This is a genomic window from Yersinia hibernica (genome assembly GCF_004124235.1).
Taxonomy (GTDB): Bacteria; Pseudomonadota; Gammaproteobacteria; order Enterobacterales; family Enterobacteriaceae; genus Yersinia; species Yersinia hibernica.
Window position 1 is genome coordinate 3,052,969 of the sequence record NZ_CP032487.1, and the last position, 57,671, is coordinate 3,110,639.

The following is a 57,671-nucleotide window of genomic DNA, read 5'->3' on the forward strand; positions in this document are numbered from 1 at the left end:
GGATTAGAAGCACTCTTACGCCCGAAGTCAATCGCGGTTATTGGTGCTTCTGAGAAGCCGGAGCGGGCGGGTTTCCTGATGATGCGTAATTTGCTCGATGGCGGCTTCAATGGCCCAATTCTGCCCGTCACCCCGAGCCATAAAGCCGTTTGCGGTGTATTGGCTTATGCGAATATTGCCAGCCTGCCCATCACACCCGACTTGGCGATTTTATGCACCAACAACCGCCGCAATCTCCCCCTGTTGGAGGATTTGGCCACCCGTGGCTGTAAGGCGGTGATTATTCTGTCGGCGGCAACCGAGCAATTTGCGGAGCTGAAAGCTTGCGCACAGCGCCATCACATTCGCTTGCTGGGGCCAAATAGCTTAGGTTTGCTCGCTCCGTGGCAAGGGCTAAATGCCAGTTTTTCGCCAGTGCCCATCAAGAAAGGTCGGCTGGCATTTATCTCCCAATCAGCGGCCGTGGCCAACACTATTTTGGACTGGGCGCAGCAGCGGGAAGTCGGTTTCTCTTACTTTATTGCGCTGGGTGATAGCCTGGATATTGATGTCGATGACTTACTCGACTTCTTAGCCCGAGACGGTAAAACCAGCGCTATTATGCTGTATATCGAACATATCAGTGATGCACGCCGCTTTTTATCCGCCTCGCGCAGTGCCTCACGCAATAAACCGATTCTGGTGGTCAAAAGTGGCCGCAGCCAGCGCGCCCAGCAATTACTCAATGGTCAGCAAGGGTTAGATGCCGCCTATGATGCTGCCATCCAGCGCGCGGGTCTGTTGCGGGTCCAGGATACTCACGAGCTATTTTCAGCCGTCGAAACCCTAAGTCATATGCATCCATTGCGTGGCGAGCGGTTACTGATTGTCAGCAATGGCGCAGCACCGGCGGCGATGGCACTGGATGAACTGATTCGCCGCAATGGCAAACTGGCGACACTGTCGGATACCACCCAATCCGCCCTGAATGCCGCACTACCGCCTTTTGTTTCCTTACGTAACCCAATAGACCTACGCGATGATGCCAGCGCTGAGCGCTATTTAGCGGCGGTTAAACCACTATTGGACAGCACCGACTATGATGCGCTGCTACTGATTCACTCGCCGAGTGCCGCGGCACCGGGCAGTAAAACCGCGGAGTTACTGATATCCGCAATCCGCCAACACCCACGCGGCAAGCGCATTACCTTGCTGACTAACTGGTGCGGTGAATATTCATCCCTTGATGCCCGCCGTTTGTTCACTGAAGCCGGCATCCCGACCTACCGCACACCAGAAGGGGCGATTACCGCTTTTATGCACATGGTGGAATACCGCCGCAATCAAAAACAACTGAAAGAAACACCGGCATTGCCCATGGGCCTCACCGACAATACTGCGCATGTGCATCAATTAATTCGCCAGGCGCTGGCAGAAGGAACCACCCAGCTCGATACCCATGAAGTCCAGCCGATCCTTGAAGCCTATGGCCTCAACATGCTACCCACCTGGATTGCCAGTGATAGTGTCGAAGCTGTGCATATCGCCGAACAGCTGGGATATCCGGTGGCCATCAAACTGCGCTCGCCCGATATTGTGCATAAATCAGAAGTTCAGGGCGTTATGCTGTATCTGCGCACCGCAATTGAGGTGCAGCGGGCCGCTGACGATATCCTTGATAGGGTTAAACGGACTTATCCCCAAGCGCGTATCGATGGTTTATTGGTACAAAGCATGGCGAACCGCGCCGGGGCACAGGAGTTGCGCATTGCGGTGGAGCAAGATGCCATTTTCGGCCCACTGATAATGTTAGGCGAAGGCGGAATTGAGTGGCACCACGAAACCCAAGCCGCTGTGGCATTGCCGCCATTGAATATGGCATTGGCGCGCTATCTGATAATCCAGGCCGTGAAAGGTGGAAAAATTCGCAGCCGTGGTTCACTGCAACCACTGGACATCCCCGGGCTAAGCCGCTTGCTGGTGCAAGTCTCTAACCTGATTCTTGATTGCCCGGAAATCTCGCGTTTAGATATTCACCCGGTGCTTGCTTCAGGCAATGAGTTCACTCTGTTGGATGTATCAATGCAGTTAGCTCCGGTCACCGGCGACCCACAAGCACGGCTGGCTATTCGCCCCTATCCACACGAGCTGGAACAAAATGTGGTGCTAAAAGATGGCTCTCACTGCCTGTTCCGCCCTATTTTGCCGGAAGATGAACCGCTGCTAAAATTGTTTATTGATCAAGTGACTAAAGAAGATCTCTACTATCGCTACTTCAGCGAAATCAACGAATTCAGTCACGATGATTTGGCGAATATGACGCAGATTGACTATGATCGGGAAATGGCCTTTGTTGCTGTGCGCCAAAATGCAGCAGGCCCGGAAATCATTGGCGTTACCCGTGCGTTGTCCGACCCTGATAATATCGACGCGGAGTTTGCCGTCTTGGTGCGTTCAGACTTAAAAGGACTGGGGCTGGGGCGAGAGCTACTGGAGAAGATGATCCAGTACACCCGTAGCCACGGGCTAACACGGCTGACGGCGGTCACTATGCCCAATAACCGCGGAATGATAGGTTTGGCGCAGAAACTGGGTTTTAGCATTGATGTGCAAATGGAAGATGGCATTGTTAATCTTAAGCTGACACTTTGATTTCAAGTACATGAATCACTGTGATATGGCCCACATAGATAAGCGATTCGGCCTACGGTTGGCAAAACTTGCGCACAATCCGGAAAAGTAGTGGTATTATCGCCCGACTCTATGGATTAGTGTTTTTTTGGATATGGCGGTTCTGCCATCAAATAACAAGAGAAGAAGCGCACTGTGATGTTGTCAAAATTCAAACGTAGCAAACATCAACAACACCTTGCACAACTGCCCAAACTCCCCCAGTCAGTTGATGATGTCAAAACGCTGTATTGCCCCAAGGTTTTCCGCTCTACTCTGCTGGAATTAATAGGCCAGGCGAGCAAACGCATCTATCTGGTGGCGCTTTACCTTGAGCAGGATGATGCCGGCCGTGACGTGATGAATGCCCTCTATCAGGCCAAACAGCAGCATCCTGAGCTGGAAATTTGTGTGCTGGTCGACTGGCATCGCGCCCAACGTGGCCGCATCGGGGCCGCAGCAGTCAATACTAATGCAGATTGGTATTGTGAAATGGCGAGTCAACATCCGGACGTTTGTGTTCCAGTTTACGGTGTGCCGGTTAATACCCGCGAAGCCCTGGGTGTATTGCATCTGAAGGGTTTTGTCATTGATGACACCGTGATTTACAGTGGTGCCAGCATCAATGATGTCTATCTTTATCAAAACGATAAGTATCGTTATGATCGCTACCAATTAATCACTAATCCATCATTAGCCGCTATTATGGTTGATTATGTGAAGCAACGGGTACTGAGCGCCGGTGCAGTTCAGCGCCTCGATCGCACGGATCGGCCGACCAATCCCGAGATCAAAAATGAAACTCGCCAGTTCCGCTCATCACTACGAGATATTGGTTATCAATTTCCAGCACAAGCTAGCAATGATGAATTGGCTGTTACCCCACTCGTTGGGTTAGGCAAAAAGAGCCAACTGAATAAAACTATTCATCATTTAATGGCTTCTGCTGATGAACGCCTCACCATCTGCACCCCCTATTTTAATCTGCCCGCATTGTTAGTGCGCAACATCATTTATCTGCTGCGCGAGGGTAAGCAGGTTGAGATTATTGTTGGTGACAAAACCGCAAACGACTTTTATATTCCTGAAGATCAACCCTTTAAGATTATCGGTGCATTACCTTACTTATATGAAATCAATTTGCGCCGCTTCCTTAGCCGTTTACAGCGCTTTGTCGATAGCGGCCAACTGATTGTTCGTTTGTGGAAAGATGGCGACAATACCTATCATCTGAAAGGAATGTGGGTCGATAACAACTGGCAATTGATCACCGGTAATAACCTGAATCCACGGGCATGGCGCCTGGATCTGGAAAATGCCATTTTGATCCACGACCCTAAGCATGAAATGCACGAACAGCGCGCAAAAGAGCTGGAATGTATTCGTACTCATACTAAAGTTGTTTCACACTACCTTGAGCTGGAGAATATTCAGCAATATCCAGTCAAAGTACGCAAACTGATTCGCCGTTTACGCAGAATCCGTATCGACCGGCTCATCAGCCGTATTCTGTAAATCTGAAGCATAAAAACCCGGCCCATACCGGGTTTTTTGTCTCTGGTCTGAGGAGAGACTCTATGTGGTGCTCACCTTATCTTCGCCCTTTCATTATTGCCCCACTACTTTTCGCCAGTTCTGCATGTAGCCATATGGCCAATGACAGTTGGACCGGGAAGGACAAAGCACAGCATTTCTTTGCCTCCGCCGCATTAGCCGCTGCGGGCACCGCCTATGGTGAACATCAGAATTGGTCAGATGCCAAAAGTCGTAACTTTGGTCTGCTGTTTTCAATCGGTATTGGCGCGGGTAAGGAACTATATGATAGCCGTCAAGGCGGTACTGGTTGGAGTTGGAAAGACTTCGCTTGGGATGTCGCGGGAGCAGTCACTGGCTACAGCCTCTACCAAGCGGTTAACTAGCGCAAAATTAGCTAAATAGCAGCATAGGCAATTCATCTTTTGCTCAGTCACTGCCAAATTTCAGACATAAAAAAGCCCTCTGCACAGCAGAAGGCTTCTCTTTCTCATATCCCGCACATAGCAAAAACCCCACGCTTTTGGCATGGGGTCTTTACTTGATTTGATGCCTGGCAGTGTCCTACTCTCGCATGGGGAGACCCCACACTACCATCGGCGCTACGGCGTTTCACTTCTGAGTTCGGCATGGGTTCAGGTGGTGCCACCGCGCTATGGCCGCCAGGCAAATTCTGTTTTAATCAACCCGCTCCATGATAATCATCACGCAGCCAGTCAATCCAATCTGTAAACATCGCTGAAAATCAAAATTCTCTCTAAAACACCTTCGGTGTTGTAAGGTTAAGCCTCACGGATCATTAGTACTGGTTAGCTCAATGCATCGCTGCACTTACACACCCAGCCTATCAACGTCATAGTCTTTAACGTTCCTTCAGGGGGCTTAAAGCCCCAGGGAAGACTCATCTCGAGGCAAGTTTCCCGCTTAGATGCTTTCAGCGGTTATCTCTTCCGAATTTAGCTACCGGGCAATGCCATTGGCATGACAACCCGAACACCAGTGATTCGTCCACTCCGGTCCTCTCGTACTAGGAGCAGCCCCTCTCAATCTTCCAACGCCCACGGCAGATAGGGACCGAACTGTCTCACGACGTTCTAAACCCAGCTCGCGTACCACTTTAAATGGCGAACAGCCATACCCTTGGGACCTACTTCAGCCCCAGGATGTGATGAGCCGACATCGAGGTGCCAAACACCGCCGTCGATATGAACTCTTGGGCGGTATCAGCCTGTTATCCCCGGAGTACCTTTTATCCGTTGAGCGATGGCCCTTCCATTCAGAACCACCGGATCACTAAGACCTACTTTCGTACCTGCTCGAGCCGTCACTCTCGCAGTCAAGCTAGCTTATGCCTTTGCACTAACCTCACGATGTCCGACCGTGATTAGCTAACCTTCGTGCTCCTCCGTTACTCTTTGGGAGGAGACCGCCCCAGTCAAACTACCCACCAGACACTGTCCTCACCCCAGATTATGGGGCCGAGTTAGAACATCAAACATTAAAGGGTGGTATTTCAAGGTTGGCTCCACGCAGACTGGCGTCCACGCTTCGATGCCTCCCACCTATCCTACACATCAAGGCTCAATGTTCAGTGTCAAGCTATAGTAAAGGTTCACGGGGTCTTTCCGTCTTGCCGCGGGTACACTGCATCTTCACAGCGAGTTCAATTTCACTGAGTCTCGGGTGGAGACAGCCTGGCCATCATTACGCCATTCGTGCAGGTCGGAACTTACCCGACAAGGAATTTCGCTACCTTAGGACCGTTATAGTTACGGCCGCCGTTTACTGGGGCTTCGATCAAGAGCTTCGCCTTGCGGCTGACCCCATCAATTAACCTTCCAGCACCGGGCAGGCGTCACACCGTATACGTCCACTTTCGTGTTTGCACAGTGCTGTGTTTTTATTAAACAGTTGCAGCCAGCTGGTATCTTCGACTGGCTTCGGCGCCGAGAGCAAGTCTCTTTACCTAATGCCAGCGTGCCTTCTCCCGAAGTTACGGCACCATTTTGCCTAGTTCCTTCACCCGAGTTCTCTCAAGCGCCTGAGTATTCTCTACCTGACCACCTGTGTCGGTTTGGGGTACGATTTAATGTTACCTGATGCTTAGAGGCTTTTCCTGGAAGCTTGGCATCAACTACTTCACCACCGTAGTGGCTCGTCATCACACCTCAGCGTTGATAAGCAACCGGATTTACCAAGTCACTCCGCCTACATGCTTAAACCGGGACAACCGTCGCCCGGCTAGCCTAGCCTTCTCCGTCCCCCCTTCGCAGTAACACCAAGTACAGGAATATTAACCTGTTTCCCATCGACTACGCTTTTCAGCCTCGCCTTAGGGGTCGACTCACCCTGCCCCGATTAACGTTGGACAGGAACCCTTGGTCTTCCGGCGTGCGGGCTTTTCACCCGCATTATCGTTACTTATGTCAGCATTCGCACTTCTGATACCTCCAGCAAACCTCACAGTTCACCTTCAACGGCTTACAGAACGCTCCCCTACCCAACAACGCCTAAGCGTCGCTGCCGCAGCTTCGGTGCATGGTTTAGCCCCGTTACATCTTCCGCGCAGGCCGACTCGACCAGTGAGCTATTACGCTTTCTTTAAATGATGGCTGCTTCTAAGCCAACATCCTGGCTGTCTATGCCTTCCCACATCGTTTCCCACTTAACCATGACTTTGGGACCTTAGCTGGCGGTCTGGGTTGTTTCCCTCTTCACGACGGACGTTAGCACCCGCCGTGTGTCTCCCGTGATAACATTCTTCGGTATTCGGAGTTTGCATCGGTTTGGTAAGCCGGGATGGCCCCCTAGCCGAAACAGTGCTCTACCCCCGAAGATGAGTTCACGAGGCGCTACCTAAATAGCTTTCGGGGAGAACCAGCTATCTCCCGGTTTGATTGGCCTTTCACCCCCAGCCACAAGTCATCCGCTAATTTTTCAACATTAGTCGGTTCGGTCCTCCAGTTAGTGTTACCCAACCTTCAACCTGCCCATGGCTAGATCACCGGGTTTCGGGTCTATACCTTGCAACTAGACGCCCAGTTAAGACTCGGTTTCCCTACGGCTCCCCTATTCGGTTAACCTTGCTACAAAATATAAGTCGCTGACCCATTATACAAAAGGTACGCAGTCACACCACGAAGGTGCTCCCACTGCTTGTACGTACACGGTTTCAGGTTCTATTTCACTCCCCTCGCCGGGGTTCTTTTCGCCTTTCCCTCACGGTACTGGTTCACTATCGGTCAGTCAGGAGTATTTAGCCTTGGAGGATGGTCCCCCCATATTCAGACAGGATGTCACGTGTCCCGCCCTACTCATCGAGTTCACAGCAAGTGTATTTTTGTGTACGGGACTATCACCCTGTACCGTGCGACTTTCCAGACGCTTCCACTAACACACAAACTGATTCAGACTCTGGGCTCCTCCCCGTTCGCTCGCCGCTACTGGGGGAATCTCGGTTGATTTCTTTTCCTCGGGGTACTTAGATGTTTCAGTTCCCCCGGTTCGCCTTGCATGGCTATGTATTCACCATGCAATAGTGCAACGAATTGCACTGGGTTTCCCCATTCGGGTATCGTCGGTTATAACGGTTCATATCACCTTACCGACGCTTTTCGCAGATTAGCACGCCCTTCATCGCCTCTGACTGCCTAGGCATCCACCGTGTACGCTTAGTCGCTTAACCTCACAACCCGAAAGTGTCTTTCGACATCGTCGCATTGCGATTATTTGAGAGACTCTATGACAGGTTACTCCTTATCTCAGCACTTCTACGGAGAGATAAGTTTCAGCTGTCATGTTTCAATTTTCAGCTTGTTCCAGATTGTTAAAGAGCAATATTTCACAACCCACTGAGTCTTGCGACCGCAGTACGTTTTGAAATAGTTTTTTATATGGTGGAGCTAAGCGGGATCGAACCGCTGACCTCCTGCGTGCAAGGCAGGCGCTCTCCCAGCTGAGCTATAGCCCCATATAAAAAGCAAAATCACCTTATTGCTGCAACTCAACAGGGAATGGTGAGTTGGTGGGTCTGAGTGGACTTGAACCACCGACCTCACCCTTATCAGGGGTGCGCTCTAACCACCTGAGCTACAGACCCAACAAGGTACTAAAGCCCGACTAATTTCTCAGTCCGGCTTTATTTGCTCGTTACTTTCTATCAGACAATCTGTGTGGACACTGCGCAATGCGTATCTTTAGGTAAGGAGGTGATCCAACCGCAGGTTCCCCTACGGTTACCTTGTTACGACTTCACCCCAGTCATGAATCACAAAGTGGTAAGCGCCCTCCCGAAGGTTAAGCTACCTACTTCTTTTGCAACCCACTCCCATGGTGTGACGGGCGGTGTGTACAAGGCCCGGGAACGTATTCACCGTAGCATTCTGATCTACGATTACTAGCGATTCCGACTTCATGGAGTCGAGTTGCAGACTCCAATCCGGACTACGACAGACTTTATGTGGTCCGCTTGCTCTCGCGAGTTCGCTTCACTTTGTATCTGCCATTGTAGCACGTGTGTAGCCCTACTCGTAAGGGCCATGATGACTTGACGTCATCCCCACCTTCCTCCGGTTTATCACCGGCAGTCTCCTTTGAGTTCCCACCATTACGTGCTGGCAACAAAGGATAAGGGTTGCGCTCGTTGCGGGACTTAACCCAACATTTCACAACACGAGCTGACGACAGCCATGCAGCACCTGTCTCACAGTTCCCGAAGGCACCGAAGCATCTCTGCTAAGTTCTGTGGATGTCAAGAGTAGGTAAGGTTCTTCGCGTTGCATCGAATTAAACCACATGCTCCACCGCTTGTGCGGGCCCCCGTCAATTCATTTGAGTTTTAACCTTGCGGCCGTACTCCCCAGGCGGTCGACTTAACGCGTTAGCTCCGGAAGCCACGCCTCAAGGGCACAACCTCCAAGTCGACATCGTTTACAGCGTGGACTACCAGGGTATCTAATCCTGTTTGCTCCCCACGCTTTCGCACCTGAGCGTCAGTCTTTGTCCAGGGGGCCGCCTTCGCCACCGGTATTCCTCCAGATCTCTACGCATTTCACCGCTACACCTGGAATTCTACCCCCCTCTACAAGACTCTAGCTTGCCAGTTTCAAATGCAGTTCCCACGTTAAGCGCGGGGATTTCACATCTGACTTAACAAACCGCCTGCGTGCGCTTTACGCCCAGTAATTCCGATTAACGCTTGCACCCTCCGTATTACCGCGGCTGCTGGCACGGAGTTAGCCGGTGCTTCTTCTGCGAGTAACGTCAATCACAAAGGTTATTAACCTTTATGCCTTCCTCCTCGCTGAAAGTGCTTTACAACCCGAAGGCCTTCTTCACACACGCGGCATGGCTGCATCAGGCTTGCGCCCATTGTGCAATATTCCCCACTGCTGCCTCCCGTAGGAGTCTGGACCGTGTCTCAGTTCCAGTGTGGCTGGTCATCCTCTCAGACCAGCTAGGGATCGTCGCCTAGGTGAGCCGTTACCCCACCTACTAGCTAATCCCATCTGGGCACATCCGATGGCGTGAGGCCCGAAGGTCCCCCACTTTGGTCCGAAGACGTCATGCGGTATTAGCTACCGTTTCCAGTAGTTATCCCCCTCCATCAGGCAGTTTCCCAGACATTACTCACCCGTCCGCCGCTCGCCGGCAAAGTAGCAAGCTACTTCCCGCTGCCGCTCGACTTGCATGTGTTAGGCCTGCCGCCAGCGTTCAATCTGAGCCATGATCAAACTCTTCAATTTAAGATTTGTTTGATTTGCCACCGAAATGGCGATGCTCAAAGATTACTTTCTGCAAATATGCATTCGAACCGAAGTTCAAATGTGTACTGCTTTGGTCACTCTTCAAGACTTTGATTATTTCTGCCTGCCGAAACAGGCTTTGATATCGTCTTGCGAGTGCCCACACAGATTGTCTGATAAATTGTTAAAGAGCGTTCGTTACCCGTTGGCCTTGCGGCGAATCTTACGGTAACGCGGGAGGCAGATAATACGCCTTCCCGCTGAAGAGTCAAGGAATTATTTTGTTTCTTGCGAAGTCAAAACCGTTCTTTTCTCTTCCTGACCCGGCGAGGTGTGTTTCGTTGTTCCCGGTCAGTGGAGGCGCATTATAGGGAGTTCCTGACAGCCTGCAACCCCTAATTTGAAAAAACTTTTCAACCGCTCATTAATGCGTCAAAAACATCAAATACGATGAAAAAGGAAACAAAAAGGGGGCGATTTCTCGCCCCCTTAAGGATTAACACTTACTGCTTGGCAATAATATGCCCGTTTTCTATATCCAGAGTCACCGGTACTCCCGGTATTAATTTGCCGGACAGTATCTGTTGCGCCAATGGATTCTCAATTTCCTGCTGAATAGCGCGTTTCAATGGCCGCGCACCATAAACAGGGTCAAAGCCCGTTTCACCCAAGAACTCCAATGCAGGCTGAGTAATAGTGACCTGATAGCCACGTTCTTCCAGACGTTTGTACAGACGTTCCAGTTGGATGCTGGCAATAGCCGCCAGATGCGCCCGACCCAACGGATGGAAGACAACAACCTCATCTATACGGTTAATGAATTCAGGGCGGAAGTGATGAGTGACAACTTCCATCACCATATCCTTCATTTCGGTATAGCTTCTTTCACCGAAACGCTCCTGAATCAAATCAGAGCCGAGGTTAGAGGTCATGATGACTACCGTATTGCGAAAATCGACCGTTCTCCCCTGCCCGTCAGTTAAGCGCCCATCATCCAACACCTGCAAAAGAATGTTGAAGACATCTGGATGCGCTTTTTCCACTTCATCCAGCAGAATGACAGAATAAGGACGGCGGCGTACCGCTTCAGTCAAATATCCGCCCTCTTCATAACCGACATAACCGGGAGGCGCACCGACTAACCGAGAGACGGAATGTTTCTCCATAAACTCGGACATATCAATGCGCACCATGGCATCGTCACTGTCAAACAAGAAATTCGCCAGCGCTTTGCACAACTCGGTTTTACCTACCCCAGTTGGCCCTAAGAATAGGAAGGAACCAATTGGGCGGTTTGGATCTGATAACCCAGCACGGCTACGACGAATCGCATTAGATACCGCTTCAACCGCTTCATCTTGCCCAATGACGCGAGTATGCAGATCCTCTTCCATGCGCAGCAACTTATCCCGTTCACTTTCCAGCATGCGCGATACCGGAATACCGGTCCAACGCGCCAGCACTTCAGCAATCTCTGCTTCAGTGACGCGGTTACGCAGCAGCTTCATGGTTTTCCCTTCAAGCGCCGTGGCTGCCGCCAGCTGTTTTTCCAGCTCAGGGATTTTACCGTACTGAAGTTCTGACATCCGCGCCAAGTCACCCACGCGGCGAGCCTGCTCCAAGGTGATTTTGGCTTGTTCCAGTTCAGTTTTAATATTCTGAGTTCCAGTAAGAGAGGCTTTTTCCGCTTTCCACTCTTCTTCCAGCTCTGAATATTCACGTTCTTTCTGCTCTAATTCGGTATTGAGCATTTCCAGACGTTTTTTACTGGCGTCATCAGACTCTTTTTTCAGAGCCTGCTGCTCCAGTTTCAATTGGATAATCCGGCGTTCGAGCCTATCCAATGATTCTGGTTTTGAGTCCATCTGCATACGGATGCTAGAACCGGCCTCATCAATCAGGTCAATGGCTTTATCCGGTAACTGACGATCCGAGATATAACGGTGCGACAGTGTTGCCGCCGCCACAATTGCCGGGTCGGTTATCTGCACATGGTGATGCAGTTCATAACGCTCTTTCAACCCACGCAAAATGGCAATGGTGTCTTCAACTGTTGGTTCTGCCACATAGACTTTCTGGAAACGCCGCTCCAGCGCCGCGTCTTTCTCTATATATTGGCGATACTCATCAAGAGTGGTGGCCCCTACGCAGTGCAATTCACCGCGTGCTAGCGCAGGTTTTAGCATGTTGCCGGCATCCATCGCCCCGTCGCCTTTCCCCGCACCGACCATGGTATGCAATTCATCAATGAACAAGATCACACTGCCTTCTTGTTTTGATAAATCATTCAGCACGCCTTTCAAGCGCTCTTCAAACTCACCGCGATATTTCGCCCCGGCAATCAGGGCACCCATATCCAATGAAAGCACGCGTTTATGTTTCAGGCCTTCCGGCACTTCGCCATTGACGATTCGCTGTGCCAGCCCCTCTACAATGGCCGTTTTACCGACACCAGGTTCACCAATTAACACCGGGTTATTTTTGGTCCGGCGTTGTAGCACCTGAATAGTGCGGCGAATTTCTTCATCACGGCCAATAACGGGGTCAAGTTTGCCTTGTTCCGCACGCTCAGTCAGGTCGATAGTGAATTTTTTCAATGCCTGGCGCTGGTCTTCAGCCCCTTGGTCATCAACTTTGTCACCACCACGCATATCTTCAATTGCCTTATTTATTTTATCTTTTGTTGCACCAGCGGCCTTTAACATGTCAGTTAAGGTGCCGCGATCCTCAAGAACAGCCAAAACGAACAGTTCTGAAGAGATAAATTTATCTGCCCGCTTCTGCGCTAATTTGTCACAAAGATTCAAGACACGGACGAGTTCATTTGATGGTTGAACATCGCCGCCAGTACCTTCAACTTGTGGAAGCCGACCTAAAGCCTGCTCAATGTCGCCACGCAAATTGGCGACATTAATCCCTGCCGAGGTCAACAATGGGCGAACCGTCCCCCCATCCTGATTGAGCAGTGCGCTCATCAAATGTAACGGTTCAATAAATTGGTTATCGCGCCCAAGCGCTAAAGATTGGGCATCGGCGAGGGCTAGCTGGAATTTGCTAGTAAGACGATCCAAACGCATAACACCTCCAATATTGGTCAAAATTGCTACTGGAGATTAGATGAGGTCATCCCTCAAATTTTCAAGGTTATTTCGACACTATATTTAAAGTAAAACGTCATGCGTCAGCGGATCGTCCTAATTTAATAGGTTATATCAGCCAGATTAAACTTGCCATACGTCCGGTGATTCCATCGCGCCGATAAGAGAAAAATTGTTGTTTTTCACTCACAGTACAGCGGTCTCCGCCATAAATAGCGTGAATACCCGCAGCCCGTAGCCGCAATCGAGCTAATAAATAGATGTCGGCGAGATATTTAGCGCCGGCAGGTGTGAACGCCGCAGCTGATTGTGCGTCGATTTGGATAAATGCCTGTTTAACCTCTTCCCCCACCTCAAACTGCTGTGGGCCTATTGCTGGGCCTAGCCAGGCTATAATCGAGGATGGTGCAGCATTAAATTGTGCCATTGTTTGTTCAAGGACACCGGCGCAAAGCCCGCGCCAGCCAGCATGGGCGGCCGCCACTTCATCACCCGCCAGCGAGCAAAATAACACCGGCAGGCAATCTGCGGTCATAACCGCACAAACTTGCCCAGCCACACAGCTGTAGACCGCATCAGCCTGTACATCAGAAATTACTGAGCCATCCAGATGCAGGACGCGAGTGCCGTGCACCTGTTCTAGCCACAGCGGCATTTGCGGTAACTCTGCTTGCTCCACTAAATATTGTCGATTGGCAGCCACACGGACGGCAGTATCCCCCACATGGGTGCCAAGATTTAATGAATCATAAGGGAATTCGCTGATACCACCATGGCGGGTGGTACTGCATGCCTTAACAGTGGCAGGCATTGGCCAGTCGGGAAGTATCAGCTTGTCCATTACCAATCCATCTGATCTTTGAATTCTTCGGTATCAGCTTTCAGCGCATTAATCAGCTCGACCATATCTTCTGGTAAGGCTGCATGCCATTCCATTTGAATGCCACTGATTGGATGATACAAACGCAGCATAGTGGCATGCAGCGCCTGGCGATCAAAACCACGCAGGATAGCAATAAAGGAGTCCGATGCGCCGCGTGGCGGACGTGGGCGGCCACCATACAGCTGATCACCCACCAGCGGATGGTTGATATGGGACATATGCACACGGATTTGGTGCGTACGACCCGTTTCTAAGCGCAGACGTAGGCGCGTATGGGCGCGGAAATGCTCCATAATCCGATAGTGAGTGGTCGCCGGTTTACCCATCGGATGGACAGCCATATGTGTCCGCTTGGTGGAATGACGAGAAATAGGTTCGTCAACTCTGCCGCCCGCGGTCATATTGCCGATAGCCACCGCTTCATATTCACGAGTGATTTCACGCGCTTGCAGTGCTTCAACCAAACGGGTCTGTGCTGGAACGGTTTTCGCCACCACCATCAAGCCGGTGGTATCTTTATCCAGGCGGTGTACGATACCTGCGCGAGGAACATCGACAATTTCTGGGTAATAATAGAGCAATGCATTCAGGACGGTGCCATCAGGGTTGCCGGCGCCAGGATGAACGACTAAACCGCGGGGTTTATTAATAACCAGAATATCGTTATCTTCATAGACGATATCCAGTGGGATTTCTTGAGGCGCCCAGCGGGCATCTTCCTCAATTTGCGCGTCAATTGCGACGAGCTCGCCACCCAACACTTTTTCTTTAGGCTTGTTAATTGTTTTACCATCGACTGTGACCCTATCTTCCAAGATCCATTCTTTTATACGAGATCTTGAATAATCAGGGAACAATTCGGCCAAAGCCTGATCTAACCGTTGACCGAGTTGTGATTCGGCCACCGTTGCGCTGAGTTGTACTTGTTGTGCCATATGCAGCTTCTTGTTCGTTAACGTTGGGTTTTGACGGCGATGCCGTTTAATATAATGTGCTATTGTATCTAGATCTTTGTCGGGAGCTTAACGGACAGTCTCCCGGAATAACACTTCGAGGATAATCAAAACGTCATGACGCGTATGAAATATCTGGTGGCTGCCGCCACGTTGAGCCTGGTGCTGACCGGTTGCTCCAGTAACAAGGACGTGGTTCCCGATAACCCGCCTTCTGAGCTCTATGCTACCGCTCAGCAAAAACTGCAGGACGGTAACTTTAAGGGAGCCATTACGCAATTAGAAGCGTTAGATAACCGCTATCCTTTCGGGCCTTACTCCCAACAGGTTCAGCTTGATTTAATTTATGCGTATTATAAATCTGCTGATCTGCCGTTGGCGCAAGCCTCAATCGATCGCTTTATGCGCCTCAATCCCACACATCCTAACATCGATTACGTATTATATATGCGTGGTTTGACTGACATGGCTCTGGATGACAGCGCATTGCAAGGCTTCTTCGGGATTGATCGTTCAGACCGTGACCCACAACATGCTAAAGCCGCATTCCGCGATTTTAACCAGTTGATTCAAAGCTATCCGAACAGCCAATATGCAACCGATGCGCAAAAACGCTTGGTGTTCCTGAAAAATCGTCTGGCCAAGCATGAATTGGCCGTGGCGCAATATTACACTAAACGAGGCGCTTACGTCGCGGTCGTTAACCGTGTAGAACAAATGCTGAGAGATTATCCTGATACTCAAGCAACTCGTGATGCGTTGCCGTTGATGGAAAATGCTTACAAGCAATTGCAATTGAATGCGCAAGCAGACAAAGTGGCCAAAATAATCGCGGCGAACCCCGCCTAAAATTATTTGGAACCATAAAAATAACAAACGGCAGCTCAGGCTGCCGTTTTCAATTCTGCCTTTTAGCCATAAATCGCAGTGATTCATGCCGTTAGACTATCGCGCTGACATTCAACCTAAAACGCAAAAATAATGCGTTTTTTAACCAAATCCAGGCGATATAACCTATCAATAATGCGGCATTCTGACCAATGATTCAAGCCTTCAGCTGCTATTCCTGACGTTAAATCACAGTTCCCACGACCTTTGCAAAAGGTGACAAAAATAAGTGATCTTGATCATACATTTTGTGAAAAAGAGAGGTATGCTGAAGTTATCCAAGATGGAGTAGACAGAGAGGTAAGTCATATGACAGTCAACATCACCAGTAAACAAATGGATATTACCCCAGCAATCCGTAAACATGTCGAAGACCGTCTCACCAAACTGGATAAATGGCAGGCCCAGTTGATAAACCCACATATTGTACTGTCCAAGGATCCACAAGGATTCGTTGCCGATGCAACCATCAGTACACCTATGGGCCCCTTAGTTGCCAGTGCCAAACATGACGATATGTATGCTGCAATTAATGAACTAATCACCAAACTAGAACGCCAATTAAATAAAGTTCAACACAAAGGTGAAGCTCGTCGAGCAGCAAGCAGTGTTAAAGACGCTAATCTGGAGTCAGCAGATGTAGAGGAAGAAGAATCCGAGCAGCAACAATAGCCGGGACAATCCATCTCATTTCGGATCTAACGCGCCTTTGGGCGCGTTTTTTATTGACAGCAATTCAGGCTGGCGGTTAATTTAGGGGCTGTTTATTTTGGCTATAACGTATCGCCTTAGTCAGCATCAAAAAAATAGGCCACTAGCAACGATGATCAATAAAGTGTTTTTCTTCGCATTCTTTTTTACCTTCCCCTGATTGGGAGGCGTTTCGTCGTGTGATAAAGAATGCGAAGACGAACAACAAAGCCTCCCAAGCGGGAGGCTTTTTTTATGCATTTATACCCGTCATATTTCAAGCTGCGTGCGCCTTGTCCGCCTTCCTGCAACTCGAATTATTTAGGGTATAATCATTTAAAAAATTAAGGTAAACCCTATGAGTGATAACCCATTGCTGGTGCTACGCGAACGCATCAGTGCACTAGACTTAAAACTGCTGGCCTTACTGGCAGAGCGGCGTGAATTGGCGGTGGATGTCGCTAAAGCCAAACAACTCCATCACCGCCCAATTCGTGATAAAGAACGTGAGCGTGATTTGCTGGATGCGCTCATCACGGCCGCCAAACCTTATGATCTCGATGGGTTTTATGTCACCCGCTTGTTCCAACTGATTATCGAAGATTCAGTATTAACTCAGCAGGCGCTGCTACAGCATCAATTGAATCAAACGGCTCAGCACTCTGCTCGTATCGCTTTTCTGGGGCCGAAAGGTTCTTACTCACATTTAGCCGCGCGCCAATACGCGGCGCGCCATTTTGAGCACCTGATTGAATGTGGTTGCCAAAAATTCCAGGATATCTTTACTCAGGTGGAGACCGGGCAAGCTGATTACGCGGTATTGCCAATAGAGAACACCAGCTCAGGCTCAATTAATGACGTGTATGACTTGCTGCAACACACCAGTTTGTCAATTGTCGGGGAAATTACCAATCCGATTGACCATTGCGTGCTAGTCGCCAGCGAAACTGACCTGAGCCAAATACAAACCGTCTACAGCCACCCACAACCTTTCCAACAATGCAGCCAATTTATTAACCGCTTCCCGCACTGGAAAATTGAGTATTGCGAAAGCACAGCCGCCGCGATGGAGAAAGTGGCGCAGTTGAACTCACCAACAGCTGCGGCGCTAGGGAGCGAAGCCGGTGGTGCACTTTATAACCTGCAAGTGTTGGAACACAATCTGGCAAATCAGCAGCAAAATATCACTCGCTTTATTATTCTTGCCCGTAAAGCCATTGATGTCTCAGATCAAATACCCGCAAAAACCACCTTAATTATGGCGACAGGCCAGCAGTCTGGGGCATTGGTTGAGGCGCTACTCGTGCTGAGAGAGCACGGGATCATTATGACCAAACTGGAATCACGGCCCATTAATGGCAACCCGTGGGAAGAGATGTTTTATATTGATGTGCAGGCTAACTTGCGCTCGGACTCCATGCAAAAAGCCTTGGCCGACCTGACGCCGATAACTCGGTCATTAAAAGTATTGGGCTGCTATCCAAGTGAAAACGTGGTTCCGGTCAATCCCAGCTAAGCCCTCGCCTTATAACCTAAATAGCAACAAGTCACCCCGATGCTGTCAGGGTGACTTGTTAAAATCAGGAAAAACTATTGGCGGTTGTCGTTGGCTTGCCGCAATAATGAACGGCTTTCGACTAAGAAGCGCTCGGCATAATCACCAAACCAGTGCTCAACTTTTTGGAAACTTTGTACAAAGGCTTGTTTATCACTTTGCTCTAGCAAGGTAATCGCCTCGCCAAAACGTTTGTAATAGCGCTTAATCAACGCCAGATTATCTTCCGATGACATAATAATGTCGGCGTAAAGTTGCGGATCTTGTGCAAATAGCCGCCCCACCATCGCCAACTCTAGCCGATAAATCGGCGAAGACAGCGCCAGTAATTGCGCTAACTGCACATTTTCTTCTGCCAGATGCAATCCGTATGCAAAAGTCGCAAAATGGCGCAGCGCCTGAATAAATGCCATATTTTGGTCATGTTCAACCGCACTGATTCGATGTAACCGCGCGCCCCATACCTGCAACTGCTCCAGCAGCCACTGATAAGCTTGTGGGTCACGACCATCGCAATACACTACCACTTGTTTTGCCAGACTACCGACATCGGGCCCAAACATAGGGTGTAAACCCACAACCGGCCCTTCATGGGCAGCTAACATCGCCTGCAGCGGTTTATTTTTGACTGAAGCAAGATCCAGCAAAATACAATCTGCCGGTAACTTTGGCAGCCGGGTTATCACTTCTTCAGTGATATGAATCGGCACACTGACAATCACCATTCCAGCATCTGCCAGAATAGATTCAGCTCGCGGCCAATCCTGTTGCTCCAGCGTTTTGACCTGATAGCCTGACAGTGCGAGCATGCGGCTAAATAACTGCCCCATCTGGCCCTGACCACCGATAATCACCACCGGACGCAGTTGCGGGCGCAGCGTCTTAAACCCTTTGTCATTCTCGCTGGTATAAGACTCTCGCATTATCCGGCGCAGTACGTCCTCAATCAAATCGGGCGGCACACCTAGAGCCTCGGCTTCCTGTCGGCGCGAGGCCAACATCGCGGCCTCACGGTCCGGAACATAAATAGGCAAGCCGTAGCGGCTTTTAACTTCACCTACTTCAGCCACCAGATTCAGGCGTTTAGCCAGCAAATCCAGCAATGCTTTATCGACTTCATCAATTTGATCGCGCAAAGCGGTCAATTCAGCCACCATACTTACTTTTCCTCTGCAGTCCGGGCCGCCAGCGCTGAACGTAATTCCTGGTGCATAGCACGTAATAAGGTTTCAGTACTTTCCCAATCAATACAAGCATCAGTGACTGAAACACCATAGCGCATATCAGTACGTGGTTGCTCAGATGATTGATTACCTTCATAGATGTTACTTTCCAGCATCACACCAGTGATAGAACGATTGCCAGCCTTGATCTGTTCAACCACAGATTCAGCGACCGCAGTCTGACGACGGTAGTCTTTATTCGAATTACCATGGCTGCAATCTATCATTAAGGATGGAATGAGTCCCGCATCCTGCATCTGTTTTTCACACTGAGCAACATCTTGTGCGCTGTAGTTAGGCGTTTTACCGCCGCGCAAAATCACATGACCGTGTGGATTCCCCTGGGTTTGCAGTAAGCAAACTTGGCCTGACTGGTTAATCCCCATGAAACGATGTGGCATAGCAGCCGCACGCATCGCATTGATTGCTGTACCTAAACTACCGTCAGTACCATTTTTAAATCCAACGGGCATAGACAAACCTGAAGCCATTTCGCGGTGAGTTTGTGATTCCGTCGTACGCGCACCAATGGCCGACCAACTGAATAAATCACCCAAGTATTGCGGACTGTTTGGGTCCAAAGCTTCCGTCGCCAACGGTAGCCCCATGCCCACTAAGTCCAGCAATAATTGACGAGCAATATGTAATCCTCTTTCCACATCAAAAGAGCCATCCATTGCCGGGTCATTGATCAGGCCTTTCCAACCAACAGTAGTTCTCGGCTTTTCAAAATAGACACGCATAACGATATACAGGCTGTCACTCAATTGTGCAGAAAGAGTTTTCAAACGACGCGCATAATCCAGAGCAGCATCCACATCGTGGATAGAACATGGGCCACAGACCACCAGCAAGCGTGGGTCTCGCCCCTGAACAATATCAGCAATAGTTTTGCGGGCGGTTTCAATCGCATACTGATCATTGTTGCTCAATGGAAACTGTTTTTTCAGTTCTTCCGGTGTTATCAGTATTTGTTCAGCACTGATATGGACATTATTGAGCGCATCTTTTTGCATGATCATATTCTTTACCTGTCTCTGTTTAGCGGATGTCATTTAGCGTGTTTATCGTTTGAGGTCTCCACAATACCATGACGTGTAAACTTTTCAATCCATATGTGTAAATAAAAAATTACCAGTCAATTCACCCGCGTATTTCTGTCTGACTTTTGCAGTCAGTCGCAGTTTCTGCAGATGCCCCCAACCTCTCGTGGAGACCATGATAAAATGCGGAAAATTTGTGGAGGCCGTATGTTAAGAGTCATCATCGTCGACGATGAGCAACCTGCGCGTGAAGATTTGCGCGAAAGATTAAGTGAAGAACATGACATAGAAATCATCGCCGAATGCAGCAACTCGCTGGAAGCCATCCCCGCTATCCAGCGCCTACAGCCCGATGTAATATTTCTCGACATCCAAATGCCGAGAATTAATGGCCTGGAATTAGCTTCAATGCTGAATCCGGAAAGTATGCCGCATATCGTGTTTGTCACCGCTTACGATGAATATGCAATCCGGGCCTTTGAAGAGCATGCCTTTGACTATCTGTTAAAACCACTCGACCATCAACGCTTAGCAAAAACACTAATACGCTTAAGAAGAGGCTGTGGTGTAAATAATAATTTACATAAAATAACGAAACCGATGCTGCGCCATATCCCCTGCTCGGGCCACAATCGGATTTTCTTACTGAAAATTGAGGAAGTCGAGTATCTCAGTTCTGAGCTAAGTGGTGTGCATGTTGTCGGAACCGTACAATCAGGCTATACCCAGTTATCACTCAAAACTCTGGAGGAAAAAACTCCTTTTGTCCGCTGCCACCGACAGTATATGGTCAATACTGAACAGTTGGGTGAGATACAGCTTATGGATAATGGCTCTGCTGAAGTCATTACTCGCAGTGGTAAACATATCCCCGTGAGCCGCCGCTACTTAAAACCTCTAAAAGAGAAATTAGGCATTAACTGAATGATGCAGCAAGGTTGATATATTGCTCCGCTAAGTGACGATATTGTTGATTATTCTGATGAGCACACCAAATTAAATATTAATAAAAGTAACCAGTGATTCATTAATCAAAAACAATACTAATACATTAAATTCACAATTAAACTATGAATTCTAAAATACCGATGTAATTCCACTTTAATTAATTAGAAAAGTCCAAGCTGATATAAAAATAGAGGCAGATCTCAGATTTAATTAGTTACATAACTGAACAATATAGCCTTGATATTAGCAAGGTTTTAATCAATGCAGTTTAGGCTCTGATAAATAAAAACCAATAAGAGCTCTGTTCATTGCTTAAAAACAGCCAATATCCAACCGAATTTTATTCATGTTGGAAGCAAGGTAACATTATGATAACACTTCAATTTATAATTATAATTCTCTGCCTGTTGGTCGGCACCCGCTATGGTGGCATGGGTCTGGGGTTAATAAGTGGTATTGGTTTATTTATCCTCACCTTTATCTTTGGTCTCGAACCAGGAAAACCGCCTGTTGATGTAATGCTGACAATATTAGCCGTTATTGGTTGTGCTGCTGTATTACAAACTGCCGGTGGGTTAAATGTCATGATGCAATTCGCTGAGCGATTATTACGGCGACACCCTCAGCATATTACGCTACTGGCACCTTTCACCACCTGGTCATTGACCTTTCTATGTGGCACCGGGCATGTTGTTTACACCATGTTCCCTATTATTTCCGATATTGCCATTAAAAAAGGTATCCGCCCCGAACGGCCAATGGCGGTGGCCTCTGTTGCTTCACAAATGGCAATTACGGCGTCCCCTGTGTCGGTCGCGGTGGTGTCATTAGTATCCATTATTGGTGCCAATCACGGTATAGGTCAGGCTTATAGTATTCTGGAGATTCTGGCGATATCTGTTCCGGCTTCTTTAGTCGGGGTGCTGATGGCCGCATTATGGAGCTTACGCCGTGGTAAAGATCTGGATAAAGACCCTGATTTCCAACAAAGAATCAAAGATCCTGAGCAACGCGACTTTATCTATGGCTCAACCGATACCTTGTTAAATCAGGTTTTCCCGAAACAAGCTTATTGGTCAACCTGGATATTCTTCGCCGCTATCGCGCTGGTGGTATTATTGGGTGCATTTGCCGACCTGCGCCCTGCTTTCGAAGTTAAAGGAAAAATGCAGTCATTATCAATGAACCTAGTTATTCAGATGATGATGCTAATTGCCGGTGCAGTCATTCTTATTGGTTGTAAAGTTAAACCCAGCGATATTTCTAACGGCGCCGTATTCAAAGCTGGCATGGTTGCCATCTTCTCCGTATTCGGTGTGGCCTGGATGAGTGATACCTTCTTCCAAGCCCACATGGGTGATTTGAAATTGGTATTGGAAGATGTGGTAAAAGGCCATCCGTGGACCTATGCCATTGTGCTGTTTTTAGTATCGAAACTGGTTAATAGCCAAGCCGCAGCGCTGACCGCCATTGCGCCAATGGGATTACAGTTGGGTGTTGACCCGAAAATGCTGATTGCATTCTTCCCTGCCGCTTATGGCTATTTTGTGCTGCCAACCTATCCCAGTGACCTTGCTTGTATCGGTTTTGACCGCTCCGGTACTACCAAGATTGGTAAATTTATTATTAACCACAGCTTTATTATTCCAGGGCTGATTGGTGTTATCTGTTCGTGCATCACCGGTTACCTGCTGGTGACGACTTTTATGTAATTAAAACCAAGAGCCAGAACCCTTCTGGCTCTTATCATTTTTTGCTGTTCGCCAGCATTCAAATACCGCTTTTTTATTTATGACATTTTAAGAATCAACTCATCAAAAAATCTCTCTTATTATAATTAATTATTCAATCTGAAATATCTTGTGAGTAAGTGGGAGAGCAACTGCTACAATGCGTGCCGCATCACAAAACCCCCCCTTTTCACCATGGACCTATTATGTTTTCTTTGCGTCATACCAGGGCGTTGCCATTTTATATCAGCACACTCGCTTTATCCTTAATCAGCACCTCAGCGCTTGCTGACGCGACTGTTTTTACTGCCTTAGACGATCCAGCCACAGCCAAAAAGAGCTTCGATGGTACCGTTGAAGCAGGTTATACTGCGCAATCAGGCAACACGACCAACTCAACCTTGACCGCTAACTCAACACTAACCTGGTTTCAGCCTAACACGGCGTATAGTTTGTGGGGAGCGGCCCGGAATACCAGTTCTAACAATCAGCGCTCTTCTGAACGTTACCAGCTAGGCGGCCGTACGCGCTATAATCTGACGGATCGAAACTATCTGTTTGGGCAAGCCAGTTGGTTGAATGACCGCTATAACGGTTTTGATTCCCGCTCTGTTCTGACCACCGGTTATGGTCGCCAGATTATGACCACGCCATTGCACAATCTGCGGGTGGAATTTGGTCCGGGTGTTCGCCATGATGAGTTTTATGAAGGCGGCCGTGCCACCAAAGCATTAGCCTATGCCGGTGGGAACTATACCTATCAGTTAACTGATAACACCGTCTTCAGCGAGGGTGTTTCAGCACTGGCAAACGAAGAAACCACCTTGAACTCAGAAACAGCATTGAACGTAGCTATCAATAAAAGTTTCGCATTGCGTTTAGCCTATGTAATGACCTATAACACCAAGCCACCGGCCAGCGCACCAAAAAATACAGATACCACAACATCAGTGACTCTGGTTTACGGCCTGTAATATCGCGTCTTTTTAGCGTGGTGCCATGCCACGCTACTTCCTGCCAGTTCCTTATTCACTCCCATGAACTCTTTAGCAACATACCCTTCACGCCGTGCAAATTCTCATAAAAAAGGGGTCAGCACCCGGCTGACCCCTTGATAACTATTAACTTTTGGATGAAGCCTGAGCTGTACCTTAGTTAACGCGGTTAAGACGCTCTTTGATACGAGCAGACTTACCAGTACGCTCACGCAGATAATACAGTTTCGCTTGACGAACGGCACCACGACGTTTCACAGTAATGCTGTCGATTACTGGGGAGTGAGTTTGGAATACACGCTCAACACCTTCGCCGTTGGAAATTTTACGAACGGTGAACGCAGAATGCAGACCGCGGTTACGAATAGCGATAACCACGCCCTCGAATGCCTGCAGACGCTTTTTAGAACCTTCAACAACCCATACCTTAACTTCCACGGAATCACCCGGACGGAATGAAGGTACATCTTGCTTCATCTGCTCTTGTTCGATTTGCTTGATAATATTGCTCATAATAGGTCTCTTACCCTAGGTAAACTGATATATCAGGAAATTGGCACGCGGCGCAATGTTCCTTTCATAGTTCTGTTGCTCAGGGCTTGTGTTCCCGTTGGAACTCAGCCAGCAACACCATTTGCTCGTCAGTCAGAGCTAGGCTTTCTAGAAGTTCAGGTCTTCTAAGCCAGGTACGGCCCAGCGACTGCTTTAAGCGCCAGCGACGAATCTCGGCATGGTTGCCCGACAGTAATACTGGCGGAACCTCCATCCCTTCCAACACCTCAGGACGAGTGTAGTGTGGGCAATCCAGCAATCCATCAACAAAGGAATCTTCCTCCGCTGAAGCCTGATGACCCAGCACGCCCGGGATAAAGCGGGAGACTGAATCTATCAGAGTCATTGCCGGCAACTCACCACCGCTGAGAACGTAATCACCAATTGACCATTCTTCATCAATTTCGGTTTTGATTACGCGCTCATCAACCCCTTCGTACCGGCCACACACCAGAATCATCTTCTGGTTGGTCGCCAGCTCGCAAACCCCCTGTTGGTCCAGTTTGCGCCCTTGAGGTGACAGATAAATCACCTTTGCTCCCTCGCCTGCCGCTGCTTTTGCTGCATGAATGGCTTCCCTTAGCGGTTGCACCATCATCAGCATTCCCGGGCCACCACCATATGGGCGGTCATCCACGGTACGATGCCGATCGTAGGTGAAGTCACGCGGACTCCAACACTGCACGCTCAGCAGGCCATTTTTTACTGCCCGGCCAGTTACCCCGTAATCGGTTATCGCGCGGAACATCTCGGGAAACAGGCTAATAACACCGATCCACATTGTTTTGTTCCACTCACTTTTGCCGTTTAATTCGGAGGTCAAAAACCAGGATCCCAATCTACTTCAACACGTTGAGCAGAGAGATCGACATTCTTGATAACCTGCCCATGAAGAAACGGGACCAACCGCTCCTTCATACCGAATGCATCTTTCAGGTTTGCTTTCACTACCATCACATCATTAGAACCGGTTTCCATCATATCGATGATTTTGCCCAATTCGTAACCGGTGGTGGTTACTACCTGACAGCCCATAAGGTCTTTCCAGTAGTAATCATCTTCTTCCAGCTCTGGTAGTTGTTTGGAATCGACGATAATCTCGCAATTAGTCAGTAGATTCGCAGCATCCCGATCATCAACACCTTTTACCTTAATGATCAGATCCTGACTGTGGCGCTTCCAGTCTTCCAACTCGACATGCTGCCACTTACCACCCTGCTGGATAAACCACGGCTGGTAATCAAAAATGCTTTCGGCGTTCTCGGTGGATGAAAATACTCTGAGCCAACCGCGAATGCCGTAAGTTGAACCCATTTTACCGAGAACAATCGGCTGTTCGGGAACACTTGGATTGAGTTGCTTGCTCATAATAACCACCACCGCGACAGATTAAGCTGCTTTCTTAGCGTCTTTGATCAGCGCAGATACGCGATCAGAAACAGTTGCACCCAGACCAACCCAATGTTCGATGCGGTCTAGATCCAAACGCAGAGCTTCAGCCTGACCAGATGCGATCGGGTTAAAGAAGCCTACACGTTCGATGAAACGGCCGTCACGAGCATTACGGCTGTCGGTCACTACTACTTGATAGAACGGACGCTTTTTAGCGCCGCCACGAGCCAAACGAATTGTTACCATAACATCCTCTTTAGTTAATAAAACAACTGAACCCCATCGGGGAACGGGGTTCAGTTGCAATATAAAAAGCCCGAAAATTTTACTCATTTTGGCGCAAAAAGCAATCTAAAGCGTAGATTCCTATGCGCTAGTTTTGTAATAAGCATAATTTTCTTCGTTTTCCGCTGTTTTCAGCGGGAAATCTTTATTCATCTCACGCCAGTTAAGATAATTGCGTGAGATGACATTCAACGACCCGGGAAACCCGGTGGCATCATACCTTTCATGCCACGCATCATTTTGGCCAGACCGCCATTTTTCATTTTCTTCATCATGCGCTGCATTTCATCGAACTGCTTGAGCAAGCGGTTAACATCCTGCACTTGCACACCAGAACCGGTAGCAATGCGGCGCTTACGCGAACCTTTAATAATTTCTGGCTTGGCGCGCTCTTTCAGCGTCATCGAGTTGATGATGGCCTCCATCCGCACCGTCACCTTGTCATCCATCTGCGATTTCACGTTGTCTGGCAACTGGCCCGCACCCGGCATTTTACTTAACATGCTGGCCATACCGCCCATATTGCGCATTTGCTTCAACTGATCAAGGAAGTCATTGAGATCAAAGCCATCGCCTTTCTTCAGCTTGGTTGCCAGTTTTTCCGCTTGTGCGCGGTCAACTTTGCTTTCGATATCTTCAATCAGGGAGAGAACATCGCCCATTCCCAGAATACGTGAAGCTACGCGATCGGGATGGAACGGCTCCAGTGCGTCTGTCTTTTCACCGACCCCAAGGAATTTAATCGGTTTGCCGGTAATATGGCGGATAGATAACGCGGCACCGCCACGGGCATCACCATCAACTTTGGTCAGTACGACCCCCGTTAGCGGCAAGGCTTCATTGAATGCTTTGGCTGTATTGGCAGCATCCTGACCGGTCATGGCATCCACAACAAACAAGGTTTCCACCGGATTAATCGCGGCATGGACTTGTTTGATTTCGTCCATCATCGCTTCATCAACATGCAAGCGACCGGCGGTATCGACAATCAGAACATCATAAAACTTAAGTTTTGCCTGTTGCAGCGCACGATTGACGATATCAATCGGTTTTTCCTGCACATCAGAGGGGAAGAAATCAATGCCAACCCCCTGCGCCAAAGTTTCCAACTGTTTGATAGCTGCTGGGCGATAAACGTCAGCAGACACCACCAACACTTTTTTCTTCTGTTTTTCTTTCAGGAACTTACCCAGCTTGGCCACACTGGTGGTTTTACCCGCCCCTTGCAGGCCCGCCATTAACACCACTGCTGGCGGTTGTGCTGCCAGATTCAGTTCGTTATTGACTTCGCCCATCGCGGCAATAAGTTCATTTTTAACGATTTTGACAAATTCCTGACCCGGCGTGAGGCTTTTGTTCACCTCATGCCCGACAGCACGCTCTTTTACCCGGTTAATAAAGTCACGAACAACCGGCAGAGCGACGTCAGCCTCCAGTAACGCCATACGCACTTCACGCAGCGTTTCTTTAATATTTTCTTCTGTCAGCCGGCCACGGCCGCTGATATTGCGCAGTGTGCGCGATAATCTGTCAGTTAAGTTCTCAAACATTGTCTTTTACTCAACATGTAAACACGTCAACGTGGAAACAGGCCGCTCTGGCGACACAATGGGGGGATTATAACACGAAGCTTAAACGATCTCTGCCCTCACATCGGAGAACGGTTGGAGAGGAACGCGCTCGACGCTATACTGGCTATCTAATTCACTTAGCCGATACCCATATAACGCTATGCCCGTGTTCTCTATTTTGGCTTTGATCGCTTATTCGCTCAGCTTGGGCCTGATTGTCCCAAGTCTGGTGCAGAAAAATAGTGCTTACCGGCGGTTAGCGCTGGTTTCTGCCGTCGTGGCGCTAGTGTGCCATGCTATTGCTCTGAAGCATCAGGTTTTTGATGTCGGCGGTGGGCAAAATCTCACTTTATTGAATATCGGCTCCATTGTTGGGCTGATGATTTGCACAATCATGACTATCGTCGCCTCACGCGGCCGTGGTTGGTTCTTGCTGCCGATTGTCTACAGTTTTGCCATGATTAATTTGGCACTGGCCAGTTTGCTACCGGGTGAGTTTATTACCCATCTGGAGGCCAGCCCGGCTATTTTTGTCCACATTGGGCTGGCGCTCTTCGCATACGCAACACTCATCATCGCGGCACTGTATGCCCTGCAACTGGCTTGGCTCGATTATCAGTTAAAGCACAAGAAAGTCACTTTTAATGCTGATATGCCGCCCTTAATGAGCATTGAACGTAAAATGTTTCATATCACCCAAATTGGGGTGGTGTTGCTGACGCTAACACTGTGTACTGGCTTGCTTTATATGGACGATATCTTCAGCAAAGAAAACGTCCATAAAGCGGTGTTATCGATAATGGCCTGGTTTGTCTACATTGTTTTACTATGGGGCCATTATCATGAGGGTTGGCGTGGGCGCAGAGTCATTTGGTTCAGTTTCGCTGGCGCATTTTTGCTAACTCTGGCCTATTTTGGTAGCCGCTTACTACAAGAAATAATGATCTCTTAACCATTATTACCGCCATCCACACATCGCCCTGTTGAGCCACAGGGCATTTTATTGTTACTGAGGAACACTGTGTTGGATCATGTCTCAACTAGCACGCTTATCATCATTCTAGTCATTATGGTCGTAGTTTCGGCTTATTTTTCTGCCTCCGAAACCGGCATGATGACACTCAATCGTTACCGCCTACGTCACTTGTCCAAACAGGGTAATCGTGCTGCGCGCCGGGTTGAAAAGTTACTGCGCCGCCCTGACCGCCTGATAAGTTTGGTATTAATCGGCAATAATCTGGTCAATATTTTGGCTTCAGCGCTCGCGACGATTGTCGGCATCCGGTTATACGGCAATGCCGGTGTCGCCATAGCGACTGGCGTATTAACTTTTGTGGTGCTGATTTTTGCCGAGGTCATGCCAAAAACTATCGCCGCCCTTTATCCTGAGCGCGTTGCGTTCCCCAGCAGTGTTTTACTGGCCCCATTGCAAAAAATCATGCTGCCTGTGGTGTGGCTCCTCAATACCATCACGCGCGGGCTGATGCGCCTGTGTGGTATTCGCGGCAATGTGCACAGTAGCGACGCGGTGAGTAAAGATGAATTGCGCAGTATTGTGAATGAATCCCGCTCGCAAATCTCTCGGCGTAATCAGGATATGTTGATCTCCGTGCTGGATCTGGAGAAGGTGACGGTTAGCGACATTATGGTGCCGCGTAATGAGGTCATCGGGATAGATATCAATGATGATTGGAAATCAATCATGCGGCAACTCACTCACTCGCCACATGGCCGCATCGTGTTGTATCGTCAATCATTGGATGATGCTATCGGTATGCTGCGGGTGCGGGAAGCCTACCGGCTGATGACAGAGAAAAAAGAGTTCAATAAAGAGAACCTGCTGCGCGCAGCGGATGAAATCTACTTTATTCCCGAAGGCACACCACTCAATGTGCAATTGGTCAAGTTTCAGCGTAATAAAGAGAAAGTCGGCATGATTGTCGATGAATATGGTGATATTCAGGGGTTAGTCACTGTTGAGGATATTTTGGAAGAGATCGTCGGCGATTTCACCACGTCAATGTCTCCTACCTTGGCGGAAGAAGTTAATCCGCAGAGCGATGGCTCAGTGCTGATTGATGGTAGCGCCAATGTGCGCGAACTGAATAAAGCGTTCAACTGGTCACTCCCTATAGATGCCCGCACTATCAATGGCATGCTACTCGAGGAGCTTGCAGATATTCCGCAGGTAGATGCTCAAGTTCGTGTTGGAAATTATCTAATTGATGTGCTGGATGTCCAAGAAAATATGATTAAGCGGGTACGAGTGACACCCATCTTGCCTGATAACCATCTCGGCTAACGGCTTTCCCACATATATGCGCCATAAAAAAGACGCTATTCAGCGCCTTTTGTCATTTATCTACTCAATATCAGAATGCACCGACTGACACTAAATGTGCAGCTCAGTCAGTTTTTCCTTCGGTAACGCCAACTCTTCGTTGTGGTTGATGCGCACACCTCGGTCAATAATACCTTTGGCGATTTCCTGCGCTTCTGCCAGCGAGTGCATATGATAAGTTCCGCACTGATATTCGTTTAGCTCAGGGATCTTGCGCTGGTCAGTGACTTTCAGCACATCGGCCATTGCGGCTTTCCAGGCATCAGCAACTCGCTGCTCATCGGGCGTACCAATCAAGCTCATGTAAAAACCGGTACGGCATCCCATGGGCGAGATATCGATAATCTCAACACCATTGCCATTGAGATGATTGCGCATAAAACCAGCAAAAAGATGTTCCAGAGTATGGATTCCCTTCTCTGGCATCACTTCTTTATTTGGCACACAGAAACGCAAATCAAATACAGTTATCTCGTCGCCATGAGGAGTTTTCATCGTCTTAGCAACGCGCACTGCGGGTGCTTTCATAATGGTATGGTCTACGGTAAAGCTATCCAATAATGGCATTTAGTCACCTCCTCATAAAAAAATAATTTTTATTTGATCTTTTTTTCGCAACTCGTGAAACTTTTTTCTATCGCGCGCGTCTTAATATGTGAAAGACGCGCATTTGTTATCATCATCCCTGTTATCAGAGATGTTAATTTGGCCACAGCAATGTGGCCTTTTCTTTTTATTGACCGCCGTGAAGCACCAAATACTCCTCAAAGCTTAGCTTATCTTTGAGTTCTAGCTCACGTTGACGCCCCCAAGAAGCCGCTCCCTCTTCAGATAATTGCTCTTCAGTGAGTAACTCCAAAGGTTCACTTTGCAGCATTTCTCGGTAGCGCTCGGCCAGTTCAAGGCCAACACCACCAATACCATCCTTTTTCATCGCTTGCAAAATGCGGGCAGAGAATGTCAAACTCGGATCATCAAAGGACGCGACAAGTTCATCACAAACCTGTTGATATTCAGTGCTTTCTTTCCCATCTAATACTTCTGCAACACGGCGTAGGTCGGCAAATAGGTCTTTACCCACTTTTGCTAACGGCGCACGCGTATCGTTGCATCCCATACCGATAGTCTGGTCAGGTTTACGCCCCTCCAAAATGACTCGATTCCAGTTTTTCCGAGTACACAGCAATTCGTCGCTGCTCATTTCAGGCGCATCTGCCAATACACACCAAATCAGGAATAGATCAAGGAAACGCGCTTGCGCGGCATCCACACCAATCGGCGAGAATGGGTTAATGTCCAAGGAGCGCACTTCAATATATTCAATCCCACCGCGCAGCAAAGCATCAGATGGTGACTCGCCAGCGTGGGTAACTCGCTTAGGCCGAATTGGCGCATAAAGCTCATTTTCTATCTGTAACACATTAGTATTCAGTTGCAGATGGCGGTCACCGTCTTTTAATCCTAATGCCGCATATTCTTCTGATGGTGTTTGAATCGCGCGCTTCAGTGCCGCAACATAGGTATGCAAATCATTAAACGTAATACCCAAATTACTTTGTGATTTATTGGTGTAACCCAAGTCACTCAAGCGCAATGAGGTGGCATAAGGCAAATAACACATCCCTTTATCATTGCGCTCAAACGGTAATGCGGTCTCACGTCCTTGCAGGAAGGATGAGCAAATAGCCGGAGAAGCGCCAAACAGATAAGGAATAACCCAGCCAAAGCGATAATAATTACGAATCAGACGGAAATATCCCGCTGAAATCTCTTCCTTGCCGCTTTTTTCATCGGTGACCCCCGCCCATGCCTGCCAAAATTCCAACGGCAAAGAGAAGTTATAGTGCACACCAGAAATAGTTTGCATCAAAGCACCGTAACGGTTTTTTAGGCCTTCACGATAAAGTGTCTTGAAACGGCCAATATTAGACGAGCCATATTTAGCCAGTTCAATATCCTGCTCAGCACCAATAAAGCAAGGCATACTCAGTGGCCACATGCGCTCATCGCCCAGTTTACGTGCGGTATAGCGGTGGATATCACGCAAAAAAGTCAGCAGATGGTCAATATCACCATCGACTGGAGTAATGAATTCCAGCAATGCCTCAGCAAAGTCGGTGGTAATCCACTGATGAGTCAGCGCTGCACCCAATGACTCAGGATGGCCCGTCGAGGCTAAGTGGCCGTCGGCAGTGACTCTTAATGTTTCCCGCTCGATACCGCGGCGGATCCCTTTTAGGGCTTTAGGGTGCGCTTCCAACCAAGTTAACGCGTGTGATACATCCGGGATCAAATCGACCTCCCGCTCTTGAAAACCATAACTCGCCAGCATACTGAAACTGCATAGGTGTGACTACGTAAGTTTGTCACATTCTTTACTGCCACCAGGCAATTCCTTGTAACGTAATTACCGTTAACACGATATAACGCAATGCTTTTCCCAAGCACAGAAAAAAAGCCACAAGGCCCCAAGGCATACGCAACCAGCCTGCCAACACACACATCAAATCGCCCACCACCGGTAGCCAGCTCAATAACAAAGCAGCCGGGCCAAAACGTTGAAGCCAGCCAAGCGCTGTATTCATCCCGCGTTGTGGTTTTAGTTCCGGTAATAAACGGCCTATAACAACATTAGTTAGCCCCCCAAGGGTGTTCCCGATGGTGGCAGACAGCACCAACATCATGACCGGCGCACTGCTTGCCGTTAAGAGGGTAACTAATAGAATTTCAGAATTTCCGGGTAAGAGCGTCGCGCTAAGAAAGCTACTCCCAAACAATGAAGCAATAGCTAGCGTACTACTCACAGTAGGCGCACATCAACTATTGCCATATTGGCTCGCTTTGCTGCCTCAACACCAAAATCAGCATCTTCAAAGACCACGCACTTGTGTGCGGGCACACCGAGTAGTTGCGCACAGCGCAGAAATGTCTCCGGCTCAGGCTTATGTTTGGTGACATCATCGGCACCGACAATAACGTCAAAATAGTCACGTAAGCCCAAGTGGCGTAAAAGCAGCTCAGCCATGGCATGCTCGCTGCCAGTACCAACAGCCATATGTTTACGCCCATAATAGGCTTTAACCACGTCAATGAGCGGCAGAGGCTTCACATCATCCAGCAACATAGATTTAAACAGAGTCGTTTTCTCTGCGGCCAGTAAATGAGGATCCAAGTCCAATTGATGATTAGCAATGATTACACGTGCAATCTGCCACGTCGGCGCACCATTCAAAGCAACCAAAGCCTGCTCGTCAAATTTCATGCCGTACGACGTGAGCACTTGGCGCCATGCCTGACGATGCGTAGGCTCAGTATCCAGGATGGTGCCATCCATATCAAAAATTAAGCCTTCATAGCGATCGTACATCGTGACCCCGCGACCAAGGAGAAAATGAAAAGCTACTTTATCGCAAACTAACTAAATTGTCGCTCATTCTATAATCAACTGAATTTCATCAAAAAAATAGCATTCCCAAGCGAGAATAATGCTATCTAGCATAGTGAAAATCAACGAATTAGGGGGGTTCAATAAATGAGGTCAAAACATTCACATGGCGAGTAGCACAAGCCTAAAAGCAGAAAACCCCGCCGTAGCGAGGTTTCTTAATATGGTGCACCCAGGAAGATTCGAACTTCCGACCGCTCGGTTCGTAGCCGAGTACTCTATCCAGCTGAGCTATGGGTGCAATGTCGTATTGCTAACTTTATGGGTGCGTTTCAACAAGTGAAACTTAACAACAAGATTGATGATCCAGAAGATGGTGCACCCAGGAAGATTCGAACTTCCGACCGCTCGGTTCGTAGCCGAGTACTCTATCCAGCTGAGCTATGGGTGCAATTAATTCTTTGACACTACCTGATGTTCATTTGACTATTTCACCATACTGCAAAATATGGTGCACCCAGGAAGATTCGAACTTCCGACCGCTCGGTTCGTAGCCGAGTACTCTATCCAGCTGAGCTATGGGTGCATAGTAAATGGCGGTGAGGGAGGGATTCGAACCCTCGATACAGCTTTTGACCGTATACTCCCTTAGCAGGGGAGCGCCTTCAGCCTCTCGGCCACCTCACCATACGCTTCTTGCGAATTGTGCCTAACTTGCTTTTGAAGAAGCTCATCGGCACTGCGTGGCGCACATATTACTTTCCCGCACTTATAAGTCAAACAATTTTTCCCAACTCACGCTCATTTGCACAATTCACACGCAACATGGCCAGTTTGGCGTCAAAAAGAGTGTTTTATCAACAGGCAAGATAGTGTTTATTGCGCTATTCCCTGAGGGCGAGAAAAAAGAAATAATCCTGATAGCTCAATTAAATTAGTCGTAAACAGAAAATTATGACGGGAATAAAAACACAAGAAAGGGATAAATAGCAAAATGCAGTAGGGATAAACAGCAGTAGCGCCTCGTGTAACACGAGACGCTTCTTCAAAATCAGTAAGTCGTCGGTTGGGACTTTTCTGCTTGGATGCGCTGGTAGATTTCTTCACGGTGAACAGAAACCTCTTTCGGAGCATTTACACCAATTCGAACTTGGTTGCCTTTAACCCCTAATACAGTAACCGTAACCTCATCGCCAATCATGAGTGTTTCACCAACTCGACGAGTCAGAATAAGCATTCTTTGCTCCTTGAAAAATTAAAAGAGTCGGGTCTCTCAGTTTCCCCGCCATTATCCATCATACACCGTGAAAACGTAAGCCATCACATTCACATAAAATGTAAGTAGCTTGGTCAAGTCTCTAACTAATACAAGTTTAGCTGAAGCAAATAACTTTGCGTTTAACTTTGTTTTCGAACTATGACAGGAAAATTGAAAAACGCCATACCCAACATAGAGATATGGCGTATTGATTTAATAGGTCATGACTTACTTATAATCGAGATGCCACCCATGCTTCAACACTTGCTAATGCTGACGGCAATGCTTGCACATCGGTACCACCCGCCTGAGCCATATCAGGGCGTCCACCGCCTTTACCGCCAACCTGCTGGGCAATATCGGCAATTAACTCACCCGCTTTTACTTTGCCGGTGAGGTCTTTAGTGACACCAACAATAAGGCTAACCTTATCTTCTGCTGTCGTCGCCAGCACAATAATAGCGGAACCCAGTTGATTTTTAAGGTCATCAACCATTGTACGCAACATTTTTGGCTCAACGTTATCTAACTGACTAACAAGAAGTTTCACACCATTGACCCATTTAGCATCGGACGATAATGAGGCACTTTCCTGAGCAGCTTGCTGATCTTTTAATTGCTGCAGTTCACGCTCCAGCATTTTACTGCGATCCAATACCGCGCGGACTTTATCTGCCAAGCTATGGACATCACCTTTAACCAGATGAGCAACATCCTGAAGCAGGTCACTCTCCTGGTGCAACAGTGCAATCGCCCCCTCGCCTGTGACAGCTTCAATACGGCGAATCCCGGCGGCAGTACCCGACTCAGATAAAATGCGGAACAGACCAATATCACCAGTACGGCTGGCATGGATACCACCACATAGCTCGGTGGAGAAATCCCCCATGGTCAAGACCCGCACTTGGTCGTCATACTTTTCGCCGAACAGTGCCATTGCGCCTTTTTCTTTCGCCGCATCCAACGCCATGACTTCAGTTTGGACGGGCATATTACGCCGAATTTGCTCGTTAACCATATCCTCGACCTGACGAATTTGTTCCGGTTTCATTGCTTCAAAATGAGAGAAATCAAAACGCAGATATTTATCATTAACTAACGAGCCTTTCTGAGCAACATGGTCGCCCAATGTCTTGCGCAATGCTGCGTGCAGCAAGTGAGTTGCTGAATGATTCAAACGAATACGATTACGCCGCGCAACATCCACTTGAGCATCAATGCTGTGATTAACTCGCAATGTTCCATGAGTCAATTGCCCAAGATGGCCGATAGCTTGGCCATACTTCTGAGTATCATTTACAGCAAAAGTGGCGGTCGCATTTTTCAGCTCGCCTTTATCACCAACCTGACCACCAGACTCACCATAGAATGGCGTTTGATTCAATACGACAACCGCTTCTTCACCGGCATGAATCTCATCAACAGCTTTGCCATCACGGAACAGCGCAGTGACGGTAGCCTGTTGGTGGACATGGTCATAGCCAGAGAACTGGCTGGCGCTATCAACACGAATCAGGCTGTTATAGTCAGCACCGAAGCCACTGGATTCACGAGCGCGACGGCGCTGATCTTCCATTGCTTGCTCAAAACCAACCTCATCAACTTTCAGATTGCGCTCACGGCAAACATCGGCAGTTAAATCAACAGGGAAGCCGTAGGTGTCGTATAGGCGGAAAGCCGTTTCACCATCAAGGGTATCACCGGTTAACTTGCTGAGTTCTTCATCCAAGAGAGCCAGGCCGCGCTCTAATGTCCGCGCGAACTGCTCTTCTTCCGTTTTCAGCACCTGCTCAACCATCGCCTGCTGCTGTTTCAATTCATTAGCAGCTGAGCCCATAACCGTAATCAGCGGAGCAACCAGCTTGTAGAAGAAAGTATCTTTCGCCCCCAGCATATTTCCATGACGAATAGCACGACGAATGATACGGCGCAGAACATAGCCGCGGTTTTCATTCGACGGAATAACACCATCAGAAATCAGGAAAGCACAAGAGCGAATATGGTCAGCAATAACACGCAGTGACTTGCTAGAAAGATCAGTAGCCCCCGTGACATCAGCCACTGCGCGAATTAAATCGCGGAACAGGTCAATTTCGTAGTTAGAATTAACATGCTGTAATACCGCAGCAATGCGCTCCAGCCCCATGCCGGTATCAACTGATGGCTTAGGTAATGGCAGCATGGTGCCATCAGACTGGCGGTTGAACTGCATGAAGACGATATTCCAGATCTCAATATAGCGATCGCCATCTTCTTGCGCCGAACCTGGAGGGCCGCCCCAAATATGGTCACCATGGTCAAAGAAAATCTCTGTGCATGGGCCGCAAGGGCCAGTATCACCCATTTGCCAGAAGTTGTCAGAGGCAAAGGCACCGCCTTTGTTATCACCTATGCGAATAATACGCTCACGAGGAATCCCAATGTCATTAGCCCAGATCTCATAGGCCTCATCGTCAGTTTCGTAAACAGTTACCCACAGTTTGTCTTTCGGTAAATTAAACCACTGCTCGCCGGTTAATAACTCCCAAGCGAAACTGATAGCATCATGTTTGAAGTAATCACCGAAACTGAAGTTACCTAACATTTCGAAGAAGGTGTGGTGACGTGCGGTATACCCTACGTTTTCAAGGTCATTATGCTTACCACCTGCTCGCACACAGCGCTGAGAGGTCGTCGCACGGGAATATGCCCGCTTATCCAAACCTAAGAAAACATCCTTAAACTGGTTCATCCCGGCATTGGTAAACAACAGCGTAGGGTCATTATTAGGGACCAAAGAGCTGCTTGATACAACCTGATGTCCCTTGCTATGGAAGAAATCGAGAAACGCTTGACGAATCTCAGCGGTGCTCTTGCTCATAATTGTCCCGGAAACAAGCTAAAAGAATAGCCCGCAAGCAAATTGAGTTACTTAAAACGGCAACACAATGGGTAAGCTCACGAACAAAAAGTGGGACTAAGATAAATTTTCTTCGAGGGGAAGTAAAATCCTGTGTGCGTTCATTCGACAAAATCATTGTAAATTGACTGAATTTCCTCCTGGAAGAAACCACGATAGAGAAGATAGCGCTGAACTTTAACCTTCTCTTTCCATTCAACCGGTAAAACTTCACTAAATTTACGCTGGGCGACTTCTTTTGCGAGTAAGCACCAATCTATTTCACTAATTCCAAAAGCAGCTTGAATGAGTTCTTTATCGACACCCTTTTGCATCAATTCGGAACGGATACGCTGTGCGCCATATCCTTTACGACTACGGCTATTAATGTAGCTGGTAGCAAAGCGGGAATCATCCAACCAATTATGTTGGTAGCAATAAGCAATAACTTGCTCGATAACTTGCGGATCAATATCTGCGACGGGCTCGCCGCCCCCATTGCCCGTGAGTTTTCCCCACTGACCTTTTGCAGAAAATGGCTGCAATGCAAGCTTGCGACGTAATTCAGATTCACTATGATCACGTTGAGAGAGTAGCCTCATGGCGCGGCTTAGTAGGTCATTCATAGATATCCTTCTTGCATGAGGTCACAGAGGTACTAGCGGCACTCACTACCCGGGCTGTCATTGAGTTGAACTTCTGCCAGATTGCTGCTTATGGGCTTATAGCAGCGCCAATGATACCAAAATAAATATACATTGAAGCCACTACATACCCGCGTTTACTAAAACGGCCCACTTATAAGTGAGCCGTTTGTTAACTACCTAATTTGTTAACCAAATCTATGATCGTGCAAATTAAAACTCTTCGCTGGTTTCATCTGTTTCATCAGCAAATGCTACTGCAACAGGTTGTTCACCATTGCCCCCATTTAGGAGCATTTCACGTAATTTTTTATCCAACTCAGCAGCAACCGCTGGGTTTTCTTTTAAGTAGTTACTGGCATTCGCTTTACCCTGACCAATCTTGTCACCGTTATAGCTATACCAAGCACCTGCTTTCTCAATTAGTTTGTGCTTAACACCTAAATCAACAAGTTCACCATTAATGTTGATACCTTCACCATACAGGATCTGGAATTCGGCTTGTTTAAATGGTGCCGCGATTTTGTTTTTCACCACTTTAACGCGAGTCTCGCTACCTACAACCACATCACCTTCTTTTACTGCACCAATACGACGAATATCTAAACGCACCGAGGCATAAAATTTAAGGGCGTTACCGCCAGTTGTGGTTTCAGGGTTGCCAAACATAACGCCGATTTTCATACGGATCTGGTTAATGAAGATCAACAAGGTATTCGCATTCTTCAGGTTACCTGCCAATTTACGCATGGCCTGGCTCATCATACGTGCTGCAAGCCCCATGTGAGAGTCACCGATTTCACCCTCAATTTCAGCTTTTGGTGTCAATGCGGCCACGGAGTCAACGATGATGACATCAACTGCACCAGAGCGAGTTAGTGCGTCACAAATTTCCAGTGCTTGTTCGCCAGTATCTGGCTGGGAACACAGCAGGTTATCAATATCTACGCCTAACTTTTTAGCATAAATTGGATCAAGAGCATGCTCAGCATCGATAAAGGCGCAGGTTTTACCTTCGCGCTGTGCGGCAGCAATAACTTGTAAGGTCAGTGTTGTTTTACCGGATGATTCTGGGCCATAAATCTCAACAATACGCCCCATTGGCAGGCCACCCGCCCCCAATGCAATATCAAGAGAAAGAGAACCAGTAGAGATGGTTTCAACATCCATTGAGCGGTCTTCGCCAAGGCGCATGATAGAGCCTTTGCCAAATTGCTTTTCAATTTGGCCCAGTGCTGCTGCTAACGCCTTTTGTTTATTCTCATCAATAGCCATTTTTACTCCCTCTCTGGGATGCCGGGTTGCCCCTGTCATCACCACTGAATGTTGTTTTGTGCAGGAAATTACCACTAATTATACTGTACAATCATACAGTATCAAGACTAATTTTGCAGAAAATTATCTAATAGCGTTTGTAGTGCGAAAACAGCCGCTTGTAACCTCACATCATCACGGTCACCGTAAAAAAGCTGCTGACTGACTAAAATCTGACCATCATGCGAGACAAAAGCAAACCATACCGTACCAACCGGCTTCTCCGCGGTACCGCCATCAGGCCCAGCTACGCCGCTTATTGATACCGCAAAGTCCGCGTTTGCTGCTCGCAATGCGCCTAATGCCATCTCGCGAACTACGGCTTCACTGACTGCGCCATGCTCTGACAACGTACTTTCTTTTACACCCAGTAAATCATGTTTTGCCGCATTACTGTAAGTCACAAAGCCCCGGTCGAAATAGGCTGAGCTGCCCGCGATATCAGTCAAGGCTTTGGCCACCCATCCTCCGGTGCAAGATTCAGCACAGGTAATCCAAGCCGCACGCTCTTTTAGCTTATTACCTACCGCAATACTGAGCTGACGTAATTGTTTCTCGCGCATTATTGCCCCCTACTCGAATGAAATCCACTGCTGCCGATAGTAGCACTTCTTTCCGCCATAACGACAACAGCGGTTAGTTATGCGAAACGCCTCGCAAGGTTTCATGAAAAAAAGTGTATTGCCCTACAAAGCTTTACCTCAGGGACTCAGCTGTTAGTATCAAAATAAAGACGATGCGGCTGGCAATATCTGTCGTAGCGGCAAATATCCGGGATGATGAACTAAGGACGTGACAGTGAAAAAAATTCTTAACGCCTTCTTCCCTCTTTATAGCGCCACCGTATTGATGCTATTGGGTTCAGGTTTATTGACCACGTATATCTCGTTAAGGTTGACCACCATCCATGTCTCTGGCGCATTAATTGGGGCCATCATTGCCGCAAACTATATTGGTTTAGTCATCGGAGGTAAGGTAGGCCATTTCCTGATTGCTCGAGTTGGGCATATCCGTGCTTATGTGGCCTGTGCAGGCATCATTACGGCGGCGGTACTAAGCCATGGGCTGACTGAATACATCCCCGCCTGGGTGGTTTTACGCTTGATTATTGGTCTCTGCATGATGTGTCAGTTTATGGTGCTGGAAAGCTGGCTTAATGACCAAGCCGAGTCTAACCAGCGCGGCACAGTATTTGGCTTTTATATGGCCGCAACCTATGCGGGCATGGCGTTGGGCCAGGTGGTATTGATGCTTCAACCTGAGTTGGGTCTGAGCACACTGATGATTATTGCTCTGTTTTTTGCTCTTTGTCTGGTGCCAGTTGCACTGACGACTCGCAGTAATGCCCAACAGATGTCGCCAGCCCCTATGGAGCTGAAATTCTTTATCAGTTCGATCCCCAAAATACTGGCATCGACATTAGTCATTGGCATGATTGTCGGCTCGTTTTATGGCCTGGCACCGGTCTATGCCAGCTTGCAATCGCTTTCTACTCAAGAAACCGGCCTGTTTATGGCATTGTCTATCTTTGCCGGTCTGGTCGCCCAGCTCCCACTCAGTTGGTTGTCCGATCGCTATAACCGTACGTTATTAATACGAATTAATGCTTTATTACTGGCATTAACCGCACTCCCATTGGCGCTAGTGCCTCATATATCGTTCCATTTTTTATTGGGTTTGGGCTTTATCGTCAGTATGTTGCAATTTACCCTTTATCCGTTAGTCGTTGCCTTAGCCAATGACCTGATTGCGCCAGAACGAAGAGTTTCTTTAGCTGCTTGTTTATTGATGTCATTCGGAGTCGGTGCCAGTATCGGCCCACTTGCCGTGGGGGCACTAATTGCACCTCTGGGTGGCAATATTCTGTATGCGTTCTTCTCTCTCTGCGGCTTAAGCCTGATAGCACTCAGCAGAACTGTACAACAGGATCAGGATGAATTTGTTAACGATGCCCCAGTGCCACATATGGCAATACCTGACAGTCTGGTCAGTTCTCCACTGTCCCCGGCGCTAAATCCCAGTTTTGATGAGCAGTTGATCCACGACATTATGCCGCCGCCAGAGCAATCCGAAGCAGAAAAAAGCCCCATGGCGCCCCTCTCCGAGGATGAGTATCAACAGCATTAATGCTAATGGTGACAGACATCTCTTATACCCTGTCATCTCGAGATATATGTGCTTTTGCTCATTATTGACTCAAAAAGGCGCTAGTTTGGTACTGCTTGTTATTTATTCGGCTTTGAATAAAAATACCAGCACCAGGTATTTAGCAGGATGGAACCATGTCGAGACAAGATGAACAACGGTTATTGGTGAAAATAGCTACGCTGTATTACACCGAAGGCATGAAGCAATCTGAAATTGCTGACAGCTTGCATTTATCTCAGTCTTTTGTCTCACGGGCGATAACCCGCTGCGTCAAGGAAGGCGTGGTTAAAATCAGTGTTATCCAGCCGCCTAACATGTTTATTGGCATCGAATCACGGATTCAAAAACACTATGGAATTGACCAGGCTATTGTGGTGGATATCGCTGATGACGCCAGTTCCGCCCAGATAAAACAGGCTATCGGCTCTGCGGCAGCTCATTATATGCAAACCAGTATTCGCCCCAATGATATGGTGGGCATCTCTTCATGGAGCAGCACTATTCGGGCAATGGTCGATAACCTTCACCCGCTGAACATCAAAACCAGTGGTGTGATTCAGTTATTAGGCGGGGTTGGCCCCAACGGCAATGTGCAGGCCACCTTGTTAACACAATCATTGGCAAATATTCTAAATTGTCCGGCCTACTTGCTGCCCGCGCAAAGTATCGAGCGCTCAACCGAGGATCGCGCCCGGCTGATATCCAGCGGTGAAGTCGCTGATGTAGTGAATAAATTTGCTGAAGTTGACCTAGCATTAGTGGGTATCGGTGACTTAGAACCGTCACAGTTGTTGAAAAATTCCGGTAACTATTACCATGAAGAAATGCTGAAATTACTGGCAGAACGTGGGGCAGTGGGCGATTTATGTTTGCATTATTTTGATGCCGCTGGCAATGCCGTGCTCAGCGATGAAGAGGATCCGGTGATTGGCATGTCATTGCCGCAATTACGAGCTTGCCCACGGGTCGTGGCACTGGCAGGTGGTGTCGGGAAAAGTGCCGCTATTCGCGGTGCGCTGACAGGCAATTATATTGACGTATTAATTACCGACAGAATTACCGCTGAGACATTACTGTAGCCATATAGTTAATCGCACCGTCCTTGGTGCGCAATGATTTAAGGACTTAACATAAATAGCTTATTTTGCATGCCAGTAACAATCAACGCCCAGATATTTACTGAATGCTTCTTGCAATACTTTAGCTGTGGCTGAATGATTCATCGCCACATGATGCTCGAAACCATGGTTACAGATGTGTGTCAGTAAACTTTCCAGTTGCGGCACTTCCACCACGGCACGGCATCCAACGGTATCCAGCTCATCACTGACAGAGCGCCCCTCTCCTACATAGGCGCGCACTTGGCCGGTAAAATCATCGGAGGAGAGGCGAAAATAAGTCAATGGCCCAGACTTCATGCGGCCATGGACAGCTCCGCAGGTATTCTCACAACCCACCGTTGTTCCAATAATATCCGCAGTGCCCATGGTTGAGCTTTCCAAACTTTCGCTGGCAAAATTACCGCAATGGAATAGCACACACTTATCTCGCTCTGCGCCAAAATTATTATTCCAGTCAGCAATTGAGGCCGGAGCCAGTGAGCAACTCGCCAGCGCGTACATTGATAGCGCTCCCATCACATCCACCTCACAAGCACTTGGCATTAATTGCCCAGACATCACACTCATAATGGAGCAGACGTTGATCCCCAGATTTTGTTGCAGTGATGTCCAGCACTGCATGGCGGTGGTATCAATATCATTGGCAATAATCCACTCACTGATAACCACGAACAATTTTGCCATTTTGTGCAGTTTATCTTGCGGGATAGCCTGGGTATCACCATTCGCTTTTAAGAGAGCCAATTTTTCATCGACACGGATATCATTATCACTGAGGTTAGCCACGCGGAAAAACACCTCGGATAAATCGAGGGTTTCAACTGTAATCCCCAAATTTTCTAATAACTTTTCGCTGTAACGCACGGTATTAAAGTTAGTCGGGCGTGCGCCGATCGCCCCAACCCGCACCCGTTTCATGGCATGCACCACACGGCACAGCTGTACAAACTGTTCGACATCGCGGCTAAAAATTTCGCTGTTTAAACTGCAAACATGCTGCTGAGTCAATGTGAATGGAATGCCATATTGGCGCAGGTTATTACAGAGTGATATTTTGCCGCAGAAACTGTCCCGACGGGTCGCCAGCCCCATTTTATCCAGTGCATCTTCTTCGGCCTGCACCAATACCGGCACTTTCAGGCCAGAAAGACGAATGGCATCGGAGACACTTTTTTCATCACCAAAGTTAGGCAAAATGACCACCACACCGTGGATTTCTTCGCGGTGTTTACGGAACAATTCGGCACACACTTTGGCGTCACGCCAGTTTTCTACCCCACCGAGCGGGGTTTGCTCCTCATTGAGCATAATGGTGTTAATTCCCAGGCGGTCGAACAGTGCCTGGGCATCACGGCGCGCGTCTGCCACTAGATAGCTTGGGAAGAAACCCCGGTTGCCGATAATCACCGCAAAAGTTAACTTACGAGGTATTGCTGACATATGCTTACTCCAGATTTGGGTTATTTCGGCTGAAAACGCGCGCGCGCGATGGCCGATTGCCAGAGGCTATAGTTATCTTGCATCTCCGCACTCTGAGCGCGCGGTTCGATGTATTCCACTTCGCGAGGCAGGGCGGCCAATTGCTGGCTATCCTGCCACCAACCAAGGGTTTTCCCGCCTAAATAAGCCGCCCCCAGTGCCGAGACTTCCGCGGTATGATTGCGTATCAGGGTGCGCTGGAGTAAATCGGCCTGGAATTGCATCAGCCAGCGATTACTGGTTGCCCCGCCATCAACCCGCAGCCGTTCAAGGCGGTGATGGCCGGCTCTTTCCATCGCAAAAAAGACATCCGCAATTTGGTAAGCAACAGACTCTAGCCCAGCACGGGCCAGAACGGCGGGTGTGCTGGCGTCAGTCAGGCCACAGAACAAACCACGCGCCTGACTATCCCAATAAGGCGCGCCCAAACCTGATAATGCCGGCACAAAATAGACCCCTTGATTACCCGGCAGGCTTTGCGCCATGTCGGTCAGACGGGCTAAATCAGTGATTCCTAACATGCGCGAGACCCACGCCACTGCGGAGCCGGTGTGGGTGATATTGCCCTCGAGGGCATAACGCAACTCACCGTCATGCCACGCGATGGTGGTGCTCAGGCCGTGACTCTGTGCATTGGCTTGTTTTAACGTGGTCATCAGAGAAGACCCGGTGCCATAAGTGGCCTTGACTTCACCGGCGCTGCCGCCCCCTTGCCCATAGAGCGCAGCATGTGAATCACCAATTTGGGCGACAATCGGCACTCCCTGACCTAAGCCGATGATGCCAGTATTGCCGGTATGCCCATGGACAGCTGCCGAGGGCAAAACCGCCGGCAGACAGAGGCTGGGAATACCAAATAACGCCAACAAATCAGGGTCCCATTGCCCGGAATGGATATTGAATAGTTGGGTACGGGCAGCATTGGAAAAATCAGTAGAGAAACTTTGCCCCCCACTGAGTTGCCAGGTCAGCCAACAGTCGATGGTGCCGACACAAAGCTCGCCATGGGCCGCCCGCTCAACTCCCTGAGGGATTTCGGCTAACATGCCATGGATTTTAGCCGCAGGGAACAGAGGGTCAATTTGCAACCCAGTGCGCTCTGCCACCATGGCGGCTTCGGGCAGTTGGCCCAGTGCTTGGCAAAAAGCCTCCGAGCGCCGGCACTGCCAACTAACCACTCGGCTCAGTGGAATACCGGTATCGCGCTGCCAAATAAGCACCGATTCGCGCTGGTTACTGATAGCAATTCCAGCAACCCGCGCGCCCACTAACTGACTCAGACAGCCCTCGATTGCCAGAGAAACTGCTTGCCAGATAGCGAGCGGGTCTTGTTCCGCCCAACCGGGCCTTGGGTGTTCCAGTTGCAAGGGCACCGATGCTTTCGCCAAAATCTGCCCAGCCGTATCCACTGCAATGGCTTTCGCGTTAGTGGTGCCCTCATCGATAGCCAAAATAATCGGTGACGCCGCCTGTCTGCTCGGTAACATAGTTACTCTCCTCGGCAGAACCGCAGAGCACGAGCCACAATGCCCGCGGCATCAAAACCGTGATAGGCGCGCATATCCGCCCTATCGGCAGCAATGGCATACCCACCATCAGGAATGCCTAATCTCACCAGAGGAATACCGCTGCCCGCCTCGGCCAGCACTTCGGCCACCAAGCTGCCGACACCGCCATTAATATTGTGTTCTTCGATGGTCATCACCCGCTGGCTGTTTTGGAGAGTGGCTAATAGCTGCTGAGTATCACACGGGCGAAGAGAAGAAACGTTGACCACCGCAGCAGAAATATTGCTATCTGCCAGTATTGCCGCGGCACTAACAGCCTCATGCACTGTAGAACCCATCGCCACCAGAGCAATATCCTGCCCTTGCTGTAGGACATCAATTTTTCCGGCAGTGAACTGATAGTGTTCATCATGAAGTGGCGGCAAAGATTTACCGTCCAGCCGGATATAAACCGGCCCAATATGCGCCAGAGCATAATCAATTATCTGGCGGCACTCTTGCGGGTCAGAGGGCGCATAGATTTCAATATTGCCAAACCCGCGCAGGATGCCGATATCATCAATACAATGGTGGGTGCTCGCCAGCGGCCCATAGCTGGCCCCCGAGTTAAGACCAAACAGTTTTACATTGCTGTTGTTGTAGCAAACATCAATTTTGAGCTGTTCATTGGAGCGCGAAATCAAAAATGGCGCAGCATTACAAGTCACTGCCACTTTCCCGCCCATGGATAACCCCACCGCGGTGCCCACCATCGCCTGCTCAGCAATTCCAACATTCACTACCCGGTCAGGGAAGCGGGTGATAAATGGCCCAATTTTCGCCGTCGAAGTTGAATCGGCGACTACTGGCACCAGATCCACGCCGTTATCCACCGCGCGAATAAATTGCTCAACCATTACCGCAGCCAAATGTTCTGCATTACTCATCGCTCAATTCCTCCAGTGCCAGCTCAATTTCAGCACCTTTCGGCACCCGGTGGTGCCATTCCACGCGCCCTTGAATAAAGGAGATACCCGCCCCTTTTTCGGTGTTGGCTATCACTACGTTGGGTTTGCCGTTTTGCTGTAATCCCTCCAGTGTTTCCACCACTGATTGCATATCATTACCAATACATTCAGTAACTTGCAGGCCAAATGCCTGCCACTTATCTGCCAGCGGGTCAGTATTCATAATCGATTTAGTGGTGCCTGCCAGTTGGAGTTTATTTTTGTCATTAATGATTATCAGGTTGTCCAGCTGATAGTGAGCGGCAACTAACGCCGCTTCCCAGTTACTGCCCTCAGCCAGTTCACCGTCGCCGGTCAAAACAAATACCCGCCGCTTGCTGTTAGCGCGTTTTGCCGCCAAGGCAATCCCCACCGCAACCGGTAAGCCGTGGCCCAAAGCCCCGGTATTTAATTCAATACCCGGCGTTTTATGTTTGACCGGGTGGCCCGGCAGATGGGAGTTAGCATGTTGATAAGTCGCCAACCATTCTTCTGGGAAATAGCCCGCTTCCGCCAGGCAGCAGTAATAGCCGCCCACCGCGTGACCTTTGGACTGCACATAAATATCGCGATCGGGATCAGTGAGCCGGTCTGGCGCGCAATTAAGGATACGGAAATAGAGTGCAGCCAGAATCTCTACTTGCGAAAGATCAGCGCCGGTATGCCCCCCTGCGGGGCTGTTCGCATTGAGCACGACTATCCGGCGACGGATAGCCCGCGCCTTTTTCACCAGCTCATCGACTGACAGTGAATACGGATTCATGACATTACCTCTCTTAATTTTCATCCGTCAGTGAATTTTTACTCACTTCGGAATATTTATTCCTGATGAGGCTAAAAAATAGCTTTCATCAAGCCTGTCCGGAAATCTCCCTCCGGCGGAACATCTTTGCCATTCAGTGCCTAACAGGCTACATCTGCCTGTTTAGACGGTTATTTATGCTTGCTCACTCTTCTCTATTTGTGGCACCGCCGTCACCTTTTGCGAAACAATCGCGGCCTTATGCTGCATCCGGTTTTGCATCTGGTCGATAATCACCGCCACAATAATCACGATCCCTTTGATAACCATTTGCCAGAATTCGCTGACCCCCATCATCACCAAACCATCAGCTAGAATGCCGATAACAAATGCCCCAATCAGCGTACCAAGGATGGTACCGCGCCCCCCGGCCAGAGAAGTCCCCCCCAGCACCACGGCCGCAATCGCATTCATCTCAAAACCACTGCCATTGGCTGGATGGCTGGCCACTAATTGCGCAGAAACGATGATTCCGGCAATGGCGGCACAGAAACCCGAGATGGTGTAGACCCATACTTTGACCTGCCGAACCTTGACACCAGACAGCTCGGCGGCACGTTCGTTATCCCCAATGGCGTAAACATGGCGGCCAAACGGTAGGCGGCGGGCAACATAAGCAATGACCAGCGCCAGAATGAACATAATCCAAATGGCAATCGGTAAACCCAGTAACGTGCCAGACCCCAATACATCAAAGCCGGTATTGCCCAGTTGTGGATTGCCTTGTAAACCGGGGAAGGTTTCACCACCGGAAATCAGCATTGCCGCGCCGCGCACCACATACATGGTGCCGAGGGTGCAAATAAATGGGGCGACGTTATAGCGGGTAATTATCCAACCATTTACCGCGCCAATCAGTGCGCCGATAACCAACACCACCGGAACGACCACCCAAACACTGGGGAAGATGGCAATACCAAACATTGGTAAAACAATACCTTGGGTGATCATCCAGCCCGCAATCATGCCGCATAACCCCAAAGTCGCCCCGATAGAGAGGTCAATACCCGCGGTGATAATGACAAATGTGATGCCCAGAGCGAGAAAGGCATTGATAGCAATATGCTTCACCATAATGATCAAGCTGCCGGTCGCCAGAAACCCCGGCACCATCACCGAAAAGAAACCCAGGATCAGGAACAGGGCAATAAAGGTGCGCATCTTTAGTAGAAGCAGCAGCATATTCTCCCGTGACCACGACGATCCACCGGGCTGGTGACTCGCCAACGCAGTGCCAGTTGTTGCTTTCATCATTCAAACCCTTGTGCGCTTGCCGTAACCAATGCCGACTCACTGGCCGACTGACGAGCAACATTCGCCGTCAGTTTGCCGTTCGACATCACCAGAATGCGGTCTGATACCGCCATGATTTCTTTCAGATCTGAGGTGGAAAACAGAATCCCAATTCCCTGCTCAGAGAGTTTCACCATCATTTCAAATACATCCGCTTTCGCGCCGACATCAATACCTCGAGTCGGCTCATCCAGCAGTAGAATGTTCGGGCTGGTCAGTAATGAGCGGCCAATGACGACTTTTTGCTGATTGCCCCCACTGAGCGCCTGAATTTCCACTTCCGGTGATGAAACTTTGATAGACAAATCGTCAATCACCGCTGCCACCACCTGTGACTCACTCTCTTGCCAAATGGCAAACCGGTGTTTCAGCCGCCGCCATAAGCTGGAAATGGTCAGGTTATTGGCAACAGATGACACCGGGAAAATGCCGGTTTTTTTGCGATCTTCCGGCACTAAACTCATGCCCAGACGAATGCGCTCTGCAGTTGAGGTTTTGGCATTAATCGCGGTGCCATTGAGCCGAATAGCCCCGAGATAGCTCTGTTGAGTGCCTAATAGGCATTCAAACAATTCGGTGCGCCCGGCCCCCATCAACCCATAAATCCCGACAATTTCACCCGCACGAACCGCCAGCGAAACCTGATTCACCACGGTGTTACCGGATTCATTGATTAAAGTGATGTTATCCACTTCCATCATGGGCGCGCCGAAAGTCCGGCCCGGATGCAGGAAACTGGAAACCGGATCACTGCCTAGCATTTCGCGAACAATCCACGGCACATCAATGTCTTTGACGGCAGCTTCGGCCTGGAAGCGGCCATCACGTAGAATGGTGATGTAGTCACCAATCGCCATCAACTCTTCCAGCCGGTGTGAAATGTAGATGATAGAAACACCCTGCCGGGTCAGTTCACGAATCACCCGGAACAGAATATCGACTTCCGTTTTACTCAGCGCGGAGGTCGGTTCATCCAGAATCAAAATGTCTGCCTGCTCCGCCAGTGCCTTGGCAATTTCAATCAATTGCTGCTGGCCGACTTTAAGGTTGGCTACCATTTCTTTCGCTGAAATCACTTGATCAAGACGCACCATTAATTGCTCCGCAATCAATTCCTGCGCCGCCTGATTAATCGGTTTCAAGCCTTGCTGAATCTCGCGTCCCAGAAAAATATTTTCCGCGACATTGAGATTTTCTGACAAATTCAATTCCTGATGCACCATACCGATACCGAGTGCTGCCGCCTCACGAGTATTGGCAATTGTCACTGGCTGCTCATTTAAGTAGATTTGTCCGGATGTGGGTTGCTGCACACCCGCCAGAATCTTCATCAATGTTGACTTCCCTGCGCCATTCTCGCCAATAATCACATTCACTTTGCCGCGATAAACATGGTAACTGACGGCATCTAGTGCCAATGTGCCAGGAAAACGCATCGAAATGTCCTCAGCACGCATGACGATGTCAGGTCGGTGGTCCATTAGTGGCTCTCCTTATTCAAACTGAGTGGCACGGCCTGACTTAGGCTGGTGGGGGTAAGTGTCAGCGCCGCCAAGACGTCCACTTGCTGCCCAACCCAACTGGCATCGGGTTTTGCCACATCCTGCAAAGCACGTTTACTTAATGCCTTGGCAAGCTGGGCGTACTGCACTTGATTCTTAAAATCTTCGAAGCGAATAAAGCTTGATGCATCACGAATAGCATTGCCTTTGACGATGGGCCCCAATTGCAGTATTTGTTCATCACCGTCAACGGCGATAGTTATCGCCCCTTCCCGCCCTTCTGTTTCTACCGCCACCACTTTGCCGCTAAAACGCACAAAACGGCTTTGGCTATTTTTCCCTGTTGCTGGCTGACTTTGCTGCTGTTTCACCTGTTGCCAACTGGCTGCATTGCTGTTGGCAAACGGCATAACTTTACTCACCCAAATGGTGGCGGCGACTTTGTCCGGTGGTTGGTTGTAGTCACTGACGACTGCATTCGGGTCAACCGGCAGAATCGGCTTGCCGTTTTCATCTAAATCCACCACGGTGCAAGCCACCAGCACGGCGCTGATAACCAACAAACCGCCTGCTTTCGATAAGCCACTGAACCACATACTGCCTCCTGTCAGGAGGGGCAGATGCGCCCCTCATTGCCTTTTAAACACACGTCCTAAAGGCGTTACTCTTTCAGCGCAAAGACATTCAGGTTTTTGGCATTGTTTTCATCAATCAATACGCAATCCATCAGTTGTTTTTCTTCTTGCCCGGTGGCACCGGTTTTCAGATATTTATCCGCCTGAACTACCGCCATCTGGGCTTGTGCCCAGCCCGGCTGGAGCACCGTGGCTTTGATATTGCCTTTGTTAATGATGGAGTCGCGAACATAGTCACTGCCGTCAAAACCGACCACTATCACATCATTACGCCCGGCGGCTTTTAATGCCGCTTCAGCGCCTAATGCCATGGTGTCGTTGCCAGAAATCACCCCGGTGATGTCTGGATTCGCCTGCAAAATGGACTCCATGCGGTTGAAGGCTTCAGTCTGGCTCCAGTTTGCCGTCTGTTGGGCCACCATTTTCATGTCGCTATGCTCGTCAATGACATCGTGGTAACCCTGTGAGCGAACATGGGCATTGGTATCAGATTCGCGCCCCAGCAGTTCAACGTATTTGCCTTTGCCACCCATCAGCACGACAAATTTCTCAGCGCCCAGCTGCGCGCCCTGATAGTTATTAGAGACAATTTGCGACACCGCAATGCCGGTTTCATTGATTTCACGGTCAATCAGGAAGGTGGGAATTCCTGCGGCCTTGGCTTTTTTCAATGGCCCAATCGTGGCATCAGAGCCAGCGTTATCCAGAATAATCGCCTTGGCTTTACGGGCGATGGCAGTTTCCAACAGTTGGTTCTGTTTGTTCACATCATCATCATGAGAAGCTACCAGCACGGTGTATCCCAGCTCCGTCGCTTTGGCTTTGGCACCCTCGGCTTCAGCTTTAAAGAACGGGTTATCGTGAGACGGGGTGATAATGGCGATCAGGCCGTTACTGGCGGCGCCAGCAACACCCGCCATTGAGATCAATGCTGCGGTAAGACAGGATTTCAGTAGGGTATTTTTCATTATTTTTCTCCGCATTGAATATATATTCACTATTAAATTTATATTCAATGTAATAATACAAACGCCCCACGGCTTGTCCAATATGAGAACAAGGAAAGTAGAAGCCGGTCACAAATTAGTCGATTGAGTGTCAGGAAGTGCTAACTGCATTCAGTAAGCGGAATTGAAGAGGTGTTGAAGGGGAAAGGCCCATCAGGTGATGGGCTTGAGGAAAAAATATCACTCAGCGGTACAACTCAACTGCCGCCGGTGTCACTTGCAATTCATGCTGCCAATGAGTCAAGGTTAAGGTGGCCAGTTGGGCCAGCCCTTGATAAAACGGGTGCCCGGCATCAGATTGCAGTAATGCCAGATAGCGGTAAGCCCAAGGCAGTAAATGTTGCGCCAGCAAATCAGGTAACTTTTCGGGTTGATTCTCCGCCAGCCAGGCGGCCATCATCAGCATTAAACCGAATTGATCCTCCGGCTCCTCCTGCGCTAATGTCACATCCACTTGTTGCTCGGCCATCCATTGGCGCAGTTTTAGTGTGGAGTCACCAAACAGCACGTTTTCTTTATCCAGATAGACGGATCCCCATGGCGGTGCGGGCAAGGCATATGGGCCAATAAACAGCCGCTGCCAAGCTTCTTCCCGTGTTTCCTCACTGGCCGATTGCGCCAGTAAAGCGGCAATCGCCAACAATTGAGTTTCACTGCCATACGGCCATTGTGTCACCCAATCGCCACTGCTCAATTGCGCCACAATATCACGGCATGCCGGGCTGTCTGGTTCACAATAAAACAGCGCACCTAGCACTCGGCCAGTGAGCGCAATGTGTTGATAGGTAATATTGTTTTCAGCCATTAAATATTGTCCTGAATGATATTGGGATCAGATTAAACCAGCGACTGCACCAACCCGGAATGGCAAAGCGCAGTCGCCGTTTTAGTGAACAACTACCCGCCGACGGCCATACCGACCGTCATATGCAGCCCATAAAACACGCCGCGGCCAATTAATTCACCGACAATAATCAATAGCATGGCAAAAATCATCCCGAGTGTCATTGGCATGCGGCCACGGATGAGCGGGCAAATCCAGCATCCCAACCCCAGCACCAACAGCACTAAGCGCCAGACCATTAACATGCCGTAGTTAGGGATGAGTTCGGATGCTTGCTGAACCGAGCTATAAATCATCGACAAACTCGCCGCCTGCATTATGACACTGGCGATACTGATAATCAGCGCCAATACACTGATCATCGGCAGTTGCAGCATTGCTCGCCCATTAATATCAGCCAGTTGCAGGAGCAAGTAACCCAACATCGGCCCGCCGATAAACACCGTCAAGACAAAGCCCAACGGCGTGTAGAGATTATCCCAAGTCGGCACCGTATCAATGGAGTAAACCCGACACATGGCGTAGACAAATACCACACCCAGCACCATGGCGACCACCAACCAGATTTTACCCAGCATGGCGGGCATCTTACCCAAAACCGCCAGCAGCCAGTAAAAACCGGCCACTGCAAAGAACAGTGAACCGGCCGCTATCTCATTGCTCAGTGCCGATTCCCCCACCCGGTTTAATGAGTTGAATGCCCGCAGCGGCGAGCCTAAATGCAGTGTTGAGGCGATAAAGGCCAGCGCCATCAACACCCACAAGATAAACATGCTGCGGTGAACCCGCTGTTGCTGTCCGCGACTCAAATCACCCAATAGCAGTGCCAACCCCAGGACAATAAAGCCCCCGACCACGCACTGCCCCAGCACCGTAAAGACCATTAATGGCCATTCATGCCATCCCATGCCCATGTTATACCTCCTTCGGATTTGCCAGGTGACCGGTGGTATCTCTGACCGGGCGGCTGTTAGCATTTGGTTTCACGACGATATTCGGCAACGTGAAGTGAGCAGCGGGCAGTGGTGCAACTTCAGCCAATTCCCCGTATTTCTCGCGCAGTTCATCGATAGGGGCCATATCCAATGCCCGCAGTGGACAGGAATCGACACAAATCGGTTTTTTGCCCGCGGCCACTCTTTCGTAGCAGCCATCACATTTGGTCATGTGCCCCTTGGCTTCGTCATATTGCGGCGCGCCGTACGGGCAAGCCATATGGCAATAGCGGCAACCAATACAAATATCCTCATTGACCACCACAAAACCGTCATCGCGCTTATGCATCGCACCACTCGGACACACCTTAGTACAGGCGGGGTCACTACAGTGGTTACAGGCGATAGAGAGATAGTAAGCAAACACATTCTGGTGCCATGCACCATTGTCCTGCTGCCAATCCCCCCCGGCATATTCATAAATGCGCCGGAAGCTCACATCGGTTGATAAGTTTTTGAAATCCTTGCAAGCCAGCTCGCAAGTTTTACACCCCGTGCACCGGCTGGAGTCGATGTAAAAACCATATTGCGTCATCATTTAGCTCCCTATGCCTTGGTTACTTGAACGAGATTGGTATGGGATGGATTCCCTTTCGCCAATGGAGAGGGGCGCTGCGTGGTCAACACATTAATACTGCCCGCCCGGTCGATACGTTTCTCATCTGGGCTGTACCAAGCCCCTTCCCCCAGCGCCACCACTCCGGGCATCATGCGCGGAGTCACTTTGGCATTAATCTGAACTTCACCACGGCCATTAAATATCCGCACCATATCGCCATTGCTGATATTGCGCGCGCTGGCATCTATCGGGTTAATCCACATCTCCTGACGACAAGATGCTTTGAGCACATCGACATTGCCATAAGTCGAGTGGGTTCTGGCTTTGTAATGGAAGCCGGTGAGTTGCAGCGGATATGTCTGGTTAAGCGGGTCATCAAAACTCTCGAAACCCGCGGCATAGACGGGCAAGGGGTCAATAACATCATCTGGCGGCAATTCCCACGTAGCGGCGATCTGCGCCAGTTCAGCAGAGTAAATCTCGATTTTGCCCGACGGCGTGCTAAGTGGATTGGCCTCGGGATCAGCGCGGAACGCTTTATAGGCAACATGGTGGCCTTCAGGATCGCGTTTTTTGAAGATACCTTGCTCGCGGAACTCCTCAAATGACGGCAGCTCTGGAATGGCTTGCTGTGATTGCTGGTACAGGTAGCGCAGCCACTCTTCCTGAGTGCGGCCTTCGGTGAACTGCTGCTCGACCCCCATGCGCTTTGCCAATTCGGTGGTCATTTCATAGATGTTTTTGCATTCAAAACGCGGCTTGATGACCTGATCGGCAAAAATCACATACGCCATGTTGCCACTGGATGCATCCAGGCAGAAATCCATTTGCTCCGAGGCCGTACAGTCCGGCAGGATGATGTCGGCATACTTGGCTGATGAGGTCATATGGTTATCAATGACCACAATCATTTCGCATTTCTTATCATCTTGCAGAATTTCATGAGTGCGATTGATTTCCGCATGCTGATTAATCAAGCAGTTACTGGCGTAGTTCCAGATAAACTTGATGGGCACATCCAGCTTATCTTTGCCGCGAACACCATCGCGGGTGGCGGTCATTTCCGGGCCGCGCTCAATGGCATCAGTCCACAAGAACATCGAAATACTGGTTTTAACTGGGTTTTCCAAGGTTGGCATGCGGACAAACGGCAGGCCATAGGAACCTTCGCGAGCACCTGAGTTGCCGCCATTAATGCCAACATTGCCAGTCAGGATTGCCAGCATCGCAATAGCACGGCTGGTATTCTCGCCGTTCGAATGGCGCTGTGGCCCCCAGCCTTGAGCAATGTAAGCCGGTTTAACCGAACCTATTTCGCGCCCCAGCTTGATGATTTTTGCCGCCGGAATACCAGTAATAGCAGCCGCCCACTGTGGCGTTTTGGCGGTTTTATCTGCCCCCTGGCCTAAAATATAGGCTTTGTAGTGACCATTTTTTGGCGCGCCTGCTGGCAGGGTTTTTTCGTCATAACCAATGCAATATTTATCGAGGAATGGCTTATCCACCAGATTCTCGGTGATCATCACATAAGCCAATGCCGAGGCTAGCGCAGCATCAGTACCCGGGCGCAGCGGGATCCATTCATCCTCCCGGCCTGCGGCGGTGTCTGTATAGCGAGGGTCAATCACAATCATCTTAGCATTGGATTTCTCCCGCGCCTGCTCCAGATAATAAGTGACGCCACCGCCGCTCATCCGGGTTTCGCCGGGGTTATTGCCAAACAACACCACCAGTTTGCTGTTTTCAATATCTGACGGGCTATTGCCATCAGCCCAGCCGCCATAGGTGTAATTCAAGCCCGCGGCAATTTGTGCGGTGCTGTAATCACCATAATGATTGAGGTAACCACCACAGCAATTCATCAACCGCGCCAATAAGGTGGAACCCGGCGGCCAGGAGCGGGTCATGGTGCCGCCCAAAGTGCCTGTGCCGTAATTCAAATAGATGGCTTCGTTACCATATTCCTTGATGATGTGTTGCATGCTGGCGGCAATGGTATCAAAAGCCTCTTCCCATGAGATGCGCTTGAACTTGCCCTCACCACGAGCACCAACGCGTTTCATCGGGTATTTCAATCGGTCGGGGTTATACACCCGGCGGCGCATGGAGCGGCCGCGTAAACAAGCACGCACCTGATGCAAACCATCAAAATGGTCGTCACCGGTATTGTCAGTCTCGACATATTTAATTTCGCCATCAACCACATGCATGCGTAATGGGCAGCGGCTACCGCAGTTAACGGTACAAGCACTCCAGATGACTTTGCCGTCGTTGGCGGGGTTTATAGCAGATTGAACCGCTCGCGCGGTACGGGAAAACGGCAGCGAGAGCGCCCCAGTTGCCACGGCCAGGCCGCCGATCAGTGTGGTTTGAACGAGTTTTCGGCGTGTGACTTCAGCCGTTAACAGTCGGGATTCGTTGGTCTCTTTCATAAGATTCCCACTTGGTTGCATTCCAGAAAATGGAGAACATCACATTGGATGACATCCGATTAATTCAAAAAAATGAGTAATTCAGCGGGAAGGGGAAGTTGAGGTGGGCGCGAGGCCCAATAACAGCAGTTGTTATAGTTAGGATAATAAATATACCGTCCCGCCCAGTAACCCTACCTCTTTTGGTCAAAACGAGAGTTGTTTGGTATCAATAAAGTCATAGGATTAAAATCGCCCCATGACTTTATGGTGGATTTGTGACAAGTAACCACTTTGTTTAGCAGGCTATCCATCATCTGCGCATCAAGAAATGCTACTGCTGAGACTGGCCGTAATAAGCTTTAGCGCCATGTTTACGCAGATAATGTTTATCCAGCAGAGTCTGCTGCATGGCGGCCACCGCCGGTGCCAGCTGGTGAGTAAAGAGATTCATATAGGCTATTTCCTCCAGCACCACCGCATTATGCACCGCATTGTCAGCATTGCTGCCCCAGGCAAATGGGCCATGGCCATTGACCAACACCGCCGGAATTTGTGCCGCACTCAAGGCAAGATTGGCAAAAGTTTCGACAATGACATTGCCCGTTTCATATTCATAATCCCCGGTAATTTCCTTATCGGTCATCAGGCGGGTGCATGGAATAGGGCCATAGAAATAGTCGGCATGGGTTGTGCCTAATGCCGAGAGTGACTTACCGGCTTGTGCCCAGATGGTGGCATGACGTGAATGAGTGTGAACAATGCCGCCAAGCTCCGGGAATGCGCGGTATAGCACCAGATGAGTGTCCGTATCAGAAGAGGGCTTTTT

45 protein-coding genes, 6 tRNA genes, 3 rRNA genes and 1 other annotated feature (2 of these 55 only partly in view) are annotated in these 57,671 nt (G+C 49.2%); of the genes, 13 read left to right on the plus strand and 41 right to left on the minus strand.

Features of this window, described 5'->3' with window-relative positions; genetic code table 11:
* From D5F51_RS14425 to D5F51_RS14435, 3 genes are all read left to right on the plus strand, one after another.
* Positions 1 to 2,631, plus strand: partial view of a bifunctional acetate--CoA ligase family protein/GNAT family N-acetyltransferase gene (locus D5F51_RS14425; protein WP_129197504.1) — the 3' portion only. Its footprint begins 12 nt before the window's first position; the window shows 2,631 of its 2,643 coding nt (coding positions 13–2,643); the start codon falls outside the window, past its left edge; it ends in the stop codon at positions 2,629 to 2,631.
* Between the two features lie 180 nt (positions 2,632 to 2,811).
* A complete protein-coding gene (gene pssA, locus D5F51_RS14430) occupies positions 2,812 to 4,164 on the plus strand; it encodes a CDP-diacylglycerol--serine O-phosphatidyltransferase (protein ID WP_391592385.1) in 1,353 nt (450 codons plus the stop codon).
* A 62-nt stretch (positions 4,165 to 4,226) separates the two neighbouring features.
* Positions 4,227 to 4,568, plus strand: a complete 342-nt coding sequence (locus D5F51_RS14435) for a YfiM family lipoprotein (RefSeq protein WP_025377313.1) — start codon at positions 4,227 to 4,229, stop codon at positions 4,566 to 4,568.
* A 165-nt stretch (positions 4,569 to 4,733) separates the two neighbouring features.
* Here the strand turns inward: D5F51_RS14435 and rrf are convergent.
* From rrf to rluD, 8 genes are all read right to left on the minus strand, one after another.
* A 5S ribosomal RNA gene (gene rrf / locus D5F51_RS14440) occupies positions 4,734 to 4,849 on the minus strand.
* Positions 4,850 to 4,960: 111 nt separating this feature from the next.
* Positions 4,961 to 7,867: ribosomal RNA gene (locus tag D5F51_RS14445) — 23S ribosomal RNA — on the minus strand.
* 209 nt (positions 7,868 to 8,076) lie between these two features.
* Positions 8,077 to 8,152 (minus strand) — tRNA-Ala (locus tag D5F51_RS14450).
* A gap of 52 nt (positions 8,153 to 8,204) precedes the next feature.
* Positions 8,205 to 8,281, minus strand: a tRNA-Ile gene (locus tag D5F51_RS14455).
* A 102-nt stretch (positions 8,282 to 8,383) separates the two neighbouring features.
* A 16S ribosomal RNA gene (locus D5F51_RS14460) occupies positions 8,384 to 9,926 on the minus strand.
* Together the 16S, 23S and 5S rRNA genes with 2 tRNA genes alongside form the textbook arrangement of a ribosomal RNA operon.
* Before the next feature lie 503 nt (positions 9,927 to 10,429).
* The gene (gene clpB, locus D5F51_RS14470; protein WP_129197508.1) at positions 10,430 to 13,003 is read right to left on the minus strand and encodes an ATP-dependent chaperone ClpB; all 2,574 of its coding nucleotides are present in this window, start codon (positions 13,001 to 13,003) and stop codon (positions 10,430 to 10,432) included.
* A 130-nt stretch (positions 13,004 to 13,133) separates the two neighbouring features.
* Positions 13,134 to 13,865 carry a purine nucleoside phosphorylase YfiH gene (yfiH, locus tag D5F51_RS14475; protein ID WP_129197510.1) on the minus strand — a complete coding sequence of 244 codons (732 nt, stop codon included), beginning with the start codon at positions 13,863 to 13,865 and terminating at the stop codon, positions 13,134 to 13,136.
* Positions 13,865 to 14,842, minus strand: coding sequence for a 23S rRNA pseudouridine(1911/1915/1917) synthase RluD (rluD, locus tag D5F51_RS14480; protein WP_025379325.1), 978 nt, complete (start codon positions 14,840 to 14,842; stop codon positions 13,865 to 13,867). The genes yfiH and rluD overlap by 1 nt, the downstream gene beginning before the upstream one ends.
* 135 nt (positions 14,843 to 14,977) lie before the next feature.
* Here rluD and bamD point away from each other — a divergent pair, with 135 nt between their 5' ends.
* From bamD to pheA, 3 genes are all read left to right on the plus strand, one after another.
* On the plus strand, positions 14,978 to 15,709 hold the full coding sequence (gene bamD / locus D5F51_RS14490; RefSeq protein WP_129197512.1) for an outer membrane protein assembly factor BamD: 732 nt from the start codon (positions 14,978 to 14,980) through the stop codon (positions 15,707 to 15,709).
* Between the two features lie 348 nt (positions 15,710 to 16,057).
* Positions 16,058 to 16,420, plus strand: a complete 363-nt coding sequence (gene raiA, locus D5F51_RS14495) for a ribosome-associated translation inhibitor RaiA (RefSeq protein WP_025379326.1) — start codon at positions 16,058 to 16,060, stop codon at positions 16,418 to 16,420.
* Positions 16,421 to 16,570: 150 nt separating this feature from the next.
* Positions 16,571 to 16,695: a sequence feature (Phe leader region), on the plus strand.
* A 101-nt stretch (positions 16,696 to 16,796) separates the two neighbouring features.
* Positions 16,797 to 17,954 carry a bifunctional chorismate mutase/prephenate dehydratase gene (gene pheA, locus D5F51_RS14500; RefSeq protein WP_025379327.1) on the plus strand — a complete coding sequence of 386 codons (1,158 nt, stop codon included), beginning with the start codon at positions 16,797 to 16,799 and terminating at the stop codon, positions 17,952 to 17,954.
* A 74-nt stretch (positions 17,955 to 18,028) separates the two neighbouring features.
* Here the strand turns inward: pheA and tyrA are convergent, their stop codons facing one another.
* Both tyrA and D5F51_RS14510 read right to left on the minus strand, forming a co-directional pair.
* Positions 18,029 to 19,150 carry a bifunctional chorismate mutase/prephenate dehydrogenase gene (gene tyrA, locus D5F51_RS14505; RefSeq protein WP_129197514.1) on the minus strand — a complete coding sequence of 374 codons (1,122 nt, stop codon included), beginning with the start codon at positions 19,148 to 19,150 and terminating at the stop codon, positions 18,029 to 18,031.
* 2 nt (positions 19,151 to 19,152) lie between these two features.
* Positions 19,153 to 20,232: a 3-deoxy-7-phosphoheptulonate synthase gene (locus tag D5F51_RS14510; RefSeq protein ID WP_025379329.1), complete on the minus strand. Its 1,080-nt coding sequence runs from the start codon at positions 20,230 to 20,232 to the stop codon at positions 19,153 to 19,155.
* A 234-nt stretch (positions 20,233 to 20,466) separates the two neighbouring features.
* Between D5F51_RS14510 and btsR the strand changes: the two genes are divergently transcribed.
* The 3 genes from btsR (at position 20,467) to D5F51_RS14525 (ending at position 23,911) form a co-directional block, all read left to right on the plus strand.
* Positions 20,467 to 21,183 carry a two-component system response regulator BtsR gene (gene btsR / locus D5F51_RS14515; RefSeq protein WP_129197516.1) on the plus strand — a complete coding sequence of 239 codons (717 nt, stop codon included), beginning with the start codon at positions 20,467 to 20,469 and terminating at the stop codon, positions 21,181 to 21,183.
* 392 nt (positions 21,184 to 21,575) lie between these two features.
* On the plus strand, positions 21,576 to 22,919 hold the full coding sequence (locus tag D5F51_RS14520; protein ID WP_025379331.1) for an anaerobic C4-dicarboxylate transporter: 1,344 nt from the start codon (positions 21,576 to 21,578) through the stop codon (positions 22,917 to 22,919).
* 224 nt (positions 22,920 to 23,143) lie between these two features.
* Entirely contained in the window at positions 23,144 to 23,911 is a 768-nt protein-coding gene (locus D5F51_RS14525) for a DUF481 domain-containing protein (RefSeq protein ID WP_025379332.1), read from the plus strand.
* Between the two features lie 177 nt (positions 23,912 to 24,088).
* Here the strand turns inward: D5F51_RS14525 and rplS are convergent, their stop codons facing one another.
* From rplS to ffh, 5 genes are all read right to left on the minus strand, one after another.
* Complete coding sequence (gene rplS, locus D5F51_RS14530; RefSeq protein ID WP_025379333.1) at positions 24,089 to 24,445, minus strand: 50S ribosomal protein L19; 357 nt, start codon at positions 24,443 to 24,445, stop codon at positions 24,089 to 24,091.
* Between the two features lie 79 nt (positions 24,446 to 24,524).
* Positions 24,525 to 25,265 carry a tRNA (guanosine(37)-N1)-methyltransferase TrmD gene (trmD, locus tag D5F51_RS14535; RefSeq protein ID WP_004393426.1) on the minus strand — a complete coding sequence of 247 codons (741 nt, stop codon included), beginning with the start codon at positions 25,263 to 25,265 and terminating at the stop codon, positions 24,525 to 24,527.
* Between the two features lie 38 nt (positions 25,266 to 25,303).
* Positions 25,304 to 25,852, minus strand: coding sequence for a ribosome maturation factor RimM (rimM, locus tag D5F51_RS14540; protein ID WP_129197518.1), 549 nt, complete (start codon positions 25,850 to 25,852; stop codon positions 25,304 to 25,306).
* 21 nt (positions 25,853 to 25,873) lie between these two features.
* Positions 25,874 to 26,122, minus strand: coding sequence for a 30S ribosomal protein S16 (gene rpsP, locus D5F51_RS14545; protein WP_004712517.1), 249 nt, complete (start codon positions 26,120 to 26,122; stop codon positions 25,874 to 25,876).
* A 227-nt stretch (positions 26,123 to 26,349) separates the two neighbouring features.
* On the minus strand, positions 26,350 to 27,711 hold the full coding sequence (gene ffh, locus D5F51_RS14550; RefSeq protein WP_025379335.1) for a signal recognition particle protein: 1,362 nt from the start codon (positions 27,709 to 27,711) through the stop codon (positions 26,350 to 26,352).
* A gap of 181 nt (positions 27,712 to 27,892) precedes the next feature.
* On the opposite strand from ffh, the gene D5F51_RS14555 reads away from it, so the two are divergent.
* Positions 27,893 to 28,684: a cytochrome C assembly family protein gene (locus tag D5F51_RS14555; protein ID WP_025379336.1), complete on the plus strand. Its 792-nt coding sequence runs from the start codon at positions 27,893 to 27,895 to the stop codon at positions 28,682 to 28,684.
* A gap of 72 nt (positions 28,685 to 28,756) precedes the next feature.
* Positions 28,757 to 30,034, plus strand: a complete 1,278-nt coding sequence (locus D5F51_RS14560) for an HlyC/CorC family transporter (protein WP_162301850.1) — start codon at positions 28,757 to 28,759, stop codon at positions 30,032 to 30,034.
* Positions 30,035 to 30,124: 90 nt separating this feature from the next.
* Here the strand turns inward: D5F51_RS14560 and luxS are convergent, their stop codons facing one another.
* The 13 genes from luxS to pncC form a co-directional block, all read right to left on the minus strand.
* Complete coding sequence (gene luxS / locus D5F51_RS14565; protein WP_025379338.1) at positions 30,125 to 30,640, minus strand: S-ribosylhomocysteine lyase; 516 nt, start codon at positions 30,638 to 30,640, stop codon at positions 30,125 to 30,127.
* Positions 30,641 to 30,806: 166 nt separating this feature from the next.
* Positions 30,807 to 32,405, minus strand: a complete 1,599-nt coding sequence (gene gshA, locus D5F51_RS14570) for a glutamate--cysteine ligase (RefSeq protein WP_186368185.1) — start codon at positions 32,403 to 32,405, stop codon at positions 30,807 to 30,809.
* Between the two features lie 43 nt (positions 32,406 to 32,448).
* Positions 32,449 to 32,877: a YqaA family protein gene (locus D5F51_RS14575; protein ID WP_129197522.1), complete on the minus strand. Its 429-nt coding sequence runs from the start codon at positions 32,875 to 32,877 to the stop codon at positions 32,449 to 32,451.
* Positions 32,874 to 33,440, minus strand: a complete 567-nt coding sequence (gene yqaB, locus D5F51_RS14580) for a fructose-1-phosphate/6-phosphogluconate phosphatase (RefSeq protein WP_129197524.1) — start codon at positions 33,438 to 33,440, stop codon at positions 32,874 to 32,876. Before yqaB ends, D5F51_RS14575 begins: the two co-directional genes overlap by 4 nt.
* Positions 33,441 to 33,682: 242 nt before the next feature.
* Positions 33,683 to 33,759, minus strand: a tRNA-Arg gene (locus D5F51_RS14585).
* Positions 33,760 to 33,832: 73 nt separating this feature from the next.
* Positions 33,833 to 33,909, minus strand: a tRNA-Arg gene (locus tag D5F51_RS14590).
* A gap of 58 nt (positions 33,910 to 33,967) precedes the next feature.
* Positions 33,968 to 34,044 (minus strand) — tRNA-Arg (locus D5F51_RS14595).
* Positions 34,045 to 34,052: 8 nt separating this feature from the next.
* Positions 34,053 to 34,145 (minus strand) — tRNA-Ser (locus D5F51_RS14600).
* 364 nt (positions 34,146 to 34,509) lie between these two features.
* Positions 34,510 to 34,695 (minus strand): carbon storage regulator CsrA, encoded by a 186-nt coding sequence (csrA, locus tag D5F51_RS14605; RefSeq protein ID WP_002209449.1) that lies wholly within the window; start codon positions 34,693 to 34,695, stop codon positions 34,510 to 34,512.
* A gap of 253 nt (positions 34,696 to 34,948) precedes the next feature.
* Positions 34,949 to 37,576, minus strand: a complete 2,628-nt coding sequence (gene alaS / locus D5F51_RS14610) for an alanine--tRNA ligase (protein ID WP_129197526.1) — start codon at positions 37,574 to 37,576, stop codon at positions 34,949 to 34,951.
* A 140-nt stretch (positions 37,577 to 37,716) separates the two neighbouring features.
* Positions 37,717 to 38,220 carry a recombination regulator RecX gene (gene recX, locus D5F51_RS14615; protein ID WP_129197528.1) on the minus strand — a complete coding sequence of 168 codons (504 nt, stop codon included), beginning with the start codon at positions 38,218 to 38,220 and terminating at the stop codon, positions 37,717 to 37,719.
* A 231-nt stretch (positions 38,221 to 38,451) separates the two neighbouring features.
* Positions 38,452 to 39,513: a recombinase RecA gene (gene recA / locus D5F51_RS14620; protein ID WP_025379343.1), complete on the minus strand. Its 1,062-nt coding sequence runs from the start codon at positions 39,511 to 39,513 to the stop codon at positions 38,452 to 38,454.
* 107 nt (positions 39,514 to 39,620) lie between these two features.
* A complete protein-coding gene (pncC, locus tag D5F51_RS14625; protein ID WP_025379344.1) occupies positions 39,621 to 40,115 on the minus strand; it encodes a nicotinamide-nucleotide amidase in 495 nt (164 codons plus the stop codon).
* Positions 40,116 to 40,350: 235 nt separating this feature from the next.
* Here pncC and D5F51_RS14630 point away from each other — a divergent pair, with 235 nt between their 5' ends.
* The gene (locus D5F51_RS14630; protein WP_129197530.1) at positions 40,351 to 41,679 is read left to right on the plus strand and encodes an MFS transporter; all 1,329 of its coding nucleotides are present in this window, start codon (positions 40,351 to 40,353) and stop codon (positions 41,677 to 41,679) included.
* Positions 41,680 to 41,834: 155 nt separating this feature from the next.
* Positions 41,835 to 42,779 (plus strand): sugar-binding transcriptional regulator, encoded by a 945-nt coding sequence (locus tag D5F51_RS14635; RefSeq protein ID WP_025379346.1) that lies wholly within the window; start codon positions 41,835 to 41,837, stop codon positions 42,777 to 42,779.
* A gap of 60 nt (positions 42,780 to 42,839) precedes the next feature.
* Here D5F51_RS14635 and D5F51_RS14640 read toward each other — a convergent pair whose 3' ends face one another.
* The 13 genes from D5F51_RS14640 to D5F51_RS14700 form a co-directional block, all read right to left on the minus strand.
* Positions 42,840 to 44,261 carry an L-fucose/L-arabinose isomerase family protein gene (locus tag D5F51_RS14640; RefSeq protein ID WP_087768536.1) on the minus strand — a complete coding sequence of 474 codons (1,422 nt, stop codon included), beginning with the start codon at positions 44,259 to 44,261 and terminating at the stop codon, positions 42,840 to 42,842.
* A gap of 20 nt (positions 44,262 to 44,281) precedes the next feature.
* On the minus strand, positions 44,282 to 45,787 hold the full coding sequence (locus D5F51_RS14645; protein WP_129197532.1) for an FGGY family carbohydrate kinase: 1,506 nt from the start codon (positions 45,785 to 45,787) through the stop codon (positions 44,282 to 44,284).
* A 2-nt stretch (positions 45,788 to 45,789) separates the two neighbouring features.
* Positions 45,790 to 46,734 (minus strand): transketolase family protein, encoded by a 945-nt coding sequence (locus D5F51_RS14650; RefSeq protein WP_129197534.1) that lies wholly within the window; start codon positions 46,732 to 46,734, stop codon positions 45,790 to 45,792.
* Entirely contained in the window at positions 46,727 to 47,557 is an 831-nt protein-coding gene (locus D5F51_RS14655; protein WP_129197536.1) for a transketolase, read from the minus strand. The genes D5F51_RS14650 and D5F51_RS14655 overlap by 8 nt, the downstream gene beginning before the upstream one ends.
* Positions 47,558 to 47,731: 174 nt before the next feature.
* Entirely contained in the window at positions 47,732 to 48,847 is a 1,116-nt protein-coding gene (locus tag D5F51_RS14660; RefSeq protein WP_391592408.1) for an ABC transporter permease, read from the minus strand.
* Positions 48,847 to 50,370 carry a sugar ABC transporter ATP-binding protein gene (locus D5F51_RS14665; RefSeq protein ID WP_129197538.1) on the minus strand — a complete coding sequence of 508 codons (1,524 nt, stop codon included), beginning with the start codon at positions 50,368 to 50,370 and terminating at the stop codon, positions 48,847 to 48,849. The genes D5F51_RS14660 and D5F51_RS14665 overlap by 1 nt, the downstream gene beginning before the upstream one ends.
* Positions 50,370 to 50,987 (minus strand): DUF2291 family protein, encoded by a 618-nt coding sequence (locus D5F51_RS14670; protein ID WP_129197540.1) that lies wholly within the window; start codon positions 50,985 to 50,987, stop codon positions 50,370 to 50,372. The genes D5F51_RS14665 and D5F51_RS14670 overlap by 1 nt, the downstream gene beginning before the upstream one ends.
* A 65-nt stretch (positions 50,988 to 51,052) precedes the next feature.
* Positions 51,053 to 51,994, minus strand: a complete 942-nt coding sequence (locus D5F51_RS14675) for a D-ribose ABC transporter substrate-binding protein (RefSeq protein ID WP_025379354.1) — start codon at positions 51,992 to 51,994, stop codon at positions 51,053 to 51,055.
* A 223-nt stretch (positions 51,995 to 52,217) separates the two neighbouring features.
* A complete protein-coding gene (gene dmsD / locus D5F51_RS14680) occupies positions 52,218 to 52,838 on the minus strand; it encodes a Tat proofreading chaperone DmsD (protein ID WP_129197543.1) in 621 nt (206 codons plus the stop codon).
* 92 nt (positions 52,839 to 52,930) lie between these two features.
* A complete protein-coding gene (locus D5F51_RS14685) occupies positions 52,931 to 53,791 on the minus strand; it encodes a dimethyl sulfoxide reductase anchor subunit family protein (protein WP_025379356.1) in 861 nt (286 codons plus the stop codon).
* A 1-nt stretch (position 53,792) separates the two neighbouring features.
* Complete coding sequence (locus D5F51_RS14690) at positions 53,793 to 54,410, minus strand: DMSO/selenate family reductase complex B subunit (RefSeq protein ID WP_032819231.1); 618 nt, start codon at positions 54,408 to 54,410, stop codon at positions 53,793 to 53,795.
* Positions 54,411 to 54,418: 8 nt separating this feature from the next.
* On the minus strand, positions 54,419 to 56,863 hold the full coding sequence (gene dmsA / locus D5F51_RS14695; RefSeq protein WP_129197545.1) for a dimethylsulfoxide reductase subunit A: 2,445 nt from the start codon (positions 56,861 to 56,863) through the stop codon (positions 54,419 to 54,421).
* A 313-nt stretch (positions 56,864 to 57,176) separates the two neighbouring features.
* Positions 57,177 to 57,671: the 3' portion of an L-ribulose-5-phosphate 4-epimerase gene (locus D5F51_RS14700; RefSeq protein WP_129197547.1), read on the minus strand. The gene runs 210 nt beyond the window's last position; the window shows 495 of its 705 coding nt (coding positions 211–705); its start codon lies off the right edge, out of view; the stop codon is at positions 57,177 to 57,179.

Excerpts from the sequence above, each read along its gene's own strand:
- D5F51_RS14435 (WP_025377313.1), top strand. The coding sequence starts at position 4,227 with ATGTGGTGCTCACCTTATCTTCGCCCTTTCATTATTGCCCCACTACTT.
- clpB (WP_129197508.1), bottom strand. The coding sequence starts at position 13,003 with ATGCGTTTGGATCGTCTTACTAGCAAATTCCAGCTAGCCCTCGCCGAT.
- yfiH (WP_129197510.1), bottom strand. The coding sequence starts at position 13,865 with ATGGACAAGCTGATACTTCCCGACTGGCCAATGCCTGCCACTGTTAAG.
- rluD (WP_025379325.1), bottom strand. The coding sequence starts at position 14,842 with ATGGCACAACAAGTACAACTCAGCGCAACGGTGGCCGAATCACAACTC.
- bamD (WP_129197512.1), top strand. The coding sequence starts at position 14,978 with ATGACGCGTATGAAATATCTGGTGGCTGCCGCCACGTTGAGCCTGGTG.
- raiA (WP_025379326.1), top strand. The coding sequence starts at position 16,058 with ATGACAGTCAACATCACCAGTAAACAAATGGATATTACCCCAGCAATC.
- pheA (WP_025379327.1), top strand. The coding sequence starts at position 16,797 with ATGAGTGATAACCCATTGCTGGTGCTACGCGAACGCATCAGTGCACTA.
- tyrA (WP_129197514.1), bottom strand. The coding sequence starts at position 19,150 with ATGGTGGCTGAATTGACCGCTTTGCGCGATCAAATTGATGAAGTCGAT.
- D5F51_RS14510 (WP_025379329.1), bottom strand. The coding sequence starts at position 20,232 with ATGCAAAAAGATGCGCTCAATAATGTCCATATCAGTGCTGAACAAATA.
- btsR (WP_129197516.1), top strand. The coding sequence starts at position 20,467 with ATGTTAAGAGTCATCATCGTCGACGATGAGCAACCTGCGCGTGAAGAT.
- D5F51_RS14520 (WP_025379331.1), top strand. The coding sequence starts at position 21,576 with ATGATAACACTTCAATTTATAATTATAATTCTCTGCCTGTTGGTCGGC.
- D5F51_RS14525 (WP_025379332.1), top strand. The coding sequence starts at position 23,144 with ATGTTTTCTTTGCGTCATACCAGGGCGTTGCCATTTTATATCAGCACA.
- rplS (WP_025379333.1), bottom strand. The coding sequence starts at position 24,445 with ATGAGCAATATTATCAAGCAAATCGAACAAGAGCAGATGAAGCAAGAT.
- trmD (WP_004393426.1), bottom strand. The coding sequence starts at position 25,265 with ATGTGGATCGGTGTTATTAGCCTGTTTCCCGAGATGTTCCGCGCGATA.
- rimM (WP_129197518.1), bottom strand. The coding sequence starts at position 25,852 with ATGAGCAAGCAACTCAATCCAAGTGTTCCCGAACAGCCGATTGTTCTC.
- rpsP (WP_004712517.1), bottom strand. The coding sequence starts at position 26,122 with ATGGTAACAATTCGTTTGGCTCGTGGCGGCGCTAAAAAGCGTCCGTTC.
- ffh (WP_025379335.1), bottom strand. The coding sequence starts at position 27,711 with ATGTTTGAGAACTTAACTGACAGATTATCGCGCACACTGCGCAATATC.
- D5F51_RS14555 (WP_025379336.1), top strand. The coding sequence starts at position 27,893 with ATGCCCGTGTTCTCTATTTTGGCTTTGATCGCTTATTCGCTCAGCTTG.
- luxS (WP_025379338.1), bottom strand. The coding sequence starts at position 30,640 with ATGCCATTATTGGATAGCTTTACCGTAGACCATACCATTATGAAAGCA.
- gshA (WP_186368185.1), bottom strand. The coding sequence starts at position 32,405 with ATGCTGGCGAGTTATGGTTTTCAAGAGCGGGAGGTCGATTTGATCCCG.
- yqaB (WP_129197524.1), bottom strand. The coding sequence starts at position 33,440 with ATGTACGATCGCTATGAAGGCTTAATTTTTGATATGGATGGCACCATC.
- csrA (WP_002209449.1), bottom strand. The coding sequence starts at position 34,695 with ATGCTTATTCTGACTCGTCGAGTTGGTGAAACACTCATGATTGGCGAT.
- alaS (WP_129197526.1), bottom strand. The coding sequence starts at position 37,576 with ATGAGCAAGAGCACCGCTGAGATTCGTCAAGCGTTTCTCGATTTCTTC.
- recX (WP_129197528.1), bottom strand. The coding sequence starts at position 38,220 with ATGAATGACCTACTAAGCCGCGCCATGAGGCTACTCTCTCAACGTGAT.
- recA (WP_025379343.1), bottom strand. The coding sequence starts at position 39,513 with ATGGCTATTGATGAGAATAAACAAAAGGCGTTAGCAGCAGCACTGGGC.
- pncC (WP_025379344.1), bottom strand. The coding sequence starts at position 40,115 with ATGCGCGAGAAACAATTACGTCAGCTCAGTATTGCGGTAGGTAATAAG.
- D5F51_RS14635 (WP_025379346.1), top strand. The coding sequence starts at position 41,835 with ATGTCGAGACAAGATGAACAACGGTTATTGGTGAAAATAGCTACGCTG.
- D5F51_RS14640 (WP_087768536.1), bottom strand. The coding sequence starts at position 44,261 with ATGTCAGCAATACCTCGTAAGTTAACTTTTGCGGTGATTATCGGCAAC.
- D5F51_RS14645 (WP_129197532.1), bottom strand. The coding sequence starts at position 45,787 with ATGTTACCGAGCAGACAGGCGGCGTCACCGATTATTTTGGCTATCGAT.
- D5F51_RS14650 (WP_129197534.1), bottom strand. The coding sequence starts at position 46,734 with ATGAGTAATGCAGAACATTTGGCTGCGGTAATGGTTGAGCAATTTATT.
- D5F51_RS14655 (WP_129197536.1), bottom strand. The coding sequence starts at position 47,557 with ATGAATCCGTATTCACTGTCAGTCGATGAGCTGGTGAAAAAGGCGCGG.
- D5F51_RS14660 (WP_391592408.1), bottom strand. The coding sequence starts at position 48,847 with ATGAAAGCAACAACTGGCACTGCGTTGGCGAGTCACCAGCCCGGTGGA.
- D5F51_RS14665 (WP_129197538.1), bottom strand. The coding sequence starts at position 50,370 with ATGGACCACCGACCTGACATCGTCATGCGTGCTGAGGACATTTCGATG.
- D5F51_RS14670 (WP_129197540.1), bottom strand. The coding sequence starts at position 50,987 with ATGTGGTTCAGTGGCTTATCGAAAGCAGGCGGTTTGTTGGTTATCAGC.
- D5F51_RS14675 (WP_025379354.1), bottom strand. The coding sequence starts at position 51,994 with ATGAAAAATACCCTACTGAAATCCTGTCTTACCGCAGCATTGATCTCA.
- dmsD (WP_129197543.1), bottom strand. The coding sequence starts at position 52,838 with ATGGCTGAAAACAATATTACCTATCAACACATTGCGCTCACTGGCCGA.
- D5F51_RS14685 (WP_025379356.1), bottom strand. The coding sequence starts at position 53,791 with ATGGGCATGGGATGGCATGAATGGCCATTAATGGTCTTTACGGTGCTG.
- D5F51_RS14690 (WP_032819231.1), bottom strand. The coding sequence starts at position 54,410 with ATGATGACGCAATATGGTTTTTACATCGACTCCAGCCGGTGCACGGGG.
- dmsA (WP_129197545.1), bottom strand. The coding sequence starts at position 56,863 with ATGAAAGAGACCAACGAATCCCGACTGTTAACGGCTGAAGTCACACGC.